This is a genomic window from Sphingobacterium composti (assembly GCF_009829075.1).
Taxonomy (GTDB): domain Bacteria; phylum Bacteroidota; class Bacteroidia; order Sphingobacteriales; family Sphingobacteriaceae; genus Sphingobacterium; species Sphingobacterium composti.
Genome location: NZ_WUQZ01000025.1, coordinates 1 through 47,005 on the forward strand (window position 1 = coordinate 1; position 47,005 = coordinate 47,005).

The following is a 47,005-nucleotide window of genomic DNA, read 5'->3' on the forward strand; positions in this document are numbered from 1 at the left end:
AGATCCTTTTATACAGGATAATTCAACTGCCATGATTTTAAAAGATTCTTCAAATACTCGTGCCATATGTTAACAAATTTAATTCTTTATTTTTTAAATCTGTCTCCACTCAAAGGTAGCAACTCCAAACGGGATTAATTCCCGTTCCGACCTTCCACAGCACCGCACGTACCGTTCGGTATACGGCGCTTCCCTAAGTTGTAACACAAACTCGCTTGTATTCTGCCAGTAAAGATGGGTATCCCAGTTGTTTAAGATAGTCGTTGGAAAGGGTTGTTGTCAGTATCCAGCTTTTTGCTGTGTGCCAGTAACTTTTCCTTGTATGTGCCCATTTGTACGCCTTGTATTTACTTACACCTAGTTGTAACAAGTTCCTAATTTTAGACTTGCTGTGTTTCCATTGTTTCCATTTGACCATACGTAACCTACGGCGATACCACATATCCAGATGCCCCAGTTTGGTCCCCATGTCCGCTAGTTTAAAGTAGTGCATCCAGCCTGTGAGGTATTCCCTCAAGTAGAGAATTCGCTGTTCATCGCTCCAACCTCGACTGCGGCCCGTTAGTCCTTTAATCCTAGCTTTCATCTTCCCTAGACTTTTAGGGTGAATACGTAAGCGCCACTCCCCTCTGTAATTGTAGAAACTGTAGCCTAAAAATTTAATCTTGGATACATGACGAACGACGCTTTTCTCTTTATTGACCTTAAGCATCAGCTTACCTTCAACAAATTTTGTGATCGATTCCATAACCCGTCAGGCACTCCGTTTACTACGACAAAGTATCATAAGGTCATCAGCCTAACGTACAAATTTGTGTCCTCGAGATTCCAGTTCTTTGTCCAGTTCATCAAGCATAATATTGCTCAAAAGTGGGCTTAGTGGGCCTCCTTGAGGTACACCTTCTGTAGTTACTTTAGTCCTTCCGTTTATTTCTACACCTGCTCTCAAGTATCGATGGATAAGTGAGAGCAGTCTTCCATATTTGATCGTGCGTGATAATAATTCAATCAGTTTACTGTGATTCACCGTATCGAAGAACTTCTCTAAGTCCATGTCTACACCATACTTGTATCCCTTTTCAATATATTCTCTGCATTTGATAAGCCCTTGATGCGCGTTGCGACCCGGACGAAAACCATAGCTGTGGTCACTGAATTCAGGTTCGTAGATTGGTGTCAGGATTTGACTAATGCCCTGCTGGATGAGCCGATCAACTACTGTTGGAATGCCCAGCATTCGCGTTGACCCATTGTCTTTAAGAATTTCGACACGTCTTACTGGAGCTGGGGAATAATCCCCTTGCTTGATGGATGTTAAAAGTTTCTCCTTATGCTCTCTAAGATAATCCCCTAAGGATTCGACGCACATCTTATCGATACCGCAAGCACCACGATTACAAACCACTTGTAAATAGGCAGTATTCAAGTTCTGACGGTCAAGGAGTTGTTCTAAAAGTCCATCTACTTTTGTGTTTGTATCGGTGAGGTTCTTTTCAATCATCCCAACAAAAGTCTGCCCTCCCACATAGCATTCGCGTTCCGCCCTATTCTTTTGTGATCAGGTTGATAAACGTTATCAATTTTCTGCATTCTATCCTTCATTAGGTAGTTCTCGTGTATTGCTCACTAACTTAAGGTTCATTCCTTCCTTGCTTTGCCGTAAGCAAGTACTACGAAATCGGCTGACTTCTCACAGCTAGCTTTACTCCTTGCTTCTGAAAAAAAAACTTCCACAAGTCTGTGAGATCTCCCCGGGTAAAAACGATAACTTTCATCTCATGTGTCTGCTACATTTACCTTGATGCTTCTGTACAGTATAGGACTTTAGTTTGTGTTGCAACCTCATCCAGCATAGTAGGCCTTATATGTAGTTTCTGTCCGTCAGACCGAGAATTTGCCTGAGGCTTCCTTCAGATTCCACCTCACGGTGGACACCCTTGCCTTCGGCTAACACTTCCAACTGTAATGGCGTGTTCGGGACTTGCACCCTAGAGTTATCGCCCATGCCGGGCGCACAACAGAAAAGCCTTAATCTCACGATTAAGGCCTTTTAACTAACCAACTAATAAACTATATTAACCTACTCTACGATCACGTTCTACTTTTTCACCTTCTATTCTGCGTTTTGATTCACCGCGACGCTCAAAATTTTTCTTGCGATCTTCACCTATTTTGAAAGAGTGATCTCCACGTTTTGCAAACTTCTCTTTCCAAATTTCCTTTTGCTCTGGCGTCAAGATTTTTTCAAATTTTTCACGTTGAGCTAAACGTTCTTTACGAGCTTGTTCGCGCTCCTTTTGTCTTATTTCGTGCTGCTTTTTAAATTTATTTGCCTGATCCAGTTGCAACTTGTAAATATCATTACGTTGCTTTGTTGTCAAACCAAGTTCCTTTTCAATCTTTTCAGTACGCTTTTCAGCAATTTGCTCTGGGCTTAATTTAACCATATCCTTGCGCACATATTCCTTACGTACATAAGATTTTTTATCAGAGTTAGTTTTCTTTATTCCCTCTTGAGCTAATGCTCCAAAACTAATACCTGATAATACTATTGCTAATGATAAAAACTTTTTCATTTTATTGTTCTCCCTTGTTTTAATTATAAACTTTATAGTACAATAGATGTGAAAACATTCAAATCGTTTAATTTGAGTTTAGTTAAAAATTGTTAAGAAGAAAAAAGGGAAATTTGGGATGGTCTATAAACAGAAAATGCTTTCATCTCGAAAAGCACATCATTTTGAATTTTTAACTTTCATCAGAAAGTTAACTTCTTGTTAACGTTTCTGACTTTTTGTTTGTTCTGTTTTGGTTGGTTGTTCTACGAATCCCCAATTAGTCACATAGTACATATACGGGCTTCTTGTCAATAAAGATTTTTTTTCTTTTTGTTTTCTTATCATATTTTACCTTTCTTTTAATCATTTGTAGTATAAATAACAATAACCGAGCCAAACATGTTTTACTGACACAAGCAGCTATTTCTACCCTGTTGCAACAAAATAAATTACCAAAATTGTAATATATGTAGTTACAGAATTAAGAATTACTTAAACTTAAAAAAGCCCGATGAGTAATCTCATCGGGCTAAAGTATAATAAGATATGTTATAAGCCTTGGTGTTTGCGTATAATATTCAACGCGCCGCCAGCTTTGAACCATTCGATTTGTTGTGCATTATAGGTATGATTCACTTGAATTTCTTCTTTTGATCCATCCTCGTGATTTAATACAAGAGTCAATGGTGTATTTGGGGCGAAAGTAGTTAAGCCGACAATATCAATAGAATCGTTTTCTTGAATTTTATCGTAGTCGTCTTTATTGATAAATGTCAATGCCAACATACCTTGCTTTTTCAAGTTGGTTTCGTGAATACGTGCAAAAGATTTCACTAATACAGCACGAACACCCAAATGACGTGGCTCCATAGCAGCATGCTCACGTGAAGAACCTTCTCCGTAGTTTTCATCCCCCACAATGATTGATCCTATACCAGCAGCTTTATAGGCACGTTGTGTAGCAGGTACAGCACCGTATTCTCCTGTTAATTGATTTTTGACTGTATCAGTTTTGTCGTTAAAATAGTTAACAGCCCCAATCAATAAATTGTTAGAAATATTATCTAAGTGACCACGGTATTTCAACCAAGGGCCAGCCATAGATATATGGTCAGTAGTAGTTTTACCTTTAGTCTTGATTAACAATTTCAAACCAGTTAAGTCAATACCTTCCCACGCAGCAAATGGTTCTAATAATTGCAAACGATCAGATGTAGGCGATACCTCAACATTCACAGAAGAACCGTCTTCTGCGGGGGCTTGATATCCTGCATCTTCTACATCGAAACCTCTAGCTGGCAATTCATCACCAACTGGTGGATCCAATTTTACTTGTTCACCATCTTTGTTAGTTAATGTATCCGTTACTGGATTGAAACCCAAATCACCTGAAATTGCTATTGCAGCAACCATTTCGGGTGAAGTCACGAAAGCATATGTATTTGGATTACCATCAGCACGCTTCGCAAAATTACGGTTGAAAGAGTGCACGATTGTATTCTTCTCTTGCTTATCTGCTCCTGCACGATCCCACATACCTATGCATGGTCCACAAGCATTTGTAAAAATTGTTGCATTCAAATCTTCAAATGTCTTCAACAATCCATCACGGTCAGCTGTATAGCGAACTTGTTCCGATCCCGGGTTAATACCGAATTCAGCTTTTGTAACCAATCCTTTGTCAATTGCCTGTTTTGCAATAGAAGCTGCACGAGATAAATCTTCATAAGAAGAATTCGTACATGAACCTATCAAACCCCATTCAACTTTTGTAGGCCAGCCATTTTTGGATGCCTCCTCACGCATACGCGAAACTGGGGTATACAAATCTGGCGTAAAAGGACCATTCAATGAAGGTTCTAGTTCCGAAAGATTAATTTCTATAATCTGATCAAAATATTGTTCTGGATTTGCATATACTTCAGGGTCACCTGTCAAATGCTGTTTAATAGCATTTGCAGCATCAGCAATTTCCTCACGACCTGTAGCACGCAAATAACGCTCCATCGATGAATCGTATCCAAATGTTGAAGTCGTTGCGCCTATTTCAGCCCCCATATTACAGATTGTTCCCTTACCAGTACAAGACAATGATTCTGCACCATCACCAAAATATTCTACAATAGCACCTGTACCACCTTTTACAGTCAAAATACCTGCTACTTTTAAGATTACATCTTTAGGTGCGGCCCATCCTGATAATATACCAGTCAATTTGATACCGATTAATTTGGGAAATTTTAACTCCCAAGGCAAACCTGCCATTACATCACACGCATCAGCGCCACCGACACCAATAGCAACCATACCAAGTCCACCAGCATTCACCGTGTGTGAATCTGTACCTATCATCAGACCACCCGGGAAGGCATAATTTTCTAATACAACTTGGTGAATGATACCTGCTCCAGGTTTCCAGAAGCCAATACCATATTTATTGGAAACAGAACTCAAGAAATTAAAAACTTCCGAACTTTCATTTTTAGCACGATTTAGGTCTTTCTCTGCACCTTCTTTTGCCTGAATCAGGTGATCACAATGCACTGTTGAGGGTACCGCGACTTTAGCACGACCAGCCTGCATAAATTGCAACAACGCCATTTGAGCCGTTGCATCTTGCATTGCTACACGGTCTGGGGCAAAATCTACATACGATTTGCCACGCTCGTAAGACTCCGTAGCACGACCATCCCAAAGGTGTGCATACAAAATTTTTTCTGAAAGTGTCAACGGTTTATTCACCACTTGACGAGCAGCTGTAATGCGTTCGTCGAATTGTGAATAAACTTTTTTAATCATGTCTATATCAAAAGCCATATCTCTCTATTTATAATTTATTTCTAAAATTGACAAGACAATTTACTATTATTTTTTTACAACTATAGTTTAGTCAATGTCATTTGCATTATTTAAAATGATTCTAATCTTTTAAAAGTTAGCTGTTTGAAGTTTTACTGTTCACAGCTGTAAAAAAATTACAGCTTTAGAAACAAACATTTAATAACCGATTTTGTTGATATTCATCAATTCCTTACTCCCTTCTATTTTAAGTATAATAATTATCATCAAAATTATAAACTATAATTATCTTTATACAAATCAAAAGTGATGAATATTATAATTACTGGTGCGTCCTCTGGCATAGGTCAGGTTGTCGCTGAACATTTATCAAATCTTGGGCATCAGGTTATCGGCACGAGTCGCTATAAGGAAGGTAATTATAGAAATTATGAGCTGTTCAAACTTGATGTTACAGATACACTATCGGTGGATGAATTCATCAACAAAATCCTTAAGAGATTTGTAAAGATCGACATACTTATTAATAATGCTGGCTATGTATTGTCTGGACCAATAGAAAACAGTAGTATTCAAGAAGTAAAACAACAATTTGACACAAATTATTTTGGTGTAGTTCGAATGATTCAGAAAATTTTACCTCACTATCGAGCTAATAATAGTGGTAAAATATTAAATATATGTTCCTTAGCGGGCCAAATAGGCATGCCATTTCAAGCTCATTATTCTGCTAGCAAATTTGCTCTAGAAGGCTTGGTAGAATCACTAAGATTAGAGCTATCTCCTTACAACATTCAAATTTGCAATATAAATCCAGGTGATTTTAAAACACATATTACAGCAAATAGAAAAACTTCGGAGTGTATTGGAGTTGCTTATTCAACAACATTCAAACGCACATTAGAAATCTATGAGAAAGAAGAATTTAACGGTGCCAACCCACAAAAAATTGCCAAATTGATAGCAACTCTATTATCTAAAAAAACATTAAAAACAAGATACACTGTGGGTAAATTATCACAAACTTCAGCCATTACATTCAAACGTATATTTGGAGCACAAATATTTGAAAAGGTGATGAAGTGGTTGTGGAAAATAAATTGAGATTGTTTGGTAATTATATAATACAATATTCACACATTATTACAAATACTTAAGATTATGCTATCGAAACCAATTTCTGATCCTCCAGTTTGTACAACAGATTTATTAGCTTTACAAGATACTTTAGAAATCATTGGAGGCAAATGGACATTATTAATTATCCATTATCTCCTTACGCGGCAAAATGAAGTGAATACATTTACTAAAATTCAAAATGATATACCTGGTTTATCTGCAAAAGTTTTAACTAATGAATTGAAAATATTAGAAATTAATAAAATTATTACACGAAAAGAATTGCATACTAAACCCGTGTCCGTACGATATGACATCACTTCTTATGGCAATAAAATTCAGCAAGTAATTAGTATGCTTGTCAGTTGGGGACAAGATCATCGTACTATGTTATTTGACAAAAAAAAGCAGTCTTCATTTACATAAAGACTGCTTACATTATACTTTAAGTCGCTTAGCTTATTTAGTAGCAACGATAGTTACTTTGAAGTTGATTTCTTTAGAAATCAAATCATCTTTTTTACCTTCGTAATTAACGCCCCAGTCTTCACGTAAAATATTGAAATCTGCAGAAGTTTTAACCGATGTTTCAGATACTTCATCAACTTTAGCATCAAAAGTAATATTTTTAGAAATACCTTTGATAGTCAAGTTACCTGAGATAACTGCATCAGAAGCTGTTGCGCCAGCTTTAACTTCAGTGATTTCAAAAGAAGCTTCTGGGAAAGTGCCTACTGCGAAGAAATCATCAGCTTTTAAGTGACCGTCTAATTTATCTTTGTCTTCGCCTTCTAAATCCGTACTGTTGATTGTATTCATATCTAATACAAAGTTACCACCTGTGATCGCGCCATTGTCTACGGAGATAGAACCAGACTTGATAGTAACAGTACCTTCGTGTTTACCACTTACTTTTGTACCTGTCCAAAATACTTGAGATTGAGCCACATCAACTGTATATGCAGTACCTACTACTGAATCTGCTACAGCCACTGAGTCTGTAGTTTCTGCTTTTTTACCTTCTGGATTACCAGCACATGAAGCCAATACCAATGATGCTACAGCTGCAAATAAAACTAATTTTTTCATGTTTGTTAAAAGAAATTTTAAATAGTTAATGCACAAAATTACAATTCTCAATCAAATGCGAAAGTTATTTATATTTAAATAACATTCAAAAGACAATTCACTAGTGTCCAGATGGCTGGGCTTCAACACGCTTAATGTCAGCTCCTAATGCTTTTAATCTTTCTTCAATATTTTGATAACCTCTTTCTATTTGTTCAATATTGAAAATGGTAGATTTTCCGTTTGCAGATAAAGCTGCGATTAATAAAGACACACCTGCACGAATATCTGGAGATGACATCTGAATACCACGTAGTTTCGTTTGTTTATTGTTACCAATCACTGTAGCGCGGTGTGGATCACATAGGATAATCTGCGCACCCATATCTATTAATTTGTCCACGAAGAACAATCTACTTTCAAACATCTTTTGATGAATCAATACATTCCCTTTTGCTTGAATAGCCGTCACCAATACGATACTCAACAAATCTGGCGTAAAACCTGGCCAAGGCGAATCAGAAATCGTCAAAATAGATCCATCGATGAATGTATCAATTTCGTATGATTCTTGAGCAGGAATAAAAATATCGTCGCCACGCAATTCCATCTTGATTCCTAATCGTTGGAATACGGTGGGGATAATACCCAACTCTTTAAAACAAACATTTTTGATTGTAATTTCAGAACCAGTCATGGCAGCCAAGCCAATGAATGAGCCAATCTCAATCATATCTGGTAACATACGGTGCTCTGTACCACCAAGACGCTCCACTCCTTCAATCGTCAATAAATTAGAACCAATACCAGAGATTTTTGCGCCCATGCGATTTAACATCTTACACAATTGCTGTAAATATGGTTCGCACGCTGCATTGTAAACCGTTGTTGTACCTTTTGCCAATACCGCAGCCATAACGATGTTTGCTGTACCAGTCACTGACGCCTCATCCAATAGGATATATGTTCCTTGTAGTTGCGAAGCATCCACATTGAAGAATTCATTTTCTGTATCGTAAACGAATTTTGCGCCTAATTTTTCGAAACCTAAAAAGTGCGTATCAAGACGTCTACGACCAATTTTGTCACCTCCTGGCTTAGGAATTGCAGCTTTACCAAATCTCGCTAACAACGGTCCTACGATCATAATAGATCCACGAAGACCTCCGCCCTTTTGTTTGAATTCTTCTGAGGTAAAATAATTTATATTGATGTCTTTCGCTTCGAACTCGTAGGTATCCTTATTTAATTTATTCACAACCACGCCCAAAGAACCCAATAAATCGATTAATTTATTGACGTCTTTAATATCTGGGATGTTGCTAATTGTCATTTTCTCTTCAGTCAACAATACAGCTGACAAAATTTGTAAAGCTTCGTTTTTTGCACCTTGAGGAACAATCTCTCCTTTTAAAGGCTTTCCACCATGTATTTCAAATGCGTTCATATATACTATTAAGGATATTTCTTTAAATAAAATAAGTAACTAATTGCTGTATTAGTTACTTATTAAATACAAATTAATCTTAGAAAGATTATTTCTTGTAGTTATTGTTACTGTTAGAATAATTTTTTTTGTAACCACCACCAGCATTACTACTGTTGTTATTATTGCTATAAGATTTTCTCTTATCGTTATTATTATTGTTATTATTCCTGTAATTATTGCTGTTGCTCGGTCTCTTATTATTGTTGTTATGAGACTGTGTACTTCTCTGATTATTATTGTTATTATTAGAAGAAGTTTGTTGTGTTTTCACACGATTTCCTGGAGGCGGAGAACGGAAATCTAATTTTGTCAATACCGTATCCTCAGGCAAAGTTAATGCACCTTTTGACAATTCTTTCAAATCCTCAATAATTTGCAAATCGTTCACCGAATCTTTATTCCAAGTTGTATAGGCCATTTTCATAAAGTTGGCAACACCTAAAGTTAATTTAGCGCGTGTCTCCTCGTTTGTAACAGAAATAGCCTTTTGAATCATTTCTTCTACAATATGACCATAATGTTTGAAACGAATCTTGTGCTGTGGGTAAGCTAAAGTTTCCGGTTTATGGTGTATTTCTTCACGCTTTGGAATCGGGTAAGGTGAATCTACATCAATCTTGAAATCAGAAATTATATATAGGTGATCCCAAAGTTTATGTTTGAAGTCCGAAACATCACGCAAATGCGGATTAAGCACCCCCATCATATCGATAACTACTTGAGCTAATCTATTGCGCTCTTCTTTATCAGGTACTGTACAAATATAGTCAACCATATTTTGCACATTTCTACCATATTCGGCCAATATTAATTTCGGACGAGTACTGTTATAATCAAAATTCATATAGTGATATTAAACGTATTCTATATTTACGTTATTATTTTAATCTAGTAAAGATAAATGTTCTTATTGAACAATCCTAAGTTTTGCAAATTTAAGCAACAATTGTTTCTGTCCCAACTCTTTAAAGAAAATAGTTGCTTTTATATCTGGTTTATTCCCCTCTAAGTTGACTACTTTTCCAAAACCGAAACGTTCGTGCTCTACTTCCATCCCTACTTGAAGATTACTCGTATCCGAAGGAGCAAATCCAGCTGTTGGCACGTGTGCCTTTGGCAATATGGATGTAGTCTTGACAATCTTAGGCTTTGGCTTCGAAAACGTATCCTTCTCTTTAGTTTGCCAAGCGATTCTGTCCGATTTGAAACTTCCTTCTGACGAACCTAAAGATTGACGTGGTGTAAAATCCAAATCCAAATAACTCGGATGCAATTCATCTATAAATCTGCTTGGTTCACAATTATTCAAAGTTCCCCAACGATAACGGGAAGTAGCATAAGAAAGATGCAATTTCTTCTCAGCACGTGTCACCGCTACATAAAAAAGACGACGCTCTTCTTCCAATTCACTGCGCGAATTTAAGGATAATTGTGATGGAAATAAATTTTCTTCTAATCCAACAATAAAAACGACTGGAAACTCCAACCCTTTAGAAGCATGAATCGTCATCAACGAAACCGTATCAGCATTTGGATCCTTGTCATTATCATCATTAGTCAACAAAGCAACGTCTTGCAAGAAAATATCCAATGTCTTTTGTTCCAAATCTTCACGTTCCGAAAATTCTTTGATACCATTCAATAGTTCTTGAATATTCTCATATCGAGCCAGCCCTTCAACAGACTTATCTTCGTACAAATCTTTCAAAATCCCAGAATGCTGTGCAATGTGCATCGCTGTATCGAAAGCATTGGAATTATTGCCAACTGCTTGAAAACTTTGAATCATCGTCGCAAAATTTCCAACTGAAGTTGCACTACGACCATCCAAAAACATTTGCGCATTAGCCACTACATCCCACAATCGATATTGATTTTTGTCAGCAGCAACTATAATTTTTTCAACCGTAGTATCCCCTATTCCACGACGTGGATAATTGATCACACGTTTTAATGCTTCTTCATCGTTTGGATTGTATGTCAGACGGAAATAAGCGATTAAATCTTTAATCTCTTTGCGCTGATAGAAGGAAGTACCTCCGTACAATTTATACGGAATATTGAGCTTACGCAAAGATTCCTCCATCGCACGAGACTGCGCATTGGTACGATATAGAATCGCAAAAGCTTTATAGGGAAGAGATTTCAAAGTTTTTTCTTGAATAATCGCTTCAGCTACAATCTTACCTTCTTCATTATCCGAAAAAGCACGGGCTACTTTGATTTTATCGCCTTCCTCATTGTCAGAAAATACATTTTTCTCCAATTGATTCTTATTGTTCGCGATAATACTATTAGCAGCATTCACAATAGTCTTTGTCGAACGATAATTTTGCTCCAACTTGAAGACTTTTACATCTGGATAATCCTTTTGGAAATTCAAGATATTTTGAATATTCGCTCCGCGGAAAGCATAGATACTTTGCGCATCATCCCCTACCACACAGATATTCTCACTCACGGCAGCCAATCTTTTCACAATAAGATACTGCGAAAAGTTGGTATCCTGATACTCATCCACCATCAGATATTTGAACTGGTGTTGGTATTTGTGCAAAGTCTCTGGGTGTTTATTCAACAACACATTTGTCTTAAACAACAAATCATCAAAGTCCATCGCTCCAGCACGGTAACAACGTTGCGCATAGGTCATATATACTTGCCCCATTTGCGGACGACCATTTTCACGGTCTTCAGCCATCAAGGCTTCATTTTTATTATACTCCTGCGGAGAAATCAAATTATTCTTAGCAGATGAAATACGACCGTACACATGATTCACATTATATAGCTTATCATCGAGATTCATTTCTTTCAAAATGGCTCTCAATAAGCTTTTGGTGTCATCAGTATCGTAAATCGTAAAATTCTTCGGATAACCAATCAACTCTGCTTCCACACGTAGAATACGTGCAAAAATAGAGTGAAAAGTACCCATCCAAATATTCTTAGCTTCTGAACCTACTACTTTCATGATACGCTCGCGCATCTCTTTCGCCGCCTTGTTTGTGAAGGTCAACACCAAAATATTGAATGGATCTACTCTTTTGTGAATAAGGTGAGCAACTCTATAAGTGATTACACGTGTCTTTCCTGAACCAGCTCCCGCTACTATCATTACCGGTCCTTCGGTTTGTTCAACTGCAGCACGTTGGGAGGGATTTAATCCTGCTAAATAATCCAAAATATATACGTAATTTTTTCGTTAAGAAATAGGTTGTAAAGATATAAATTTCGGGGCAGAATACAGCAGAATTGCTACAATTATTAGCACTTTTGATTACCTTTATGACTTAAACCTTACATCCATGAAATACAGCATAAGCTTACTATTTTTATTTATAAACCTATTTTCATTTGCGCAGACTAAAAGGGATTTACCAAAAGGTTATGTCTACCTAACAGAATATATTCCACATCTTTCTGTAGATATGAAATATTTCAGCAATCACAATTTCGTTGGGCGTAAGATTGACGGCTATAAAAGCTCAAAAGTCATATTGACAGAGCGTGCTTCTTTGGCAGTGCAGAAAATTGAAAAAGAATTAAACAAGGAAGGTCTTGGGCTAAAAGTATTTGATGCCTACAGGCCACAAAAAGCTGTTAATCATTTCAAACGTTGGGCTAAGGATATTAAAGACACCTTGATGCGCCAAGAATTTTATCCTCGCGTAGACAAACGTGACCTTTTCAAAAAGGGATTTATTGCTTCAAAGTCGGGGCATAGCCGCGGAAGTACCATCGACTTAACAATTATTGATTTGAAAACCAAGAAAGAACTTGATATGGGTGTAGCTTTTGATTTCTTTGGTGAAGAGTCCGGTCATGATTATATGAAACTGACCAATATTCAAAAACAAAACAGAATAAAACTTAAGAAAATAATGGAGAAGTATGGTTTTAGAGCCTATAGTAAAGAATGGTGGCATTATACCTATAATGATGAACCTTTCAAGGATAAGTATTTTGATTTTGACGTGAAATAAAAACAGAGTGCTTAATGCACTCTGTTTTTTAATGTTATCTGCTTATCAAAATCTTTACTCAAATCTATGAGATAACCATTCATAATTGCATATTTCAAATTACCACTTGTATCTCCAATATAAAAGTTTGCCATCCCCCCAAAATCAGCTGTCACAGGTAAATAAAAGTTAGTTTGGGTGAATAGATGAATTGGCAAAGAATGTAAAGCTTTCTCTTTCGTCTCTCCTACTTCTTTTATCTGAACAGCCATAAAACCTTTTCTAAGTAAATCAAAAGCTTGCTCGGCAGTGAGTTGATTAATATCATTCAAAATTAATGTAGCTGTTTTCGCAGGAACAAAGTGTAAGCCTTCCGCATCGATTTCATCATAACCAAAAGATTCTTTCAAATCACCGATATCCTCAATCTTACCGCGCACAAAAAAGTCTCTCCCTATCGTTGTTTCATTACGACGTATCGCTAAATCAGTTTTGAAAGAAGTCGAATCTGGACCAATCACAATATTACGAATAACTACATCGTGCAATTGTGAGGCGTTAAATGGAATATCTTCATATTGTTGCTTATCAAATTTAGCATAACTTCCTTCAGCAATTTGAACTAGCGCATTCAATATGATGATAAAGTTCAACTTACGAATTTGTTGTTTCTCTGGGTCGCCTTTCATTCCTCCCGACTCAATCAATACCGTACTAGCATCCCAAGATTGGAAATTATCACCAAAACCACGAGGGGTATATGTATCATCATATTTTGCTACGGCATCAGGAATATATTGTTGTAAAATCTCATTCATCCCAGCAGCTATTTTCATGGCATTTTCACGCACTGGGTTAATTTCACGTGGTTCATTATACGCTGGAGCCAACAATGATATGGAAACTGGATTTTTAGTTCCAGGGACATTATAATAAATATTTTGGTCGTGCAAATTAAAGCCATATTGTGGTTTTATCTCTTGTGCCCTAGCGCGCAATAAAGCGCCCTCTACTGTGTGACCGGCACGTGCGTCACGATTCATGTCTATTCCCTGTGCCGTACGTCTTTGATAACGTTCAGCACCATCAGGATTCAACATCGGAATAAAATGGATAGACAGTTTTGATGTTAACAATTTACGAATTTCATCGTGACCATCTCCTTTTCCTTCCAAGAAATTGAACAAATCGAATAATGCCATAGTCGCTGTTGGTTCATCGCCATGCATTTGAGACCAAAGCATTACTTTCTTTTCTCCAGTACCATAAGTCAATTCATAAATAGCTCGGCCTTCGAAAGATTTACCTATTTGGTTCACTGCCAATACACCCTTTCCTTTGTGCAATTGAATCAAAGAATCAATATCCGAATGTTTAAAACGGCGATATTTTAATGCCGGTTCTTTAAAAGTGGAATATATAGTATTAAATGTGAAGGTATCGATATTCATAACTTTAATTGGGGTATTTGAAGTTGTATTTGCTCCTTTGCAAGACACAAATAAAATTACAATAGATAGTAGAAAAACTAATCTTTTCATAATAACGATTTTTCTAAGTATTCAATAGTTCCTTTTGTGGCATCCATACGCGCACGTACGCCTACTGGCATCAAAAATTGATCAGAAATATGACCTATCATTGCTCCACTATAAGCAGGAATCCCCAAAGGTTTGATATAATCATTTAGCATTTGTTCAATCGTCAGTGAGCCATATCCACCAGATGGGCCACAATTCGTACACTTACCAAATATGAAACCTTTGATTTGTGACAATATACCAGCATTCATCAACTGACAGAACATACGGTCCATTCTGTCCGACTTCTCATCTATTTCTTCTACAAAAAGTATAGCATTGCTGAAATCAGGCAAATATGGCGAACCACACAACCCAGTTAATAATGTCAGATTTCCACCAATTATTGTTCCTTCTGCAATTCCTGGCGTTATTGTTTGTATTCTATCTTTATATTGAATAATTTGATTGTCTGATTTTGTAGGATTGGCATAGTTGGCTAATTTATTCTCTATAAACTGCTCTTTGAATAATTTAGCGACATAATTGCTCCATGTACTACTTCCTACCACACCATGAAACGATACTAAACCAACTTTAGCATAAAATGCTAATATCAAAGCCGTAATATCGCTGTAGCCTAGTAAAACTTTAGGATTTTTACGTATCAATTCATAATCAATACGAGGCAAAAGTCGTGAAGCTCCATTACCTCCGCGAATACACAATATGCCATCAACCTCTTTATCGGCGAACATAGTATGCAAATCGTATAAACGTTCATCATCCGTGCCAGCCAAATTACCGTAGCGCGAACGAATATACTTTCCTTCTTTAACTTTAAAACCAAAATGTGCTAACACTTCTTTGGTTATCGTGATGGTTTCCTCTTCAGATAATGCTCCTGCGGGCGTGATAATTCCTATCGTATCGCCTTCTTTCAAAACCTTCGCCTTTAATAATGATTTGACAGTACCTGTCGCCTCTGAAACAGCATTAACCGTTTGATCAGAAATGGCTAAGGCCCCCAACCCCAGTCCAATCGATTTCAAAAACGTTCTTTTATTCATTTTACCGGTTAAATAATAAGCGGTGTCCTGATCCAACTTCGATGATTTGACCATTCGAGTATGCTAAATTTCCTGACACAATAGTATGTTCAATAGTTGATGTAAATATATGATTTTCAAAAGGCGACCAACCGCATTTTGAAAGAATATTTTGACGTGTGACCTCGTACCGTTTATTTAAATTCACCAATACCAAATCCGCCCAGAATCCTTCACGGATAAATCCACGTTGCTCAATTTGAAAACATGTAGCTGTATTATGCGCTGTCTTTTGCACTAATTGTTCCAAAGTCAATTTACCTTGACTAACCATATCCAATAAAGCTAACAATGCATGTTGCACCAATGGTCCTCCTGACGGAGCTTGTAAATACGACTGTTCTTTTTCTTCGATAGTATGTGGCGCGTGATCCGTAGCAATCACGTCAATATGACTATCCAATACAGCTTTCAAAATTTGATCTCTATCTGAAGCTGTCTTTACCGCTGGATTCCACTTGATGTAATTTCCTTTGGTTTTGTAATCTTCGTCCGAAAACCAAAGATGATGCACACAAGCTTCAGCAGTAATTCTTTTTTGTTCTAATGGAATTGAGTTATCAAACAAAGCTGTTTCTCTACCTGTAGAAATATGCAAAATATGTAAGCGCGTGTTATTCTTTTTGGCTAATTCAACGGCTTTAGATGATGACAAATAACAAGCCTCTGCTGAGCGAATCAATGGATGCATTTCTATCGTAATATTATCACCATATTTTTCCTTGTAAGCAGCAAGATTCGCTTTAATAGTAGCCTCGTCTTCACAGTGTGTAGCAATCAAAGTTGGAGAATTTTTAAAAATATTTTCTAAAGCAGTTTCGTTGTCTACCAACATATTTCCTGTTGATGAACCCATAAATACTTTCACACCACAGACATCACGAGGATTTGTTTTCAATACTTCGTCAATATTATCATTTCCCGCTCCCATAAAGAAAGAATAATTTGCTAACGAAGAATCTTGACCTATATCGTATTTATCTTGAAGTAACTTTTGAGTTAATGTGTTTGGCACTGTATTCGGCATTTCCATAAAGGAAGTAGTACCACCAGCTACAGCAGCACGACTTTCTGTATAAATATTCGCTTTATAAGTTAAGCCTGGCTCTCTAAAATGTACTTGATCATCAATTAAGCCAGGAAGCAGATGTAATCCTTCTGCATTAATCTCCTGATCTGCATTAATATCAATTTGAGGTGCTAATTTTTCAATGCGTCCATTTTTTATATAAACATCCAAAACCTGAGTAGTTCCTTCATTTACGACTTGTGCATTTTTGATGAGTATAGATGACATTATATATGATATGTTTGTATATACAAACATAATAAATTGACATCTATTATTTGACTTAAATTGGTTTTGAATATTACTATAAACAAGGATAGCTTACGTTTTAGTTATGTTGCATTCTTCTATTATAAGTTTAAATATTCTGAATTATTCTTATGAATAAAAAATGAGGCTATTCTAAAATTAGAATAGCCTCATTACTATATTATATTTAAATCGGAAACCTACTTCGTAGAAATTGGTTGGAATTTAGTTAAGTTAATTCCTTCAACTGCTGATTTATACTCTTCGATTGTAGGGATACGACCTAAGATAGCTGACAACACGACTACTGGCGTAGATGCTAATAAAGACTCACCTTTTTTGCCATCTCTATCTTCCACTACACGACCTTGGAAAAGACGCGTAGAAGTTGCCATTACAGTATCACCTTTAGCAGCTTTCTCTTGGTTACCCATACATAAGTTACATCCAGGACGCTCTAAATAAAGAATATTTTCGTATTCTGTACGAGCTGCTGATTTTGGCATTGCATCGTTGAATTCGAACCCAGAATATTTTTGTAAAAATTCCCAATCTCCTTCTGCTTTCAATTCATCAATAATATTATAAGTTGGTGCCGCCACTACTAATGGCGCATTGAATGAAACGTAACCTTTTTGTGCTTCCACGTTTTTCAACATTTGCGAAACGATTTTTAAATCGTCTTTGTGCACCATACAAGAACCGACGAAACCTAAATCAACTTTCTTGTCTCCACCGTAGAACGATAAGTCGCGAATAGTATCATGTGTATAACGTTTCGAAACATCAGCATTATTTACATCTGGATCCGCAATCATTGGCTCGTCAATGATATCCAAATCAATCACCACTTCTGCATAATACTTAGCATTTGCATCTGGTTGTAAAGCTGGCTTTTCACCCGAACGAATTTCAGCAATACGTTTGTTTGCTTTGTCAATTAACCCTTGTAAAACTTGATTATGGTTATCCATACCCTTATCAATCATGATTTGGATACGAGATTTAGCGATTTCTAATGATTCGATTAATGTCTCATCTTGAGAAATACAGATAGAAGCTTTAGCTTTCATCTCTGCCGTCCAATCCGTGAATGTGAAGGCTTGGTCAGCTAATAATGTACCGATGTGCACCTCGATGATACGACCTTGGAATACATTTTCACCATCGAATTGTTGCAACATTTGCAATTGTGTAGCATGTACCACGTCACGGAAATCCATGTGCTCTTTCATTTGACCTTTGAAAGTAACTTTCACAGATTCTGGAATTGGCATGGAAGCCTCACCAGTCGCCAAAGCTAATGCTACAGTACCTGAGTCAGCACCGAAAGCTACACCTTTAGACATACGTGTATGTGAGTCACCTCCAATGATGATAGCCCATTCGTCCACTGTAATATCATTCAACACTTTATGAATAACATCAGTCATCGCGTGGTATTCACCTTTAGGGTCACGAGCAGTGATTACCCCAAACTCGTTCATGAATTTCATCAACTTAGGAATATTAGCTTGTGCCTTCTTATCCCAAACTGATGCTGTATGACAACCTGATTGGTAAGCACCATCTACGCCTGGCGCAATAACTGTAGCGGCCATTGCTTCTAACTCTTGTGCAGTCATCAAACCAGTAGTATCTTGAGAACCTACAATGTTTACTTTCACACGAACGTCAGAACCAGCGTGTAATATTTTACCCGGAGCAACACCAACTGCATTTCTGTTGAAGATTTTCTCAACTGCAGTCAATCCTACACCTTCTTTAGTAACTTCTTTTGCTGGTGCAAATACTTGCGGTGCTTCGATGCCTAAAGTTTGTGCCGCGAAAGTTTGAATTTTCTTACCAAAAACGATTGCGTAGGAACCACCAGCTCTGATAAACTCTAATTTTTGTGGTGTGAAAGATTTAGAAATATCTTTTAACTCAACATCACCGTTGTATAATTTTTTAGTTTTTGTATTGATGGTCAACACAGTACCTGTAGCAACAGAGTAAGCTTGCTCCAATACAACATCACCATTTTCATCACGAACTACGTTTCCGTTTTCGTCCGTTTTCTTCACCCAGTTTTGCAAGTCGATACCGATACCACCAGTTACATCTACTGTAGTCAAGAAAATTGGAGAAATACCGTTTGTACCTGCTACAATAGGTGCAATATTTACGAAAGGAATATATTGAGATGCTTGTTTACCTGTCCATAATGCTACGTTATTCACTCCTGACATACGTGAAGAACCCACACCCATAGTTCCTTTTTCAGCGATTAACATTACGCTTGCATCAGGATGTTGTCTTTTTAAGTCTTCAATCTCAGCTTGAGCCTCAGGCGTAATCATACATTTACCATGCAATTCACGGTCCGAACGTGAGTGCGCTTGGTTACCTGGAGATAATAAATCCGTAGAGATATCACCTTCAGCAGCAATATAAGTAACTACCTTAATTTCTTCTGGAACTTCCGGAAGCTTAGTGAAAAATTCTGCTTTCGCATAGCTTTCTAAAATATCTTTTGCGATAGCGTTACCTGCTTCGTAAGCAACTTTCAAACGGTTTGTGTCTGCATCATACAAGAAAACTTGAGTTTTCAATACTTCAGCAGCTTGCTTAGCGATATCTTCGTTTTCGCCTAATGCGATATCTAATAATACTTTAATAGATGGTCCACCTTTCATGTGAGATAATAACTCAAATGCGAAAGTTGGAGTAATCTCAGCAACTACCTCTTGACCTAAAATAATTTCTTTTAAGAATTGAGCTTTTACAGCTGCCGCAGGCGTAGTACCTGGCAATGTATTATAAATAAACAAACGCAAAGATTCTTCTCTGTGTTCATTATTTAAATCTTTAATTTGTGCAATAACTTCGCTCAAAAGTTCTGCTCCATCAATTGGTTTAGGATGTAATCCTTGACCTTTTCGTTCTACAACCTCTTGTACGTAATCGTTGTAAATACTCATATATTTAGTCTTTCTAAATTAAAAGGCAGTCAAATTCATTATTTAACTTCCTGTTTGTGTTACAAAATCAGCTACTACAACATTGAATAATAACACTCTAATTATCCAAGATTCTACAGCCCCATCACTCTTGACTTGCTGATATTTTATTAAATTTCAACAAGTATTTTCGTGCGCAAAATTACTAAAAATCAAGCGCTAATAAAACAACTGCGATTCGCAAAAATAATTTGGAATAATTCTAAACAACACAACAGTTAACTGATATTACTTATCAAAAAAAAGCGACAATTTATCAGAAATTGTCGCTTTTAATTATTTATGCTTGTTTTAATTCTACGTCAACAGCTTTGAGAGACGCAATTGTCACTATTGGATCTTCAGCTGTGAATACAAATGAACCTGCAACAAGTACATCAGCACCTGCATCCAACAATTGAGCCGCATTTGCAGTCGTTACACCCCCATCAATTTCTATCAATAAAGAATCGTTAACACCTGCTGCCAACGCTCTTAATTCTTTAATTTTTGAATAGGTATGCGGAATAAACTTCTGTCCTCCAAAACCTGGATTCACAGACATCAAACAAACTAAATCAATATCTTGAATCACGTCTTTCAACAATTGAACTGAGGTATGTGGATTTAAAGCCACTCCTGCTTTACAACCTAATTCTTTAATTGCTGCTAGTGTACGGTGTAAATGTGTACACGCTTCATAGTGTACAGTAATCACCTCCGCACCATTGTCCTTGCACGTCTGTAAATAACGATCAGGATCTACAATCATTAAATGTACATCCAAAGGTTTTTGAGCATGCTTCGCAATAGCACTCATTACTGGAAAACCAAATGAAATGTTTGGCACAAAAACACCATCCATAATATCGATGTGAAACCAATCTGCCTCACTCGAATTGACCATTTGAACATCTCTCGCTAAATTCCCAAAGTCTGCTGCTAAAACTGATGGAGCAATTAAATGTTTAGTATTTGACATGAATTTATTTATTAAAATTTTGGACAAAGATAGCGCTTAAAATTGCCCTTTTCAAAACTAAATACACTTATTGACATTGGATTAATAATCCATTAGGATTACCAAAACTAAGGATAGAAATAGTTACTTTTGTTTATATAATTGTATAATAACAAATTTTTATACTACGTGGCAAAACTCAAAATCAACTACATAGATAATAAATTGCAAAGCGAATCACCGTTTATAAAATACGGTATGCTTGTTTTGACGGTGTTTCTAATTTGCTTATTTCTACCAAAACAACCTCGTTTTGAGTATGAGTTTCAAAAAGGAAAAGCTTGGAATCACGACAACTTAGTTTCACCTTATAATTTTGCTATAAATAAAACCAAAGAAGAGCTCGATAGAGATCGACAGTATATACTAAAAACCGTACAGCCTGTTTACAACCTGCAGCAAACAGCTAGTAAGGAACAAATTGATCTTTTTACAACTGATATAGCTGAAAAGTGGCAAAGTAGTCAAATGGATACAGTGCCTACTCTGGATATTCAAAAATATAAGCAAAAGGGCGTAGAAATTTTGACTTACGTTTATAACCGTGGAATTTTATCTTTGAACAATAGGTATCAAAATAAAGGTGATGATGCGGATAAAGTAAGTGAAACAGAGGCAAACTATAATTTTACCTTAATTGATAATAACCTTGCTACGCAAAAAAATACAGCAGATTGCTTCACTATAGAAACGGCGATAGAATATGCACATAATTCCATAGCCAAAGACGCAACTATTATCAAAAAACGTTGGCTTGAAGAAGTATTGAAAAATTACATTACAGTAAATTACATTTTCAATGAATCTTTGACTAACAAAATTGAGCAAACCGCCCTGAGCAATATTTCCACCACTCGTGGAATGGTCCAAAAAGGGGAATTGATCGCCGAAAAAGACAAGATAGTCAATAACGATACGTACCAAAAACTCGAATCCCTAAGAAAGATTTTTGAAGACGAAGCGAGAATATCAGGAGACAAAACCTATGTAGCAATTGGACATTTCTTAGTTGTGGGATTAGCAATGAGCCTACTTATGGTCTTTCTATACTTTTTTAGAAAAAACATCTACAATAATAACAGATTACTTGCTATTATTTTCATCGTGATATTAGGTATGCTTGGTGTATTTTCATGGGCATTACATTTGCGTGTCTCCAGTCTATATTTCATCCCCTATTGTGGCGTACCTATTATCTTTCGTATTCTATTTGACACACGTGTAGCGTTAAATATCCATTTATTAATGGTATTAATTACAGCATTGTTTGTGCCCAATAGCTACGATTTTGTTTTCTTGCAATTTATGTCTGGCTTAGTAGCAATTTATAGCATTAAGACAATGGTGAAGCGTGAGCAATTTTTGATTTCTAGCTTACTCATTTTGGCTACTTATATCATTGGATTTATAGGATTGGTATTAACAAGAAATGGTTCTTTTAGTAGTATATATTGGATTGATATTTTACCATTTTTTGTCAGCGTAGGTTTAACCCTATTAGCATACCCTTTGATTTATGCATTTGAAAAATTATTTGGAATCGTTTCTGACCTAACCTTAATGGAGCTTACAAACTCCAATTCAAAATTATTACGAGAATTATCACTTAAAGCGCCAGGAACTTTCCAGCATTCCCTGCAAGTTGCAAATCTTGCGGAAGCTGCGATTTATAAAATCGGTGGGAATTCGTTATTGATTCGTGCAGGAGCACTTTATCATGATATTGGAAAAATTGTGAATCCTCTTTATTTTATCGAAAATCAGAAAACTGGAATTAATCCACATGAGGAACTTACGTCTGAACAAAGTGCACAAATTATCATCTCGCACGTATTAAAAGGCATCGAAATAGCAAAGCGTCATCAATTGCCTGAAGTTATTATTGATTTCATAAAAACCCACCATGGAACGACACGTGTGGATTACTTTTACAATGAATTTCTTAAAAACAACCCCGATAAACTGGTTGATGAAACACTTTTTCATTACCCAGGCCCCATTCCCTTTTCTAAAGAGACTGCAGTATTGATGTTGGCAGATTCGGTAGAAGCTGCTGCGAGATCTTTAAAAGAACCTACCAAGGATTCTATCAGTAATCTAGTTGATAAAATAGTAGACTATAAATTGGTTCAAAAGCAGTTTAGTAATGCCAACATTACATTGAAAGATATTTCGGATGTTAGTGCTATTTTTAAAAGTATGTTGATGAGCATTTATCATGTGCGCATTGATTATGATATCAGCAAAAGAAAAGATTCAGCAAGAATAAAATTATAATTATTGACTCTCAGATTGTTAATAATAAACAACAAAAAATTATCAAAAAAACTACTTTCAAAGTTTGTAGAATCGATTTTTTGCTTTATGTTTGCAATGTCGAAACACGGAGAGGTGCCTGAGTGGCCGAAAGGAACAGTTTGCTAAACTGTCGTACTGGAAACGGTACCGCGGGTTCGAATCCCGCCCTCTCCGCCAAGACCTACAAAAGCTCAACATTTGTTGAGCTTTTTCTATTAACCAAATTGAATAAAAATTACTTTATTTGGATATCCAAGTGCCTTTCATAATATTACACATTATATTCTATAATTTTATCCAATCGACTTGAATAATCATTCAGCTGATTTCTGTCGCCACTGTTTAATTCTAGTACCAACCATTCACCAGTATAATTAATCATCTTTAAAGCCTGCATAACAACTTTCCAATCTACATCACCTTCTGTTAGTGGTACACCAAAACCTTTACTTAACCCCTGCTCATTCATAACCTTACGGCTAAATTCTTTGATATGAACATTGAAAATACGTTTACCTAAGGATTCTATCCAATGTTCTGGCCAGCCGTAACGCAATACATTGCCCACATCAAAATACCAACCTACTAAAGGATGATTAATTTCATCCACAAAACGTTTAGCTTCTACTGGACTTAAAATAAAATTGTTCCAAACATTTTCTAATGCTATTTTAATCTTGTGCTTTTCAGCATAAGGAATCAGTTTACGAATGTTCTTTTGTGCAATTTGGTAAGCTACCTCGTAAGAAACGGAAGAATTCACTACACCAGGTACGACCAAAACTGTATTTCCACCTAATTGTTTAGTTTCCTCAATTGACTGTGCAATGGAAGTTATGATTTCCTTCTGAACTGTCTCTTCTGGGCTTGAAAGGGGTTTAGACCAATGATCTTTATTTACCGTACCCAATATCTCTAAACCTGTCGTATCACGCGCTCTTAGTAATTCTTTTATATCTAAAGCACCTGGTGAATTCACTTCAATACCATGATAGCCCAAATCTTTTACCAACTTGAATTTATCCAATACTGATAAATCTTCTTTTATCATATAGTAGCTAATTCCCTTTTTTAGCTTTAATTTATTTTGATTTGGCTTCAAAGCAGTATTTTGAACCGAATAAGAAAGATTATCGGCAATTAGAGTGGAAGCGAATAAGGACGATGTGGCTGCAATAAATGCTTTACGATTCATAATTTAGATGACTGTATAAATAAAAAAAGACTTTTATCTAAGATGATAAAAGTCTTTTAAAAACACAATAAAAATTACTGTATATCTTATTTTTTACGTTCGTTGAAATATTCTAATACAAAATCCAATTGATCGTCTTGAGTTAAATTAGAATTATCTAATACAATGGCATCTTCTGCTTGACGTAATGGACTTTCTTCTCGTGTGCTATCAATATGATCACGATGAGCTAAGTTTTCGATGATTTCATCCAAAGTTACTTGCTCTCCTTTGGCAACAAGCTCTGCATGACGACGATTAGCACGCACCAAAGGATCAGCTGTCATAAAGATTTTTAAATCTGCATCAGGAAAAACAGTGGTTCCGATATCTCGTCCATCCATCACAATATCACGGCGCGCACCCAATTGTTGTTGTTGAGCAACCATTGCATGACGAACTTCTTTGATTGCACTTACCTCACTTACTTTCTCAGAAACTTCCATTTGGCGAATTTCATCCGATATATCTTCACCATTTAATAAGATTTGAGTCTTATCCGTATTAGGAATAAAGTCAATATGAATATTTGCTAAAGCTGTCTTTATTGCTTCAGTATCTGTTATATCAATTCTATTTCTCAAGAAATACAAAGTGACAGCACGATACATCGCACCACTATCGACAAATACAAAATTCAAACGCTTTGCGATAGCTTTAGCCACTGTACTCTTTCCACATGATGAAAAACCATCTATCGCAATAATAAAATTTTCTCTTTCCATCTTAGTTATTTCCTCCAATGATTACCCCAGGCTTATTTACTACAGGAACCTTGGATAGGTTCTCATCCACAATACTTTCTGGAAGGAAAATATATTTTTTATCAAAAATGGTCTTATCAATATAATAACTCAACCAATATTCATTTGTCAAACCAAATACTTCTGTATCGATAACCTCTATTTGAACAGAGCTATTTGCTGGTACGTCTCCTAGAAAATGTCTTAATGTTGTTGTTTTGACTTCTCTCCCATCCTTTATGCCGTATCCCCTAGAAGAAACTAAAACATTAGTCAGGTCCGTGCTTTTCTCATTGATGAGGTAAACAGTCCAACTTTTGGATTCAGGAGTAGCATTTTCCAATACTACTGCAATCGAAATATCTTCAACTATATTTATAGGCAAATCCTTCTTCATGCGTATTACTTTTTCGTTGCAGCTTTTTTAGTTGTCGTTTTTTTCGCAGTTGCCTTCTTTGTTGTTGATTTTGAAGTAGCTTTTGTAGCCTTTCCTTTTGGAGCTTTAGGATCTTCAGCTGCCCATTTCAACACATCTTCATAAGTAATTGCACTCACATCTGTTCCTTTTGGTATTTTCAAATTTTGTTTACCATAACGAACAAAAGGCCCCCAACGCCCATTTTCAATTTGCGCATCAGGATTTTCATCAAATACTCGAATTACTTTTTCGATATCTTTTTGACGTTTTTCCTTTATAATTTCAATAGCTTGCTCTTGAGTTACATCCAATGGATCTAAACCTTTTGGCAATGAATAGAAAGATGAATTGTGACGAATATATGGACCAAAACGACCAATTGCCACCGTCATTTCTTTCTCTTCGAATTCACCAACTTTCTTTGGAAGCTTAAATAATTCCATCGCTTCCTCGAACGTAATAGTTTCAATCATCTGACCTTTTCGCAATGAAGCAAACACAGGCTTCTCCTCGTCATCTTGCGCCCCAATCTGAACTAATGGACCGAAACGACCAACACGAACAGTTACAGGCTTCCCTGAAACAGGATCTACACCTAGTTCACGTTCATGTGAAGCACGTTCAGCATTTTCTAACGTATCTTCTACCTCATGATGGAAAGGTCTATAGAAATTTTCCAGCATATCTGTCCACTCTTTATTTCCTTGCGCTATTTCGTCAAACTCACGTTCTACCTTAGCAGTGAAATTAAAGTCAACTATACCTTTAAAATGTTCTACCAAAAAATCATTTACCAAAACTCCGATATCTGTTGGGAACATTTTACTACGCTCCACTCCTGTCATCTCAGTTTTGATAACTTCAGAAACCTGACCTCCCGATAAAGTCAATACTTTATAATCTCTTGGTTTACCATCACGATCTTCTTTCACCACATAACCACGATTTTGAATCGTCGAAATCGTTGGAGCATACGTAGAAGGACGACCAATACCTAACTCTTCTAATTTCTTTACCAACGATGCCTCTGTAAATCGAGCTGGAGGTCTTGAAAAACGTTCAGTAGCTGTCATATCATTTAAATTCAATGACTGACCAACTTCCAATGGAGGTAATAGTGCATTATCTGCATCTTCATCAGTTGTATTTTCTTGATCATCATCAATAGATTCCATGTAAACTTTCAAGAAACCATCGAATTTCATGATTTCTCCAGTCGCAGTCAATTCTTCTTGACGTGTTGATACAGAAATTTTTGCAACGGTCTTTTCAAATTCTGCTTCACTCATTTGAGAAGCAATAGCACGTTTCCAAATTAGTTCGTACAAGCGAACTTCCGAAGGCTCAGCAGAGATACTATGATTCGCAAAATAAGTAGGACGAATCGCCTCGTGAGCCTCTTGAGCACCACTTGACTTCGTTTTATATTTGCGCATCTTATGGTATTTTTCACCATAAGCTTTTAGAATTTCATCTTGAGCGCCTTGAATAGCAGTATCTGATAAGTTCACGGAATCCGTACGCATATAGGTGATATGTCCAGCTTCGTACAGTCTTTGTGCTACTTGCATTGTACGAGCTACAGAAAAACCTAACTTTCTACTTGCTTCTTGTTGCAAAGTTGAAGTCGTAAAAGGCGCTGCAGGGTTACGTTTTGCTGGCTTTTTCTCTAGATTTGTTACCGAATAGGCTGCATTTTTACAATCATTTAAGAACTTCTCAGCTTCATCTTTTTTAGCAAAACGTTGCGGCAATTCCGCTTTGAAAGATTCTTTTGCTTTTCCTGTATTAAAAATTGCAACTATCTTAAACGAAGCCTCTGCATTAAATTTATTGATTTCACGCTCACGTTCAACAATCAAACGTACCGCAACAGATTGTACACGTCCGGCAGAAAGTGATGGTTTTACTTTTCGCCACAATACTGGAGAAAGCTCAAAACCTACTAATCTGTCTAACACACGGCGCGCTTGCTGCGCATTTACTAAATTGTAATCAATCTTACGCGGTGATTCAATGGCTTTAAGAATCGCAGGTTTAGTGATTTCATGAAATACAATACGCTTTGTCTTGTCTTCCTTCAATCCCAATGTATCAAATAGATGCCAAGAAATAGCTTCTCCCTCACGATCCTCATCGGATGCTAACCAAACAGTTTCTGCTTCTTTAGCTAATTTCTTTAACTCACTGACTATAGCCTTCTTATCAGCAGGAACCTCATATTTTTGTTTAAACTTATTATCGGTATCAATTGCATCATCGGTTTTCACCAAATCACGAATATGCCCATAACTTGACTTCACCAAGAAGTCACTTCCAAGATAACCCTCTATCGTTTTTGCCTTCGCAGGCGACTCTACAATTAATAAATTTTTAGCCATTTAATATCTTAAGATTTCTGCAAATATTATTATTTCAAAATGGAATGACAATATTTTTGTCAATAAACCTAATTATTCTTTTAAAAAGTCCAATGTCCACTCACAATATCCAATAAATAAAATACGGCAAATACTACCGATGCTATACCATTGGTTGTCATAAATGCTCTATCAACACGGGACAAATCTGTGAGGCTAACAATACGATGTTGATAGATTAATAAGGCACCATAAAATACAATACCTATATAATATAGGAGTCCAACATCTATATAAAACGCAGGTAAAACAATCAATATAAAAGAAAGAACATGAAGCACTTCTGATATTTTCAATGCCTTAGCACCTCCAAAATTAGCTGGAATAGAATTTAAACCATTCTCTCTATCAAATTCTTCATCTTGCAATGCATATATGATATCAAAACCACTCACCCAAGTTAATACAGCCAAGCCATAAAGTATTGGTACAATATGAAATTGCCCAGTAACAACCATATACGCACCTACAGGAGCTAATCCAAGACCTAGACCTAACACCAAATGACACAATGGTGATATACGCTTCATATACGAATAAAATAACACCACAAATAACGCTACTGGTGACAATGCGAGACACATTGGATTAATAAAATATGTTGCGATAATAAATACAAGACTATTAATTATTGTGAATGCAAGCGCTTGATTGGGACTGATACGTCCAGCTGGAATATCACGAACAGCTGTACGTGGATTTAATGCATCAATATCTCTATCCAAATATCTGTTGAATGCCATAGCTGCATTTCGAGCCGTAACCATACATACCAGCATTAGCGCCAACAAAGACCATTCAAATTTGAAGTCAGTCGTATTGATAGCCAAAAAGAATCCAATAAAAGCAAAAGGTAAAGCAAATATACTATGTGCAAAAAGCACTAAAGACATGTACTTCTTCATCTTTATTCACTTTCAAGTATAGGATGTACAAATCCAGCGTTAATATCTTCTATTGTTTGTAAAATTGGTTCTAACCCAACTTTTTCTTCAGAAGATGTTAAAAATCTTTGAGGCACTTCTTCAAACCATTTTAACAAAGCACGTTTAAATTTAGCTATATTTTGGTCAGACTTTACCGTGGACTGCTTATCACCTTTAGTGAAAATGAGCATAAACGGTAGTCCCTTTTCACCTAACCAACAACAAAAATCCAGATCTATTTTCTGTGGTTCTAATCGAGAATCTATTAAAACGAAGATACACTGAAGATTAGGTCTATTTGTTAAATAATATCGTATAAACTTTCCCCAATCAGCTCTATTTTTCTTGGAAGTCTGCGCATACCCGTAACCAGGTAAATCCACTAAATACCAATTATTATTAATGATGAAGTGATTTATCAATTGTGTCTTACCAGGTCTTTGTGAAGTTTTGGCCAAACCCTTTTTATTCGTCAATGCATTGATTAACGATGATTTTCCCACATTTGATCGACCAATAAAGGCATATTCAGGCAAATTCGGCAATGGCAATTTACTTACTTCTGTATTGCTACAAACAAATTCTGCGGTTTTTACTAGCATAAGGCAAAGGTAGAATTAATTTTAGGAATTATAAATCCTCCGTTATTTAGCTTATACAACATCGCATATTTATTAGTAATTTAGTTGCATATATTTATTATATGCTCTCATTACGTAACATTGTAAAACAGTATGCACATCATCGTGCATTAGATGATGTGTCTATTGATATCCCTGAGGGGAAAATATTTGGACTTCTAGGCCCAAATGGAGCGGGAAAGACATCTATTATTCGTATTATAAACCAAATAACAGCTCCAGATTCCGGTGAAATATATTTCAATAACGAAAGATTATCTCCAAAACATATCGAACAGATTGGTTATCTTCCGGAAGAACGTGGACTATATAAGAAAATGAAAGTTGGTGAGCAAATGATTTATTTAGCCCAACTAAAGGGCTTAAGTAAATTAGAAGCTAAAAAAAGACTTAATTATTGGTTTGAAAAACTAGATATTTCTACCTGGTGGGACAAGCGAATTGAAGATTTAAGCAAAGGGATGCAACAAAAAGTTCAATTCATCGCGACTGTATTACATGAGCCTAAATTAATTATTCTCGATGAACCATTCTCTGGATTTGATCCCTTGAATGCCCAGATTATTCAAGATGAGATATTAGAGTTGAACAAAAATGGTGCTACTATTATATATTCAACACACCGAATGGAAACTGTGGAGGAACTTTGTGATAATATTGCTTTAATCAATAAATCGAAAAAAATATTAGACGGTTCAGTAAAACATATTAAGAGGTTATATCAAAATCAAACATATTGCATTGACCTAACAGCTACGGGATCACTTATAGATCATCAAACACCTTTATACCAACTTGACGAACTATTTTCCAACGATGATTATGTTCAAATAAAAATTAAGATTAATCCTGAATATAAGTTGAATGATGTTTTAAACTTTTTGATACCACAAGCAGAAATCAATCAGGTTAAAGAAATTATCCCTACTATTCACGACATATTTATAGAGAAGGTTACACAAACACACCGAGAAGTTCATGAACAAAATTAAACTCATTATACAGCGTGAATATTTAACACGGGTACGCAAAAAGTCATTCTTGCTGACTACTTTTTTAGTTCCTTTAATATTTATTGGAATGTACGTAGGTGTAATTTTTTTAACGAAAAAAAGTTTTGATGAAAGTCATTCTCATGTATATGTCGTAGATGACACAAAAGACGTGATGAATAAATTAAATTCATCAAAAAATGTTTCATACCTTAATGAGAATCAAGACCTACAGAAGAAAATTCAAAATCTGCAAAACGAGGACGGTAAAACCAGCATACTATATATACCTAAAGACTTTTATGAATCTGAATCTGTTGAATTTCTTTCGAATGATAAGCCTAATTTAGCCATTGAAGCTGAAATTCGAGATAGTTTAAATCGTATTATAAAAGACAAAAAGTATGAATCTTATGGAATAACGGCTGAAATAAGGAGATCAATAAAGTCTGATGTTAAAATCAAATCAAAGGAAATTAAAGAAAATGGAGCTACAACGGAATCAAACACAGAAATAGCGATGGGTATTTCACTCGCTTTATCTATATTGGTATATATCTCCCTATTTCTCTACGGCTCACAAGTGATGCGTGGAATTATAGAAGAAAAAAACAGTAGAATAATCGAAGTTATTATTTCGTCTGTTAAACCTTTTCAATTAATGATGGGGAAAATAGTTGGGATTGGATTAGTAGGGCTTACACAATTTGCACTTTGGATTGTCGTTTCCGTCATCCTAGCAGGAGTTGCATCTATGACATTAGTATCCAAAGAAGAGCTTGCAAACCAAATGATGAATAATCAAGCGCAACAATCTCAGCTATTAAGTAATCAAGGTATAGAAAATTCTTCTTCGACAATCAGCAATGAATCCATAGCAGAAGTAATTTCACTCCTTCAAACCGTCGACTTTCCTTTAATAATAGGATGCTTTTTTATATTCTTTTTAGGGGGATATCTAATTTATAGTGCATTATTTGCTGCCGTTGGTTCAGCAGTGGATAGCGAAACTGAAGCTTCTCAATTCACTTTACCCATTACCATGCCTTTATTGTTGACATACGCTTTGTCATTTGGTGTACTAATCAATAATCCTCATGGTACAGTAGCGACTTGGTTGAGTTTTATTCCATTTACATCGCCTATCGCTATGCTGGTACGTATTCCATTTGGAGTTCCTACTTGGCAGATTGTAGTTTCTGCAATTTTACTAATTCTAGGTTTTATATTTACTACATGGATCGCTGCGAGGATTTACCGAGTAGGTATTTTGATGTATGGAAAAAAAGCAAGTTATAAGGAGCTACTAAAATGGTTTAGGTACAAGAGTTAATTAAGTTGTCATCATAATTTTTTATCATGTCAAAATTAATAAATTTACGCACTTTCAAAGCCTTTTTTGAATCGAGCACTGGAGGAGGAATAATTTTATTTGCTTGTGTTGTTCTTGCGCTAATACTAGCTAATTCTCCATTAGGAGGAGGTTTACTAACCTTTTTGTCCACAAAAATTGGCTTTGAAAATGAATCAATCCAACTAAACTATTCAATAAAACAATGGGTGGATGATGGTCTGATGGCAATTTTCTTTCTATTGGTGGGTTTAGAAATAAAACGTGAATTAGTAGAAGGAGAACTTGCCTCTCCCAAAAAGGCTGCACTACCCATTTTTGCAGCTATAGGTGGAGCTTTACTCCCTGCCGCTATTTACGCACTCTTTAATTATAACACCGAAACGCATCATGGATGGGGAATACCAATGGCGACGGATATTGCGTTTGCATTGGCTGTTATTTCTATGTTGGACAAACGTGTTCCGTCAAGTTTAAAAGTATTCTTAGCCGCATTAGCGATTGTCGATGATTTACTGGCTATTTTGGTAATCGCTATTTTTTATTCTTCTGAATTGCATTATACATATTTAATGTATGCTGGAGCAATTTTCGCATTACAACTAGCGTTTAATAAATTGGGGGTAAAAAATATTTTAGCCTATATTATACCAGGAGTTTTTATGTGGTACTTTATACACCATTCAGGAATACATGCCACTATCGCTGGTGTGTTGACGGCGATGACTTTACCTACTACGCCAGACGACAAGGAATCTCCATTAGAGAAATTGGAGCATTTACTCGCTAAGCCTGTCAATTTTATTATTATCCCAATTTTTGCTTTTGTGAATACGGCTATAGTTTTAAGCACAGATATGATTGGTGGATTGACATCTCCAATGGGCTTAGGTATTTTTTCGGGCCTTCTTGTCGGTAAATCTGTAGGTATATTGTTTACTTGTTTTATTTGTGTAAAATCCGGTTTATCTACTCTACCTGAAGGTGCTGGTTGGAAACATATGTTTGGAGTTGGTCTGTTGGGTGGTATTGGCTTTACGATGTCTATTTTCGTAGCTATGCTATCTTTCTCCGATGCATTGCATGTTGAGGAATCCAAATTAGCGATTTTAGTAACTTCATTGATTGCTGGCGTATTGGGTTATGTATATCTCTCAATTTTATCTACAAAAAACTAGTAAAATTGACACAATCTATAGCTATTCAGCTACAAGTTATTTTATACACAAAATTGAATAGTTTCTTTAAATAAACTATTTTTAACTTTAGATATATTAATCAACCTAAAACAGCATAAAAGGGCATTTCATAAAAATTGAGATGCCCTTTGCTTTTAGCTGTAGCTAAAGCATTCTAGTATGCGTTATATCTAATGAACGCAATAAATACAAACAACTATGAATACGTATAGAATAAAATTATTTCTCTTAACAGCAGTTAGCACATTTATATTAAGCAGTTGCCTAAAAGATGATCTGAACTCTCCGAATGTGCCCCAAGCAGGTTTCACCATGATTAATGTATACGACGAAGCCAATTACATTATTCACAAGGCGGACAACAACTTTATTCAAACAATGAACAATCCTTTGTCATTCAAAGGAATTAACTTTGTGTATTTGTATCCAGGAAATAGAAAAATTCAAACTATAGATCCAGCAAATAAAGTTCTAATAGATAGTACCTACACAATTAAAGACAGTCTTTTATATACATCTATTGTCTATGCTAAAGCTGATAACAAAATCGGACAACGCTTAATTAGCGATACCCTATTGAATAATTTAGCTACAAATAGTGCATATCGCTTTGTTAATCTTACGCACGATATGATTAATATAGATCTATATATTGGTGACACCAAAGTAATTGACAATAGAGGTTATGATGGTAATACATTGATCTCAAATCATTATAAATTTGTTTCTCAAACCTCAGGTACAAAGAAAATAATTGCTAAAAATAATGCGAATGAGACATTAGCTGAAAAAGATTTAAATATGACTGCTGGTATGCACTATTCTATCGTACTGATCAAAAGTACAACCGAAAACAAATACGAACTCATCGTGCATCAACAATACAGAAATTAATCCCAATTAATGAAGTAGACTTTAGGTTTTTATTTTTTTATTGCCCCCAAAAGCTTCACGCTTTCTGGGGGCAATCTTGTTTGAAATATAAACTTATAATACCCCTAATTGATCATTAGCGAATTTCTATTTAGGAACTTTTACAGAGAAGTGGTTCGCAACCATTTGGAGCTTTTGTCTAAGATGATCATTATATTTAACTTAACTAATTGAAGAACTATACTAAAGCATATATGTTCATCTTAACATTGACGAATTTGAATAAGTATTAATATGATTCAGGAAAGAGTTGATTTTGATGTAATAGTAATTGGTGGAAGTTATGCCGGACTATCGGCGGCTATGGCACTAGGAAGATCTTTACGCAATGTTTTGGTAATAGATAGTAATTCCCCATGCAATCACCAAACACCCCACTCCCACAATTTTATCACGCAAGACGGTGAAGCTCCTTTGGCTATAGCCAATAAAGCAAAACAACAAGTCTTAAACTACGATACAGTAGTTTTCAAAAATGATCTGGTGGTAGATGGAAAGGAGAAAAATAAAGGATTTGAAATTTTAACGGAATCTGGCAAGACATATCATGGTAAAAGAATAATTTTTGCTACAGGAGTTAAGGATAATATTCCAAATATACCAGGTTTTGCAGAATGTTGGGGTATTTCAGTAATTCATTGCCCCTATTGTCACGGATACGAGGTAAAGAATCAAAAAACAGGCATTTTAGCGAATGGTGATTTCGCGTATCATTATGTACAATTAATAAAAAAACTTACTTCAGATATAGTCGTTTTTACAAATGGAAAAGCCTATTTCACAAAAGAGCAATGGGATAAATTTGCATTGTATAACATACCTGTTATTGAAAAAGAAATCGAGAACATACATCACCAAGATGGCTTACTCTATGAAGTGCAGTTTAAGGATAATTCGATAACAAATTTAAAAGTGATTTATTCGCGACCTTTATTTGAGCAGCATTCCACATTACCCGAAAAAATAGGTTGTCAATTGACTGGATCAAGGTCATTTATTTATAGATAGTAAAACGCAGACTACTGTAAAAAATATATTTGCTTGTGGTGATGCGACTAGTCCATTAAGATCAGTTGCGAATGCTGTAGCAACAGGGAATTTAACAGGTGCAATGGTCAATAAGGAATTAACGAAGGAAGAATTTTAAAAATTCCCACGGTATCATCTTGAAAAAGTTAACTTATAAAACAACATTAAACTAACTGATAAATAATCTTTTGTACAAATCTATTTTCCTAAAGATTAATTGATATGATATTATATGCATGATATAATTGGAATTAAATATTATCTTATTTTCAATATACACAAAATTTATATCATTTACTTAGATTATTGGTTTGATTTTTGCTTAAATGAAGAAGGTTAAATAACCCAATTACCCCCTACTGCGAAAAATTCATTTTAAAAATCTACTATGATCTTGATTGTCGATGATAAAAAAGAAAATATATATTCCTTAAAGACTCTATTGGAGTCTAAAAATTTTGCAGTCGATACCGCATTATCTGGTGAAGAGGCATTACGTAAAGTACTTAAGCGTAACTATGCTCTTATAATATTGGATGTACAGATGCCTGGCATGGATGGTTTCGAAGTGGCTGAGACATTAGCAGGATATAGCCGTACCAAAGATATTCCAGTAATATTTCTTTCGGCCAATAATACTGACAAGCAATTCATTACTAAAGGCTACGATTCTGGAGGTATTGATTACATCACTAAGCCTGTAGATCCCGAAATTTTACTCTTAAAAGTTAGGACATTCTCTAGATTATATGAACAAACTCAATCTCTGAATGAAACTCAGCTAAAGTTGCAATTGGAGATAGAAAGCAGAAAAAAAGCACAAGAAGAATTGAAAATTCAAATTGAGCATTTACGCTCAATAATGGAGAGTCTACCACAGATTGCTTTTTCGGTAGATGAGAAAGGTGAAATCACTTATGTCAACCACAATTGGTTTAATTATTCTCTACATACCCATACACTTCCCATTTCTCATCCAGACGAGACGGATCAACTCAGTTACTTTTTAACTCATTGTAAAGAATTAGACGGTCCATTAGAACGTGAGGTGAGAATTAAAGATATTAAATCACAACAATTTCGGCATCATTTACTTCGTATTATCCCTATCCGAGAAAATGATAAAATATGTAATTGGATAGGCACTTTGACAGACATCAACGATCAAAAACTTATTGAAAGTAAGAAAGATGAATTTTTAAGTATCGCTAGCCATGAGCTGAAAACCCCTTTGACAGGCATTAAAGCGTATGTGCAACTATTAGAGCGCTTACTGGCAAAACAAGAAAATATTACTGCCAAGACATATATAGAACGAGCGAAAGATGAGGTAAATAAATTAGAAAGTCTAATTGCCGACTTATTAGATATCTCCAAGATTGAGAATGGACAGATGAAAATTAATAAACAAGAGATTGATCTTGAGAAAACTATTAACCATGCTATAGAAACTATTCAAGAATCTGGATATGGAAATATTCGTATTGAACGTCATGGAGATATATTTGACAAACCTTTACTTGCGGATCCCCTGCGTGTCGAACAAGTATTAGTGAATTACCTAACCAATGCAATTAAATATGCTCCTGATTCGGACAAGATTGTGGTTAAAACTTCGTTCAAAGACAGTCAGGCATGTATTGCTGTACAAGACTTCGGAATAGGCATTCCTCCCGAAAAACAAAAACATATTTTCTCTAAATTTTACAGAGTAGAAGAGTCTTCATTAAAATTCCAAGGATTGGGCATCGGACTTTACATCTGTGCTGAAATTATCAAACAACATCAAGGTAATTACGGCGTAGATAGCAAAGTCGGAGAAGGAAGCACCATTTATTTCACCCTACCATATAACCAAAAAAACTATGCCTAAACAATTGATTAAAAAGCTACAAATCGGCTTTGGATTATCATTTATTATCTTGCTTATTACGTCTATAGCTTCATTTTTGAGTGTACGTAACCAAATTCAACAACGTGCTAAAGTTTTACACACGCAAAATACCTTATTGCGCACGGATCGAGCACTGGTTGATTTGTTAAATGCTGAAACAGGACAACGCGGTTTTTTATTAACTAATAATGAAGAGTTTTTAAAACCATTTTATAGAGGTTTACAATCTTTACCAGAGTCACTAGCCGAAATTGAAAAACAACTAGATAGTTCTCCTGAACAAATCATTAAGTTGGATTCCATTAAAAACCTTGTAAACTTGCGTTTAACTATTCTTGAAGAATTGGTTAATAAAAAGAAAAATGGAGAACAAATTGACACAAGTTTATTGACAAGAGGACGTATATATATGGACAGTTGTCGCAATTTGATCGAAGATTTAATTGCAACTGAAAATCAGACTTTAACTGTCCATAGCCATGCGATGAACAAAACATCCAATTATACATCGATTTTCATTTTATTGGCTTGTATCATCTCATTGATTATCACATTTATTTTTTACAGACAAATACGTAACGAGTTTTCTGCTCGTGAAAAATTACAACGACAGCTACAAGAGAAAGATCAACAGCTAGCAAGAAGACTTGCTACTGTACAACGTATCGCGAGCAAAATCGCCGAGGGTGATTATTCAGTTCGTGCTGCAGAAGATGGACAAGATCATTTGGGTGGAATTGCAGTAGCGTTGAATGATATGACAGAAGCTTTACAGTCATCCTTTAACGAGATTAGTTCAAATGAATGGAAACAAACAGGTTTAGTAAAAATAAACGAAATACTAACGGGTAATAAACCGGAAGGAGAATTAGCTAAAGATGCTTTAGCCCACTTAATTCAATATGGTGAATGCGTCAACGGAGCTTTTTATACGTTAGAAAACAAAATCTTAGTTCTTAAAAGTTCCTATGGAATGGAGTCCAATATGGCAAAAACTTACATTCCTGGTGAAGGAGTCGTAGGCCAAGTCTTTCTCGATAAAAAGATGCGTATCTTAGAAGATATCCAATCGCAAGATTATATCATTAGTTTCGCCACGGGACAGCTGAAGCTTTCGCACATAGTGTGGATACCATTGACTGCAAAAGGGGAATGTTTTGGTGTGGTAGAATTAGCATCTGACACAAAATTTGATGAAGTCGATCTAAGTTTCTTCGAAGAAGCCTGCAAATTGATCACCTTAGAAGTGTTAGCTGCAAAAAGCAGACAGCGTATACAGATGTTACTAGAGGAAACGCAAGCTCAATCTGAAGAACTTCAAATGCAACATACTGAACTAGAAGGATTAAACACAGAATTGGAAGCTTATACACAGCGTTTACAAGCCTCAGAAGAAGAATTGAAAGTACAGCAAGAGGAACTTTTGCAATCAAATCAAGAACTTGAGGAACGCACAAAATTATTAGAAGAGAAAAACAACTTAATAGCTATCCGCAATACAGAGATTCAAAAGAAGGCAGAAGAACTTGCTTTGAGTACCAAATACAAATCGGAATTCTTAGCTAATATGTCCCACGAACTTCGTACGCCCCTTAATTCTATTCTCTTACTCTCAAGATTAATGGTAGAAAATGCTGATGAAAATCTGAATGAGGACCAAATCGAATCCGCTAAAGTAATTCAAAGCTCAGGTACGAGTTTATTGAGTTTAATTGATGAAATCCTTGACCTTTCTAAAATCGAAGCAGGAAAGATGAAATTAGAATATGAATCTGTTTCTATTCAATCATTATGTCAAGATTTGAAGAATATGTTTATTCCATTAGCACAAGAGCGAGGATTAACTTTTATTACAGAGATTTCTCCTTCTATTGATGATACTATCGAAACGGATAAATTACGATTAGAACAAGTTTTACGAAACTTACTGTCTAACGCCATTAAGTTCACACAACAAGGAGAAGTTCGATTATCCATCAAAACAGATCCACTTCGTAGCAATTTTATACAATTTTCGGTAGCAGATACAGGTATTGGCATTAGCGAGGACAAGCAAAAAATAATATTTGAAGCATTTCAACAAGCTGATGGCTCTACAAGACGTCGATTTGGCGGAACAGGTCTTGGTCTGTCGATTAGTAGAGAAATAGTTCGTTTATTAGGTGGACATATTACGTTGCAAAGCAAGGTTGATCAAGGCAGTACATTCAGCATATATATTCCAATGCATGACATTTCTGTCGAAACAAATCAACCTAAGGTGATCCTAGCAGAGGAAATCATCACTCCAGTATTAGCCGAGAATCAAGTTATTCAGGAGGTAAAACCTAACCCCTACACCCTTAATTATATTCCTGAGGAAATAGAGGATGACCGCAATAATTTACGACCTAATGATAAGCTCATTCTTATCGTGGAAGATGACACCAATTTTGCTACAGCATTGTTGAAGTACACACATCAGCAGAAATACAAAGGTATCGTACTGGTTAGAGGTGATGAAGTATTGGACTACGCTATAAAATACCAGCCATTGGCAATACTGCTAGATATACAATTGCCTATCAAAAATGGTTGGGAAGTAATGGATGAATTAAAAACTAATTCGAAAACCCGACACATTCCGGTACACATTATGTCTTCATTGCAAATGAAGAAAGAAAGTCTAATGAAAGGTGCAATTGATTTTATAAATAAACCTATTGCGCTCGAGCATATGGGACAAATTTTTAAAAAGATTGAAGATGCCTTAAATCGTCATGCACAGAAAGTGCTTATTGTAGAGGAAAATCCTAAACACGCGGCTGCCCTGTCCTACTTCCTAAACAACTATGATATTACTTCTGAAATCAAATCTAATGTCGAAGAAAGTGTCGAAACTTTACTAAATTCAAAAGTAAATTGCGTGATCCTCGATATGGGGCTGCCTGATCGAACTGGTTACGAAACTTTAGAAGCTATAAAAAGTCATCAAGGACTAGAAAATCTTCCTATTATCATCTTTACAGGTAAAAACTTATCACATGCCGAAGAACTAAAAATTAAGAACTATGCGGATTCTGTTGTCATTAAGACCGCACATTCTTTCCAAAGAATATTGGATGAAGTTGGTCTATTCCTTCATTTAGTTGAAGAAAATAATGGCGAACCCAAAACTAAGATGAACAAATTGGGGACATTAGGCGATGTATTGAATAGCAAAACGATATTGATTGCAGATGATGATGTCAGAAATATCTTTTCTCTAACCAAGATTTTGGAAAAATATAAGGTTAATGTCATTTCTGCAATGAATGGTAAAGAAGCTCTCGAACTCTTGCAAAATCATCCTGAAGTATCCATGGTGTTGATGGATATGATGATGCCAGAAATGGATGGTTATGAAACTATTCAAAAAATTCGTCAAAACGTCGCTTACAGAAATTTGCCGATTATTTCGGTTACTGCCAAAGCCATGACTGGTGATCGCGAGAAATGTATTCAAGCCGGAGCTTCTGATTACATTTCGAAGCCTGTCGACAAAGATCAACTTTTGTCACTTTTACGTGTTTGGTTATATGAGATATAAATAAAGAATAAGATGACTACCGAGAAAAAAGATGTGGTACTAATCATTGACGATGATAACTGCAACACTTTCGCTTTGCAGTTAACCTTAAAAGCTAAAGGTTTTAAATTTATATCTTCCTCAAGTGCAATAGAGGGATTAGAAATATTAGATAAGCAGCCAAATATTGGTTTGGTATTGATGGATATGATGATGCCAGAAATGGACGGCTACCAAGCCTTAAAGATTATGCGTGCATCTACAGAATATCCTGATCTCCCCATTATAGCTGTTACTGCACAAGCTATGAGTGGTGATAAGGAAAAGTGCATAGCTGCTGGTGCGACGGATTATATTGCTAAACCTATTGATGTAGATATTTTATTGGAAATCCTCAGAAAATATATGTAGAATATGGAATTGGATATTATCCGAGATGAAGAGATGGATTTGCTCTTAGAAGATGTATCATCGATATATGGATATGATTTTTCACAATATAGTAAAGCCTCACTTAAAAGGAGACTTAATAGAATTTGTCTGGTAGACAAGTTTGCGAGCTTTGCAGAATTGAGATATCGTGTAATCAGTGACAAAAATTATTTACAAAGGTTTGTAGAAGAAATCACTGTGAATGTGACTGAGATGTTTCGGGATCCTTTGTTTTACAAAAAACTACGTAATGATATTTTACCAAAATTAGGTACTTATCCGTTCATCCGGATATGGGTTGCGGGTTGTTCTACTGGTGAAGAAGCTTATTCAATAGCTATACTGTTGCAGGAAATAAATTTATATCACAAAGCCTTGATATACGCTACAGATATAAATCCTACAGTAATCGAGAAAGCTTCGAAAGGAATTTTTCCCTTAAGCGTAATGAAACAATATTCGGAAAACTATATACATGCTGATGGACAGAAGGATTTTTCAAGCTATTATACATCGATGTATGATGTGGTGAAATTTCAGGAAGATCTGAATAGTAGAATATTATTCTCAACACACAATTTAGTATCAGATACATCATTTAATGAATTTCAGCTGATACTTTGTCGCAATGTGTTGATATATTTTGATAAGGATTTGCAAAATAAAGTATTTAATTTATTTGATAACAGTTTACAAACTTTAGGGTACTTAGCTCTTGGAGACAAAGAAACAATTCGATTCTCTTCCTTAGAAAAACGCTATAAACAATCTAAAGGACATAAAATTTATCAAAAGATGACTTAAAAGATGAGTAGAGAAACTAAAGTTGTATTGATTGGCGGATCAGCGGGGAGTATCCCTGTGCTCTTGCAAGTTTTGCCCGACATACGGAGTGACCTCCATTTTTCTATAATCATTATTTTACATCGCAAGTCTTACCCAAAAAGCTCTTTGAATCAACTATTTGAATCTATTACAACACTAAATGTATTGGAAGTTGAGGATAAAACTGAATTGGTAAACGGAACTATATATTTAGTTCCCGCAGATTATCATTTGCTATTTGAAGACGACAAATCTATAGCTTTGGATGCATCAGAAAAAATCAACTACTCACGTCCTTCAATAGATGTCACATTTGAATCAGCAGCACGGATATTTAATTCAAATGTAGTCGCTTTATTATTGTCTGGAGGAAGTCAGGATGGTGTCGAGGGTCTAAAAAACATTATTCAACATGGTGGAAAAGTGTTTATTCAAGACCCAAATACTGCAGAAGTAGATTATATGCCAAAACAAGCTTTGGAACAAATTCCTGAAGTTGAACAATTGGCGCCTGAGCAAATGTCACATTTTATTAATAATTTAAAATAATATAATACCACCTTACCTATGAAAAATAAGAAGATATTAGTTTTTGATGATGATAGAGCGATTTTGGAAATATTTTCAATAGTCTTGGAGAGTGCGGGCTATGATGTGGAGATTTCCGCTACATCGCATGATATCATAGAAAAAGTCGCCGATGTGCAACCCGACTTAGTAATAATGGATAATTGGATACCAGAAATTGGGGGAGTTGAAGCAACAAAATTATTAAAGAATCATCAAGAATTTAAAGATATTCCAGTCATTTACTGCTCTGCCAATAATGATGTGGAAGCATTGGCTCAACGTGCAGGCGCCGAAACATTCCTATCAAAACCATTTGATTTGGACGAATTGGAGAAAAAAGTAGAAAGGACTATTGAATCTTCTCCCGTGAAATAAATTCATTTAAGCTTCATCAACTTCGGTTTCATTAAATAGCTTAATTCCAGAATTGAGCTATTTTTATATAAGAAATAATGGTCATTTACATTGGAAATTTTTTATTGAAAAAACATCAGTATATTTATCGCTAAACAAAATGAAATAAACCAAAAATTAAAAACGGCATCATAATTGAAGGATTTTAGTCTGATTACTATAAATTATCGATTATGAAAAAGCTTAAATTACTTCTATTCATTCCAATATTTACTAGCCTCCTGATAAGTTGTGGAAAAGATGATAATGAAATAATACATCCTACAAATGAAGACGTGGTTCTAGAAGATGTATCTTACGGTCCGCATGAAAGAAATAAAATGGATGTACTATTACCTGCTGGAAGAAGTGCTTCTAAAACTAAAATACTCGTTTTGATCCACGGCGGAGGCTGGATTGGAGGTGATAAATCAGATTTTGATATATTGTTAAATAAAGATAATATAGAGAATCTAAGAAAGGAATTTCCGGACTTAGCAGTATTTTCAATTAATTATCGACTAGCGACCGCAGGGCAAAATCAATATCCTGTAGCAGAGCAAGATGTAAAAGCTGCAATGGATTACATATTTAGAAATTCTAATAGCTATCAAGTTAACCGCAATAAAACTTATATTTTAGGGGCTAGTGCTGGAGCACATTTAGCAGCGCTTTATACCGTCAAAAATCCTTCTCCAAGTATTAAAGGTACAATTGGCATCTCCGGAGCATACGAACTCAAATCACTTTATGCTGATGGCAATACAGAAGCAAAACAAGTATTGGAAGTCTTCTTAGGTGGGGCACCTCAAATTAAAGAACAAAACTATTTCGATGCTTCACCCTATAATTTTATCAATAATGCAACAACTAAATATTTGTTGCTGCATGATCAAGATGATAGACTGGTTCCGATTTCACAAGCACAAAAGTTTGAAGCAGCCTTGAAGAGCAAGAATATTGATATACAAAAGTTTTATTATTCAGGTGGTCACGGTATACCTCCAGAACATGTTATAAAAGGTTTGGAAACTATACGTGATTTCGTGAAGTAAGAACATAAATTTTACAGACCACAAATCTTCTCTAAATAATGGTATTCAATGCCAAAAAAAGATTTAGTAGATTTTAATTTAGCTGAGATTTCAGCTTGCTTAACTTTATCTATATTTTTTTTAACTGCTAAAATCATTACATTCTTAGGTGTGTGTGCATCTGAAATGAACTGTATAACTTTAGTTTGGTAACCAAAATATTCTAATATCAACGAACGAATACTATCTGTCAACATTTCTGCATGTCTCTCTAAGAAAATACCGTGTTTTGTCATAAAAGATAAATCATTTTTAGCTTTTACCTGCTCGAGCTGACGTCGAACTTGCTTATGGCAACAAGGAGCTACTACGATTAGATTCGCATTGTGTTGAATGCCTTTTAAAATGGCATCGTCAGTAGCGGTATCACAAGCGTGCAACGCAATTAGAATATCTAAATTATATTTCGGATTATAATCCTCAATTGTACCTTGCACAAAATTCAGTTCATCAAAATGACTTTTTTGTGCAATGGTATTACACAAATCTACCAAATCTTTACGATATTCTACACCTTCTACTTGAGCCTTACGCTTCAATTCATTATTAAGGTAATCGTACAAAGCAAATGTAAGATAACCTTTTCCAGCTCCCATATCCACAACACGCAACAATTCTTTTGTAGGCAAAGCATCTAGCTCTGTACTTAGCAATTCAATGTAATGGTTGATTTGTTTCCACTTATCCTGAGCATTTTTATAGACTTTGCCCTGATCATCCGTAAGACGTAATTCCTTCAAATAAGTTTTATTCGAATCTCCTACTTTACGTTCTTTCTGTTTGTCGTGAGACAAATTTGTAGGTTTTGCCGCGGTTGATTTTTCCGATTTCACAGTCCATACCTGTTTAGCATTCAATTCACAAACTCTGTTCTCTGTTGTGCTAAAAAGCGTACAAATACGAAAACCTTTATGATCGAGTAACTGTTCTATCTCATCAAGGGCTGCATCTACCTCAAAATTCTTTGTGATATCACGTGTTTTATACCGGTAAGTGAATGAAAGTTTTAGCTCTCGCTTTATTAGTACAGCTTTAACGTAAATATTCTTTAACTGTTCGATATTGCCTTGGTAATTACCCAATGATAGTTTGATAAAGCTCTCATTAGCTATACTTTCTTTAATGCAAGTCAAGAATGCGGTTAAAACGCTCATGTTTCTCCAATTGATGAATCCCCAAAGATACGAAAAGCGCAATTGAGTTGAATATTGTAGAATATCTTTTTACTTTTGAGACTCAATACAATCATATGCAAAATCCAAATATTCAAGCCGTTTTTTTCGATATTGATGGTACATTACTGAGTTTCAAGACCCACGAAGTAGCTGCTTCTACTGAAGAAGCGATCGAACAATTGCAAGCAAAAGGCATCAAAACCATTCTATCTACTGGTCGCTCTATCAATAGTATTGATCACGTACGCTACCTAAATTTTGATGGTTTCATTACATTCAATGGAGGATATTGCGTGACCAAAGAAGGAGAAATTCTCTTTAAAAAAGCGATAGCCACTAGCGATATACAATCCATTTTGGACTATGCCAAAGAAAATCCATTGAGTTTTTCTTTTATGTCTGAAAAGGAAGTAACTATTCATGATGTGACACCCGAAATTGCAGGCATGTATGCACACCTTAACCTTCCTGTACCACCATTAGTAGATATAGAAAAAGTAGATACCTCGTCTATACTGCAGACCAATATTTTTTTAGGTCCAGAAGAAGAGAAAGAATTTATGCAAAAGGTAATGCCCAATTCATTAGCCTCACGCTGGTCTCCCCTTTTTGCGGATGTAAATCCACTAGGACAAAGTAAACAGGTAGGTATTGATGTATTCTGCGAATATTTTGGAATTGACATAGCTCATACGATGGCATTTGGGGATGGAGGGAATGACATTACCATGATAAAGCATGTAGGTATTGGTGTAGCTATGGGAAATGCAAATCCAGAAGTCAAAGAAATTGCAGACTATATAACCGATGATGTGGACTCCGACGGGATCTGGAATGCACTTAAATATTTTGGTATTTTATAATCACTAGATTATCTTTATCAAAAGCACATATGTTTTGAAGTATACGCAGAAACACTTTAAATGAATTGAAATAATATTCCGTATTACAAGTATTAATTTTTTGAAAATTAAATTAAGGCGATTTAGAAAATTTCAGGTAAGCTATAGTATTTAATCGCTATTCACTAGAAAAATAATCGCCACTTTTAGAGCGAATTACGAGTTTAATTTCATTTTAGAGAGCTAATAATTTGCATTTACAACTAAAAAACCTACCTTTGCATCACTTCAAACAACGAAGGATATTTCATTAAGAAATAGGATTCCGTAGCTCAGCTGGTAGAGCAATACACTTTTAATGTATGGGTCCTGGGTTCGAATCCCAGCGGGATCACTAAACAGAAAATAAAGCCTTGTAACTCAAATTGTTGCAAGGCTTTTTTAATTTTACTGTCAATTCTAAACTTAACGGATCAAGTAGAAACTTTCGGATCAAGCAAAAAAGTTGGGGGGATGTTTTATTTTCAAGCATAAATTTTCATCATTCTAAACATAAAGAATTCAACGTTTCTGACACCTCTGAATTGTGCTCTTAAGCTTTTTATCTTTGCATTGAAAGATTCTGCAGAAGCATTGGTATTCCTTTCAGTATGATCGGATCAAGCAAAAAGGGATCATGTACAAAACCTGTGGACTAAGCAAATAACTTAGTCAATCTGAATAAGAAAAAATTGATATCACGAACCCCTCTAAACTGACTTCTGAATGCTTTTATTTTTGCATTAAAAGATTCTGCTGAAGCATTGGTACTTCTGTTATCAAAGTAGTTTGGATCATGTACAAAACCTGTGGAGTAGAAGAAAAATAATCGGATATTTGCATTATTATATTATTCAGATGCACGATTCATTTAAAGCTTTAATGCCTCTGATTATTCCAGAAGGGGTTTCCGATTATTTTGAAATGACCCATTATTCAAAAGGCGAATGTCGCTTGGATATATTTTTGGAGGAGATGAATGTTATTCCTGATGAATTCAAAACCAATAGCTTATTATCCAAAGGTTTTTTTGATCCCGTTACTTTACAAGATTTTCCTATTC

40 protein-coding genes, 2 tRNA genes and 1 pseudogene are annotated in these 47,005 nt (G+C 35.5%); 20 read left to right on the forward strand and 23 right to left on the reverse strand.

Annotated elements, in window-relative coordinates:
• Positions 1-193: 193 nt before the first annotated feature.
• From GOQ17_RS16225 to GOQ17_RS13785, 5 genes are all read right to left on the reverse strand, one after another.
• Positions 194-748, reverse strand: coding sequence for a group II intron maturase-specific domain-containing protein (locus GOQ17_RS16225; RefSeq protein WP_201288624.1), 555 nt, complete (start codon positions 746-748; stop codon positions 194-196).
• 51 nt (positions 749-799) lie between these two features.
• Positions 800-1,501, reverse strand: a complete 702-nt coding sequence (locus GOQ17_RS16230) for a reverse transcriptase domain-containing protein (RefSeq protein ID WP_201288625.1) — start codon at positions 1,499-1,501, stop codon at positions 800-802.
• Positions 1,502-2,075: 574 nt separating this feature from the next.
• Positions 2,076-2,576, reverse strand: a complete 501-nt coding sequence (locus GOQ17_RS13780) for a DUF4890 domain-containing protein (protein WP_159638297.1) — start codon at positions 2,574-2,576, stop codon at positions 2,076-2,078.
• Between the two features lie 201 nt (positions 2,577-2,777).
• Positions 2,778-2,903, reverse strand: coding sequence for a hypothetical protein (locus tag GOQ17_RS16500; protein ID WP_262713861.1), 126 nt, complete (start codon positions 2,901-2,903; stop codon positions 2,778-2,780).
• A gap of 204 nt (positions 2,904-3,107) precedes the next feature.
• Entirely contained in the window at positions 3,108-5,375 is a 2,268-nt protein-coding gene (locus GOQ17_RS13785; RefSeq protein WP_159638299.1) for an aconitate hydratase, read from the reverse strand.
• A 291-nt stretch (positions 5,376-5,666) separates the two neighbouring features.
• On the opposite strand from GOQ17_RS13785, the gene GOQ17_RS13790 reads away from it, so the two are divergent.
• Entirely contained in the window at positions 5,667-6,461 is a 795-nt protein-coding gene (locus GOQ17_RS13790) for an SDR family oxidoreductase (protein WP_159638301.1), read from the forward strand.
• 57 nt (positions 6,462-6,518) lie between these two features.
• A complete protein-coding gene (locus tag GOQ17_RS13795; protein WP_159638303.1) occupies positions 6,519-6,902 on the forward strand; it encodes a winged helix-turn-helix transcriptional regulator in 384 nt (127 codons plus the stop codon).
• A gap of 33 nt (positions 6,903-6,935) precedes the next feature.
• On the opposite strand, the gene GOQ17_RS13800 is transcribed toward GOQ17_RS13795, so the two are convergent.
• The 4 genes from GOQ17_RS13800 to GOQ17_RS13815 all read right to left on the reverse strand — a co-directional run bounded on the left by GOQ17_RS13800 (position 6,936) and on the right by GOQ17_RS13815 (position 12,217).
• Complete coding sequence (locus GOQ17_RS13800; protein ID WP_159638305.1) at positions 6,936-7,565, reverse strand: YceI family protein; 630 nt, start codon at positions 7,563-7,565, stop codon at positions 6,936-6,938.
• A 100-nt stretch (positions 7,566-7,665) separates the two neighbouring features.
• Positions 7,666-8,991, reverse strand: a complete 1,326-nt coding sequence (murA, locus tag GOQ17_RS13805) for a UDP-N-acetylglucosamine 1-carboxyvinyltransferase (protein WP_159638307.1) — start codon at positions 8,989-8,991, stop codon at positions 7,666-7,668.
• 88 nt (positions 8,992-9,079) lie between these two features.
• On the reverse strand, positions 9,080-9,877 hold the full coding sequence (locus tag GOQ17_RS13810; RefSeq protein ID WP_159638309.1) for a DUF4290 domain-containing protein: 798 nt from the start codon (positions 9,875-9,877) through the stop codon (positions 9,080-9,082).
• Between the two features lie 63 nt (positions 9,878-9,940).
• Entirely contained in the window at positions 9,941-12,217 is a 2,277-nt protein-coding gene (locus GOQ17_RS13815; RefSeq protein WP_159638311.1) for an ATP-dependent helicase, read from the reverse strand.
• Positions 12,218-12,341: 124 nt separating this feature from the next.
• Here GOQ17_RS13815 and GOQ17_RS13820 point away from each other — a divergent pair, with 124 nt between their 5' ends.
• Complete coding sequence (locus GOQ17_RS13820) at positions 12,342-13,019, forward strand: M15 family metallopeptidase (RefSeq protein WP_159638313.1); 678 nt, start codon at positions 12,342-12,344, stop codon at positions 13,017-13,019.
• Positions 13,020-13,030: 11 nt separating this feature from the next.
• On the opposite strand, the gene GOQ17_RS13825 is transcribed toward GOQ17_RS13820, so the two are convergent.
• The 5 genes from GOQ17_RS13825 to rpe form a co-directional block, all read right to left on the reverse strand.
• Entirely contained in the window at positions 13,031-14,539 is a 1,509-nt protein-coding gene (locus tag GOQ17_RS13825; protein ID WP_236537157.1) for a M14 family zinc carboxypeptidase, read from the reverse strand.
• Positions 14,536-15,588, reverse strand: a complete 1,053-nt coding sequence (locus GOQ17_RS13830; RefSeq protein ID WP_159638315.1) for a S66 peptidase family protein — start codon at positions 15,586-15,588, stop codon at positions 14,536-14,538. Before GOQ17_RS13830 ends, GOQ17_RS13825 begins: the two co-directional genes overlap by 4 nt.
• 1 nt (position 15,589) lies before the next feature.
• Positions 15,590-16,924 carry a dihydroorotase gene (locus tag GOQ17_RS13835; RefSeq protein ID WP_159638317.1) on the reverse strand — a complete coding sequence of 445 codons (1,335 nt, stop codon included), beginning with the start codon at positions 16,922-16,924 and terminating at the stop codon, positions 15,590-15,592.
• Positions 16,925-17,145: 221 nt separating this feature from the next.
• Positions 17,146-19,908, reverse strand: a complete 2,763-nt coding sequence (locus GOQ17_RS13840; protein WP_159638319.1) for a bifunctional aconitate hydratase 2/2-methylisocitrate dehydratase — start codon at positions 19,906-19,908, stop codon at positions 17,146-17,148.
• Between the two features lie 319 nt (positions 19,909-20,227).
• Positions 20,228-20,908, reverse strand: a complete 681-nt coding sequence (gene rpe, locus GOQ17_RS13845; protein WP_159638321.1) for a ribulose-phosphate 3-epimerase — start codon at positions 20,906-20,908, stop codon at positions 20,228-20,230.
• 168 nt (positions 20,909-21,076) lie between these two features.
• Here rpe and GOQ17_RS13850 point away from each other — a divergent pair, with 168 nt between their 5' ends.
• Both GOQ17_RS13850 and GOQ17_RS13855 read left to right on the forward strand, forming a co-directional pair.
• Positions 21,077-23,224 carry an HD family phosphohydrolase gene (locus GOQ17_RS13850; RefSeq protein WP_159638323.1) on the forward strand — a complete coding sequence of 716 codons (2,148 nt, stop codon included), beginning with the start codon at positions 21,077-21,079 and terminating at the stop codon, positions 23,222-23,224.
• Between the two features lie 108 nt (positions 23,225-23,332).
• A tRNA-Ser gene (locus GOQ17_RS13855) sits at positions 23,333-23,422 on the forward strand.
• A gap of 94 nt (positions 23,423-23,516) precedes the next feature.
• Here GOQ17_RS13855 and GOQ17_RS13860 read toward each other — a convergent pair.
• The 6 genes from GOQ17_RS13860 to yihA all read right to left on the reverse strand — a co-directional run bounded on the left by GOQ17_RS13860 (position 23,517) and on the right by yihA (position 29,588).
• Positions 23,517-24,440, reverse strand: coding sequence for a sugar phosphate isomerase/epimerase family protein (locus tag GOQ17_RS13860; protein WP_159638325.1), 924 nt, complete (start codon positions 24,438-24,440; stop codon positions 23,517-23,519).
• An 86-nt stretch (positions 24,441-24,526) separates the two neighbouring features.
• Positions 24,527-25,204 carry a (d)CMP kinase gene (gene cmk / locus GOQ17_RS13865; RefSeq protein WP_159638327.1) on the reverse strand — a complete coding sequence of 226 codons (678 nt, stop codon included), beginning with the start codon at positions 25,202-25,204 and terminating at the stop codon, positions 24,527-24,529.
• A gap of 1 nt (position 25,205) precedes the next feature.
• Positions 25,206-25,619: a hypothetical protein gene (locus GOQ17_RS13870; protein WP_159638329.1), complete on the reverse strand. Its 414-nt coding sequence runs from the start codon at positions 25,617-25,619 to the stop codon at positions 25,206-25,208.
• Positions 25,620-25,624: 5 nt separating this feature from the next.
• A complete protein-coding gene (gene topA, locus GOQ17_RS13875; protein ID WP_159638331.1) occupies positions 25,625-28,021 on the reverse strand; it encodes a type I DNA topoisomerase in 2,397 nt (798 codons plus the stop codon).
• An 80-nt stretch (positions 28,022-28,101) separates the two neighbouring features.
• The gene (locus tag GOQ17_RS13880; protein ID WP_159638333.1) at positions 28,102-28,965 is read right to left on the reverse strand and encodes a UbiA-like polyprenyltransferase; all 864 of its coding nucleotides are present in this window, start codon (positions 28,963-28,965) and stop codon (positions 28,102-28,104) included.
• 2 nt (positions 28,966-28,967) lie between these two features.
• Positions 28,968-29,588 (reverse strand): ribosome biogenesis GTP-binding protein YihA/YsxC, encoded by a 621-nt coding sequence (yihA, locus tag GOQ17_RS13885; RefSeq protein WP_159638335.1) that lies wholly within the window; start codon positions 29,586-29,588, stop codon positions 28,968-28,970.
• 101 nt (positions 29,589-29,689) lie between these two features.
• On the opposite strand from yihA, the gene GOQ17_RS13890 reads away from it, so the two are divergent.
• The 12 genes from GOQ17_RS13890 (at position 29,690) to GOQ17_RS13945 (ending at position 43,847) form a co-directional block, all read left to right on the forward strand.
• Positions 29,690-30,619 carry an ABC transporter ATP-binding protein gene (locus GOQ17_RS13890; RefSeq protein WP_159638337.1) on the forward strand — a complete coding sequence of 310 codons (930 nt, stop codon included), beginning with the start codon at positions 29,690-29,692 and terminating at the stop codon, positions 30,617-30,619.
• Positions 30,606-31,952: an ABC transporter permease gene (locus tag GOQ17_RS13895; RefSeq protein WP_159638339.1), complete on the forward strand. Its 1,347-nt coding sequence runs from the start codon at positions 30,606-30,608 to the stop codon at positions 31,950-31,952. Before GOQ17_RS13890 ends, GOQ17_RS13895 begins: the two co-directional genes overlap by 14 nt.
• 26 nt (positions 31,953-31,978) lie before the next feature.
• Entirely contained in the window at positions 31,979-33,148 is a 1,170-nt protein-coding gene (nhaA, locus tag GOQ17_RS13900; protein WP_159638341.1) for a Na+/H+ antiporter NhaA, read from the forward strand.
• Between the two features lie 219 nt (positions 33,149-33,367).
• Entirely contained in the window at positions 33,368-34,063 is a 696-nt protein-coding gene (locus tag GOQ17_RS13905) for a DUF4397 domain-containing protein (protein WP_159638343.1), read from the forward strand.
• A gap of 273 nt (positions 34,064-34,336) precedes the next feature.
• Complete coding sequence (locus tag GOQ17_RS13910) at positions 34,337-35,110, forward strand: NAD(P)/FAD-dependent oxidoreductase (RefSeq protein WP_201288626.1); 774 nt, start codon at positions 34,337-34,339, stop codon at positions 35,108-35,110.
• Positions 35,111-35,519: 409 nt separating this feature from the next.
• Positions 35,520-37,004, forward strand: coding sequence for an ATP-binding response regulator (locus GOQ17_RS13915; protein ID WP_159638345.1), 1,485 nt, complete (start codon positions 35,520-35,522; stop codon positions 37,002-37,004).
• Positions 36,997-40,593 (forward strand): response regulator, encoded by a 3,597-nt coding sequence (locus GOQ17_RS13920; protein WP_159638347.1) that lies wholly within the window; start codon positions 36,997-36,999, stop codon positions 40,591-40,593. The genes GOQ17_RS13915 and GOQ17_RS13920 overlap by 8 nt, the downstream gene beginning before the upstream one ends.
• A 12-nt stretch (positions 40,594-40,605) precedes the next feature.
• Positions 40,606-40,983: a response regulator gene (locus GOQ17_RS13925; protein ID WP_159638349.1), complete on the forward strand. Its 378-nt coding sequence runs from the start codon at positions 40,606-40,608 to the stop codon at positions 40,981-40,983.
• A 3-nt stretch (positions 40,984-40,986) separates the two neighbouring features.
• A complete protein-coding gene (locus GOQ17_RS13930) occupies positions 40,987-41,808 on the forward strand; it encodes a CheR family methyltransferase (RefSeq protein WP_159638351.1) in 822 nt (273 codons plus the stop codon).
• Positions 41,809-41,811: 3 nt separating this feature from the next.
• A complete protein-coding gene (locus GOQ17_RS13935; RefSeq protein ID WP_159638353.1) occupies positions 41,812-42,378 on the forward strand; it encodes a chemotaxis protein CheB in 567 nt (188 codons plus the stop codon).
• An 18-nt stretch (positions 42,379-42,396) separates the two neighbouring features.
• Complete coding sequence (locus GOQ17_RS13940; RefSeq protein ID WP_159638355.1) at positions 42,397-42,774, forward strand: response regulator; 378 nt, start codon at positions 42,397-42,399, stop codon at positions 42,772-42,774.
• A 212-nt stretch (positions 42,775-42,986) separates the two neighbouring features.
• Positions 42,987-43,847: an alpha/beta hydrolase gene (locus tag GOQ17_RS13945; RefSeq protein WP_159638357.1), complete on the forward strand. Its 861-nt coding sequence runs from the start codon at positions 42,987-42,989 to the stop codon at positions 43,845-43,847.
• Positions 43,848-43,858: 11 nt separating this feature from the next.
• On the opposite strand, the gene GOQ17_RS13950 is transcribed toward GOQ17_RS13945, so the two are convergent.
• On the reverse strand, positions 43,859-45,040 hold the full coding sequence (locus tag GOQ17_RS13950) for a class I SAM-dependent methyltransferase (RefSeq protein ID WP_159638359.1): 1,182 nt from the start codon (positions 45,038-45,040) through the stop codon (positions 43,859-43,861).
• Between the two features lie 95 nt (positions 45,041-45,135).
• Here GOQ17_RS13950 and GOQ17_RS13955 point away from each other — a divergent pair, with 95 nt between their 5' ends.
• Together GOQ17_RS13955 and GOQ17_RS13960 are read left to right on the forward strand one after the other, a co-directional pair.
• A complete protein-coding gene (locus tag GOQ17_RS13955) occupies positions 45,136-45,924 on the forward strand; it encodes a Cof-type HAD-IIB family hydrolase (RefSeq protein WP_159638361.1) in 789 nt (262 codons plus the stop codon).
• Positions 45,925-46,224: 300 nt separating this feature from the next.
• Positions 46,225-46,297: transfer RNA gene (locus GOQ17_RS13960), tRNA-Lys, on the forward strand.
• A gap of 130 nt (positions 46,298-46,427) precedes the next feature.
• Here the strand turns inward: GOQ17_RS13960 and GOQ17_RS13965 are convergent.
• Both GOQ17_RS13965 and GOQ17_RS13970 read right to left on the reverse strand, forming a co-directional pair.
• A pseudogene (locus GOQ17_RS13965) lies at positions 46,428-46,535 on the reverse strand (transposase); the annotation flags it as partial.
• A gap of 62 nt (positions 46,536-46,597) precedes the next feature.
• Entirely contained in the window at positions 46,598-46,777 is a 180-nt protein-coding gene (locus tag GOQ17_RS13970; RefSeq protein WP_417764995.1) for a transposase, read from the reverse strand.
• Between the two features lie 23 nt (positions 46,778-46,800).
• On the opposite strand from GOQ17_RS13970, the gene GOQ17_RS13975 reads away from it, so the two are divergent.
• The coding region (locus GOQ17_RS13975) for an ISAon1 family transposase N-terminal region protein (RefSeq protein WP_420884120.1) at positions 46,801-47,005 on the forward strand (205 nt) is incomplete at its 3' end.

Bases quoted from the DNA above. Each gene is read 5' to 3' on its own strand.
- GOQ17_RS16225 (WP_201288624.1), bottom strand. From the start codon at position 748: ATGGAATCGATCACAAAATTTGTTGAAGGTAAGCTGATGCTTAAGGTC.
- GOQ17_RS16230 (WP_201288625.1), bottom strand. From the start codon at position 1,501: ATGATTGAAAAGAACCTCACCGATACAAACACAAAAGTAGATGGACTT.
- GOQ17_RS13780 (WP_159638297.1), bottom strand. From the start codon at position 2,576: ATGAAAAAGTTTTTATCATTAGCAATAGTATTATCAGGTATTAGTTTT.
- GOQ17_RS16500 (WP_262713861.1), bottom strand. From the start codon at position 2,903: ATGATAAGAAAACAAAAAGAAAAAAAATCTTTATTGACAAGAAGCCCG.
- GOQ17_RS13785 (WP_159638299.1), bottom strand. From the start codon at position 5,375: ATGGCTTTTGATATAGACATGATTAAAAAAGTTTATTCACAATTCGAC.
- GOQ17_RS13790 (WP_159638301.1), top strand. From the start codon at position 5,667: ATGAATATTATAATTACTGGTGCGTCCTCTGGCATAGGTCAGGTTGTC.
- GOQ17_RS13795 (WP_159638303.1), top strand. From the start codon at position 6,519: ATGCTATCGAAACCAATTTCTGATCCTCCAGTTTGTACAACAGATTTA.
- GOQ17_RS13800 (WP_159638305.1), bottom strand. From the start codon at position 7,565: ATGAAAAAATTAGTTTTATTTGCAGCTGTAGCATCATTGGTATTGGCT.
- murA (WP_159638307.1), bottom strand. From the start codon at position 8,991: ATGAACGCATTTGAAATACATGGTGGAAAGCCTTTAAAAGGAGAGATT.
- GOQ17_RS13810 (WP_159638309.1), bottom strand. From the start codon at position 9,877: ATGAATTTTGATTATAACAGTACTCGTCCGAAATTAATATTGGCCGAA.
- GOQ17_RS13820 (WP_159638313.1), top strand. From the start codon at position 12,342: ATGAAATACAGCATAAGCTTACTATTTTTATTTATAAACCTATTTTCA.
- GOQ17_RS13825 (WP_236537157.1), bottom strand. From the start codon at position 14,539: ATGAAAAGATTAGTTTTTCTACTATCTATTGTAATTTTATTTGTGTCT.
- GOQ17_RS13830 (WP_159638315.1), bottom strand. From the start codon at position 15,588: ATGAATAAAAGAACGTTTTTGAAATCGATTGGACTGGGGTTGGGGGCC.
- GOQ17_RS13835 (WP_159638317.1), bottom strand. From the start codon at position 16,924: ATGTCATCTATACTCATCAAAAATGCACAAGTCGTAAATGAAGGAACT.
- GOQ17_RS13840 (WP_159638319.1), bottom strand. From the start codon at position 19,908: ATGAGTATTTACAACGATTACGTACAAGAGGTTGTAGAACGAAAAGGT.
- rpe (WP_159638321.1), bottom strand. From the start codon at position 20,908: ATGTCAAATACTAAACATTTAATTGCTCCATCAGTTTTAGCAGCAGAC.
- GOQ17_RS13860 (WP_159638325.1), bottom strand. From the start codon at position 24,440: ATGAATCGTAAAGCATTTATTGCAGCCACATCGTCCTTATTCGCTTCC.
- cmk (WP_159638327.1), bottom strand. From the start codon at position 25,204: ATGGAAAGAGAAAATTTTATTATTGCGATAGATGGTTTTTCATCATGT.
- GOQ17_RS13870 (WP_159638329.1), bottom strand. From the start codon at position 25,619: ATGAAGAAGGATTTGCCTATAAATATAGTTGAAGATATTTCGATTGCA.
- topA (WP_159638331.1), bottom strand. From the start codon at position 28,021: ATGGCTAAAAATTTATTAATTGTAGAGTCGCCTGCGAAGGCAAAAACG.
- GOQ17_RS13880 (WP_159638333.1), bottom strand. From the start codon at position 28,965: ATGAAGAAGTACATGTCTTTAGTGCTTTTTGCACATAGTATATTTGCT.
- yihA (WP_159638335.1), bottom strand. From the start codon at position 29,588: ATGCTAGTAAAAACCGCAGAATTTGTTTGTAGCAATACAGAAGTAAGT.
- GOQ17_RS13890 (WP_159638337.1), top strand. From the start codon at position 29,690: ATGCTCTCATTACGTAACATTGTAAAACAGTATGCACATCATCGTGCA.
- GOQ17_RS13895 (WP_159638339.1), top strand. From the start codon at position 30,606: ATGAACAAAATTAAACTCATTATACAGCGTGAATATTTAACACGGGTA.
- nhaA (WP_159638341.1), top strand. From the start codon at position 31,979: ATGTCAAAATTAATAAATTTACGCACTTTCAAAGCCTTTTTTGAATCG.
- GOQ17_RS13905 (WP_159638343.1), top strand. From the start codon at position 33,368: ATGAATACGTATAGAATAAAATTATTTCTCTTAACAGCAGTTAGCACA.
- GOQ17_RS13910 (WP_201288626.1), top strand. From the start codon at position 34,337: ATGATTCAGGAAAGAGTTGATTTTGATGTAATAGTAATTGGTGGAAGT.
- GOQ17_RS13915 (WP_159638345.1), top strand. From the start codon at position 35,520: ATGATCTTGATTGTCGATGATAAAAAAGAAAATATATATTCCTTAAAG.
- GOQ17_RS13920 (WP_159638347.1), top strand. From the start codon at position 36,997: ATGCCTAAACAATTGATTAAAAAGCTACAAATCGGCTTTGGATTATCA.
- GOQ17_RS13925 (WP_159638349.1), top strand. From the start codon at position 40,606: ATGACTACCGAGAAAAAAGATGTGGTACTAATCATTGACGATGATAAC.
- GOQ17_RS13930 (WP_159638351.1), top strand. From the start codon at position 40,987: ATGGAATTGGATATTATCCGAGATGAAGAGATGGATTTGCTCTTAGAA.
- GOQ17_RS13935 (WP_159638353.1), top strand. From the start codon at position 41,812: ATGAGTAGAGAAACTAAAGTTGTATTGATTGGCGGATCAGCGGGGAGT.
- GOQ17_RS13940 (WP_159638355.1), top strand. From the start codon at position 42,397: ATGAAAAATAAGAAGATATTAGTTTTTGATGATGATAGAGCGATTTTG.
- GOQ17_RS13945 (WP_159638357.1), top strand. From the start codon at position 42,987: ATGAAAAAGCTTAAATTACTTCTATTCATTCCAATATTTACTAGCCTC.
- GOQ17_RS13950 (WP_159638359.1), bottom strand. From the start codon at position 45,040: ATGAGCGTTTTAACCGCATTCTTGACTTGCATTAAAGAAAGTATAGCT.
- GOQ17_RS13955 (WP_159638361.1), top strand. From the start codon at position 45,136: ATGCAAAATCCAAATATTCAAGCCGTTTTTTTCGATATTGATGGTACA.